This window comes from Rouxiella sp. Mn2063 (assembly GCF_049319665.1).
Lineage (GTDB): Bacteria > Pseudomonadota > Gammaproteobacteria > Enterobacterales > Enterobacteriaceae > JBMOUD01.
The window spans coordinates 230,686-288,038 of sequence record NZ_JBMOUD010000006.1 but is presented as its reverse complement, the minus strand read 5'-3'; the positions used below and the strand labels follow the sequence as shown (position 1 = coordinate 288,038).

The window sequence follows — 57,353 nt, the reverse complement described above, 5'->3', positions numbered from 1 at the left end:
GATGAAGACGGCGGCGCGTGGGCGCAATTGCTGGGTGCCTGGGATCATACCTCGGGTAACACCAATGCCACGGGTTATCATGCCTCGACCTATGGTGTGCTGTTAGGGCTGGATAATGCCTATGCCAATAATCTGAGAGTGGGTGTGGCGACCGGGTATACCCGCACTTCATTACGCGGTGACAGCAGTAGCAAAGCCGACAGCGATAACTACCATATTGGTGTTTATGGCAGCAAGCAGTGGGGCGCCCTCGCATTGCGCACTGGCACCAGCTACACCTGGCATCGCTTTGATACCACGCGCTCAGTTAACTATGGTTCGCAGTTCGATCGTGAGAAGGCCAAATATGGTGCGGGAACCGGGCAGGTGTTTGTTGAAACCGGTTATGGCCTGCAAACCGGCCCGGTACAATTGGAGCCATTTGCAAACCTGGCGTATGTAAATCTTAAAAACAATGGTTTTGATGAGAACGGCGGCGCAGCGGCCTTACATGGCGATAAGCAGCATACCGAAGCCACCTTATCAACACTGGGATTACGCGCCGACACGTCATGGCAGGCAAGCAAGCAAACCACGCTGGTGCTGCGTGGAGAGCTGGGCTGGCAACATAACTATGGCTATCTGGATCGCGGCACTGGATTACGTTTTGCCAGCGGTAACTCATCGTTCGTGACAGAAAGTGTCTCTGCCTCCCGCGATGGCGCGGTGATCAAGGCCAGTGTTGAAGCGTCAGTGAACAAAAACACCGCCTTATCACTGGGCTACGGTGGTTTGTTATCGCAGAATTACCAGGACAACAGCGTTAACGCGGGCATTACCTGGAATTTCTAATCACTCTTCATCGACATTGTTACAGGGAAGTCCGTATCTGCAATAAAGCTAAATATCCTTCCCTGAGCATCAGTATCCTGGAGAACTGGAACAACCTTGTTTAATTTGGGCTCAGATTGGCTATGACATAATTATATTCTATGTTTGCCAACACTGAGCCCCATGTTGCTAGCGTTGTTGCTCAACCAATTGCGCAATCACTTGTTCTAAACTGGTTGTGCCATACATCACCGTATCCGTCTCAAACTCAATCCAGCCTTGATTAAAGCCATCAAGCATCTGCATACGAGGCAGCGGATTTTTCATGCCTTGGCTGGTAAATAGATCGTGCCAGCTATCGCGTGGTACCACCTGCGTGGCAACGTTTTGTTGTAGCGCCAGCGCAAACGCATTTGCCACTTCGCGCGGCGTATAACGCTGCGGGCCTTCCAACTCGACAACGCGATGACCGTTTGATGTTTCAGTCAATAAAAACGCCGCCAGGCTGCCGATATCTTGCGTGGCAATCATTGGGAACGTTTGGCTGAGCGGTTGCAAGAAACTGCGATAAACCGACTCATCTCGCGCCGCCGCAACATCCCACACGGCGTTTTCCATAAACCATGCGGCACGTAATGCGGTGACTGGCATGGAGAGCGTGGCAAACGCCTGCTCAGCAGCACCGAGTTGATTGAGCAAATTGGGTTCGATAGCCTGCGCACCAATGGTCGATAGCAGGACCACTTTAGGTGGATTGGCGGCGGTAATGGCCGCAATGATATTAGCGATCAGTTGGTGTGTTTCAGGAAAACCCGGCGTTGGGTCGAAATTCGACGGCATTAAAATAAATACGCCATCGACCCCGGTAAAGGCTGTCGTTAACGCCGAAACATCGTGCAGTTCAGCCAAAGCTACGTCGCAACCGCGTTCACGCCATGTTTGCGCTTTTTGTTCATCGCGCAGTACGGCACGAACTTTATGTCCAGCTGCCAACAGTGTTTTTGCCGTTGCGCCGCCAACTTTTCCGGTAATACCTGTGATTGCATACATTGTCATTTCCTCATTGATAAACACTGTGCGAGCAGAGTAATGATTTTGTATCGTTGACTGAAACGACATTGACTCATATCTTAAGTGACGATTAATCATTAATGGTGGCGAGATGGCAATTGACGGACGCATGTTGTCGGGAATTAGCGTATTGGTGGCGGTAGTGGAAAGCGGTAACTTTGCCCGTGCGGCAGAAACGCTATCGATCACTCCCTCAGGCGTGAGTCGGGCGATATCGCGCTTAGAAAGCCGTCTTGGCGTGTTGCTATTACAGCGCACCACGCGCTCGGTGAAATTGACCGAGGAAGGGCAGCAATTTTACGCGCAGGTGATGCCGATGCTGACGTCAATGGAGGATGCTGCCGATGCGCTGTCTGATTCTCCGCATCAGGTTCGCGGGCGTTTGCGGGTTAATATCGACAGCTATTTTTCGCGCTTGATCCTGGCGCCACGTTTGCCAGAGTTTTTCGCCCGTTATCCTCAAATCAAGCTAGAGTTGATCACCCGTGAGCAGTGGGGCGATTTAGTCAGCGATGGCATGGATATCGCCGTACGCTTTGGTATTCCTCAGCCTTCCTCATTGGTCGCACGCCGTTTATTAGAAACCCGGGTAGTCACCGTCGCATCCCCTGATTATCTACGCCAACACGGCAGGCCCGCCACGCCGGAAGCGCTTAGTCAGCACAACTGTATTCAGTTTCGCGATCCGCAAACGGCGCGTGCCTTTGACTGGGAATTTCATCGCGGACGTAATGACCAAGGGCAGGGAGCAAAAGGCCAGCAAGTACTGAAAGTACAAACTGACGGAGGATTGCTGATCAACGATGCGGGTGTTTTGCACATCAGCTGCCTGTCTGGCGTAGGCATTGCGCAAATGTTTGAGCTAGGCAATGAACAGCAATTAGCCAGCGGTGAATTAATCGATTTATTCCCCGACTGGCCGGGAGAGATTTACCCGTTATATGCTTTTTATCCCTCAAGGCGCTTTACCCCGGCTAAAGTGCGGGTGTTTATCGATTTTTGTCTGGAGATTATTGGCGCGGATATTGGCTGAAGGTTTTAGCCTTTAACAAACCCGCCGAGCCTGGGCATAGGATCGGCGGGGCTTCATGTTGAATAATACCTATTTAACGAGCAATCCGTTCATGCCAGTACTTGGTGAACTCTTCCTCGCCATTGAGGCTGACTACCATATCGCCGCTGACAATGAAGTGGGTCAGATCACTGCGCATTTCTAAGGTGATCACTGCTTCAATTTGCCAGCCTTCACGACCGATTCTCATGGTTTGCGTCAACAGATAGCGAGCAGAAAGCGGGTCGGCATTACCGACGACCAGCTCGCGGCGCAGGTTGTGATCTACCGTCGTATCAATATCGTCAAAACGATAAACCCCTTCGCCAAACACGCCGCCTTCACCGTTGGTCACGCTGGTCCATTCATCGGTCAGGAAATCGTAACTGATTGAGCGGTCAACGCGGCCGGGTGTCAGCACGGTTTGTGGTGTCAACGCGGCGCTTTGTGGCTCTTTAATCGGGCCGTCAATGACTAACGGCTGATGGCACACGGGCAGAGAAAGCTGCGCGCTGTGGAGGTCCAGTGTCAGGGTTGCGGCCTCCGGCATCGGCCAGATCATCGGCCAGTAGGTGGTGGCCAGCGATACGCGAAGACGGTGCCCGGCTTCAAAGCGATGCGCGATGCCGTCTAACTGTATCGATACCCGGATTTTCTGCCCCGGCACCAACGGCACAGATTTATCATGCCCTTGCAAGTGACTCAGATTTAGCCAACCGTGAGTCACACGATTCACCGCACCTTCTGGCGATACGTCAGACAGTCGTACATAGAGCATGGCGGCAGGTTTATCGCTGCTCAGTTCCACAGAGAACTGCGGGAAGCCGAAAATAGACAGCGGTTCGGATAGCGGCTGACCGTCAAAGATCTCCGCATTACCGTCATCCACGCGCTGATCCGGCGGCGTTTCGCCCAGAACACCAGCCCCCATCCATTCGCCGGCCATCAGACCATGGTTTTGCGGTGAGCAGATGGAAATCACGCCAGCGTCAGCGCTGGGGGAAGCATTCAACTGTCCGCGGGTCAGCCAGCGAGATTCATCAGCCACGTTGCTAGCAGTGCCTTTATCAAAGCCTACCCACTGGCCTTTACTGACCGGACGTTGCGCCGATGGAGGTTGACTGTCTTGTAGCCAGGCTTGCACCATTGGGCCATCCATCGCGCCATTTTGTTCACCTTTCAGCCAGTGATCCCACCATTGCACCGCTTCTTGTAAGAAACCAATTGCCGGTTCTGGCGTACCATCTTGCGGATAAATATGCGCCCACGGGCCAATAATCGCGCGACGAGGTACTTGCAGGTTGTCCATCAGACGGAATACCGCGTTGCTATAAGCATCTGCCCAGCCGCCAATGGTTAACACCGGGCATTGAATGGCCGACCAGTCTTCGCACACGGAACCGTGCTGCCAATAGCTGTCGCGCAGCGGGTGTTCCATCCATAGCGCCGGGAAGAACGGCATGTTCTCCAGACGATTCAGCCACTCGTTGTACCAACCTTCGCCGACCAGAGCCGGGTCAGAAGGGCGACTTTGATAGGCCAGCATGATACCGCCCCACCATAGGTTATCATTGAGCAGGCAGCCGCCTTTGTAATGAATATCATCGGCATAGCGGTCGTCGGTAGAGCAAACGGTGATCACCGCTTTCAGCGCCGCAGGGCGACGAGCCGCCACCTGCAAGCCGTTGAACCCCCCCCAGGATTTACCCATCATGCCGACATTGCCGCTGCACCACGCTTGTTGAGTGATCCACTCAATCACTTCCAGCGCGTCATTTTGTTCTTGCAGCAGGTATTCGTCTTGCAACAGGCCATCAGATTCGCCGCTACCGCGCATATCTACACGGACTACCGCATAGCCATTACCGGCGAAATAACCGTGCATCGGTTCATCGCGGGTGCGGGTTCCATCGCGTTTACGATATGGAATGTATTCCAAAATGGCCGGAACCGGCGTGTCTGCCGCGCTATCCGGCAGCCATAAACGTGCGGCCAGGCGGGTGCCGTCACTCAGTGTGATCCACAGATGTTCAATGGTCGTCACTGCATGTGGGAACTCGGTAATAATACGTTTTGTGGTCATAGCGTGCCTGTCGAAGATGTCTTGTCGGAAGAAGAGGAGGAACGCAGCGTCAGCACGTCGTCCAGCCAGTCTGTGCGCATTTCTGGTACCGAGGTCAGCAGTTTTTCAGTGTAAGGATGCATCGGCGGACTGAACACCACGCGGGTATCACCACTGGCAACAATGTTGCCTTGGTACATCACCGCTACCTGATGGGCGATGCGCTTCACCGTGCCGAGATCATGGGTAATAAACAAGTAAGACAATCCAAGCTGCTCTTGCAGGCGGCGCAGCAGATTGAGCACTTCTTCGGCCACCAACGGGTCGAGCGCCGAGGTCGCTTCATCGCAAATAATAAGCTCTGGCTGAGCTGCCAGCGCACGGGCAATACAGACACGTTGCTTCTGCCCGCCGGACAACTCGCCCGGATATCGATCAATCAGCTTGAGCGGCAGTTCGGTCAGCTTGAGCAACTCTTCTACCCGAGTACGTACTTCGCGTTTATTTAGCCCAAAGTAGAACGCCACCGGACGGCCAATCAGTTCAAGAATGGTTTGGCGTGGGTTGAGTGCTACGTCCGGTAACTGATAAATCATCTGAATGCGGCGTAGCGTCTCTTTCTGTCGCTGTTGGTAAAGCGGAGAAAGCGTTATGCCGTCGAACTCGACGCGACCTTGCGTATCTGGCAGCAAGCCAACTAGCGCACGGGCGAGAGTACTTTTTCCGCTGCCTGACTCACCGATCACCGCCAGCGTTTTACCGCGTGCCAGCTGCAAGTTGACGTCATTGACCACTTTTTTGCCGTTATAGCCGGTACTCAATTGTTTAACACTCAGCAACGCCGCCGATTCTTCTGGCTGCGCGGTGGTCACCGCTTCAGTTACATGCTCCCGTTCGGCCACTAAACGGCGGGTATACTCCTCTTTTGGCGTATTGAGGATATGCTCGGTAGTACCGGTTTCCACTTCTTTACCGTGGCGCAGTACCATGATGCGATCCGCCAACTGTGCGACCACGGCTAAGTCATGAGTGATGTACAGGGCGGCGGTGTTGAACTCTCGCACCAGCTTGCGCAGCATCACCAGCACTTCAATCTGGGTGGTAACATCCAGCGCGGTTGTCGGTTCATCCATTACCAGCAAATCAGGTTTGCAGGACATGGCCATCGCCGCCATAGCACGTTGCAACTGCCCGCCGGAAAGCTGATGGGGATAACGTTTACCGATGTTTTCCGGGTCCGGCAAATCCAGCGCCCGGAACAGGGTAACCGCCCATTTTCGGCTCTCTTCCTGGCTCATTAAACCGTGGCGAATGGGGCCTTCGCACACCTGTTTTTCAATGGTTAACGCAGGGTTAAAGGCCGCCGCGGCGCTTTGTGCCACATAGGCTACCCGGCGTCCACGCCATTGGCGTTTTATTTTTGCCGGTTGGGAGACGATATCGGTGCCATCAACAATCACTTCACCGCCGCTGATACGACAGCCCTGGCGTGCATAGCCCAAGGCGGCTAAGCCAATGGTGGATTTCCCCGCGCCAGACTCACCAATCAGCCCGAGGATTTCACCTTTTGCCAGCGTCAACGAAATATCCTGCACCAGCGGCGAGCCGTCGAGCGTTTCGATGCGCAGCCCGCGCATTTCGAGGATCGGGTTTTGCTTGCTATCAGTCATGCTTCTTCTCCATGCGGCAGGCTGTTACGGGCCAACAGCCAGTCAACCACCAAATTGACGCCAATGGTCAGCAGCGCAATGGCTGCCGCCGGGTAGAGTGGCGCAAACTGACCGAAGTTAATCGCCTGCGCGTTGTCACGCACCATACTGCCCCAGTCGGCGTAAGGGGGTTGGATACCCAAGCCGAGGAAGCTTAATCCGGCGATAAACAGGAAGGTGAAGCAAAAACGCATACCGAACTCGGCCAGCAGCGGCGGCATAGCGTTAGGCAGAATTTCTTTCGTCAGCACCCAGCGCAGGCCTTCACCGCGTAGACGAGCGGCTTCTACATACTCTTGACAAACAATAGCTTGTGCCACTAAACGTGCGAGCCTGAAAACACGGGTGGCGTCGAGCAGGGCGATAGTCAGAACCAGAACCGGAATGGATGTGCCCATCACTGAGAGCACCATCAGGGCAAAAATCAGCACCGGGATCGACATGACGGTATCAACAATGCGCGACAGCACCACATCGACCCATTTGCCATAAATCGCCGCCGCAAAGCCGCTGATAATGCCGATGATGAATGACGCAATGGTAATGGTCAGCGCGATAGCAATAGTGGTTCTGGCGCCAAATAGGATACGAGACAGCATATCGCGTCCCAGACTATCCGTGCCAAATGGCGTTGCCGCCGACGGCAGCAGCCAGATATCGCCAACTTGTTCAGTTTCGCTATGCGGCGCAAGCCACGGGGCAAAAATAGCCGCCAGCAGATTCACCGCAATAATCACGATACCTATCCATGCTGAAAGCGGGATATTGCTGATAAATGAAGGTTTAAACGAACGATTCATGTTGCTCCTGCCTTAGCGCGAGTGGCGTAAACGTGGGTTACACCAAATCGCCAGCAAATCAGCGGTGGTATTGAGGAAGATATAGGTGCCGCCAAACAGCAATCCGCAGGCCTGAACGACCGGTAAATCACGCTTGGTAACGGCGTCAACCATATACTGGCCGATGCCCGGATAGACAAAGACTACTTCTACCAGGATCACCCCAACCACCAAATAGGCAAGGTTAAACGCGACGACGTTAATGATCGGCGCCAGCGCGTTAGGCAGGGCGTGAGAGACCACAATCCGCCAGCGTGACACGCCTTTTAACACCGCGCTTTCGATGTACGGACTGGACATGACTGCTGTCACCGAGGCGCGAGTCATGCGCAACATATGTGCCAACACCACCAACGTCAGCGTCAACATCGGCAGGGTGCAAACGTAAAGCCTGTCGAAGAAAGAAGAGCTGGGGTCAACCATCGCCAGACTTGGGAACCACGTCAGGCGAATGGCGAACGCGATCACCAATACATAGCCGACAAAGAACTCTGGCACCGAAATGCTGATGAGTGTCAGGGTATTCGCCAGCCGGTCGAAGATGGAGCCGCGCCAAATGGCGGACGCAATCCCCAGACCGACGGCCAGCGGAATGGCGATAATGGCCGCGTAACCGGCCAAAAATAGCGTATTGCCCAAGCGCGGCAGCAACTCGTTGCCGATTGGCCTGCCGTTGGCCAATGAGTTACCTAAATCGCCGTGCAGTATCCCGACCAACCAATGCAGATAACGCAGTACGGCGGGTTCATCGAGTCCCAGCTGTAAGCGAAGTGCTGCCACCGTTTCCGGCGTTGCGCTCTGGCCAAGAATGGCGGTGGCCACATCGCCAGGTAGCATTTCAGTTCCAACAAAGATCAGCAGTGAAACCAGCCAAAGCGTGCCTACGCCAAGCAGCACGCGTTGTAAAATTTTCTTCTTCATCATGCCTCCAGCCAGACGCGTTCAGCCAGACGACCACCCATGAAGTTGAACATCGGATGCGGTTTAATTCCGCCGACTTTTTTGTTAGCGGCATCCAAATAGTCGCCGAACAGTGGGATCATCGCGCCGCCGTTGTCGCGCACAATGCTTTGTAATTCTCCATAAATTTCGGCACGCTTACCGTCATCGAGCAGAGAGCGAGCTTGCAACAATAGGGCGTCGAACTTCTCATCTTTCCAGTGGGTATCGTTCCACTTTGCGGTGGATTGATAAGCGGTGGAGAACATTTGATCCGCCGTCGGGCGACCGCCCCAGTATCCCATGCTAAAGGGCGCTTTCATCCACACATCATCCCAGTAGCTATCGGCTGGCTGGCGTTTGATACTGACTTGAATACCACTTTTTTGCGCTTCCCCTTGGAATAACGCGGCGGCATCCAGCGCACCGGCAAAGGCGGCGTCAGAGGAAGAAAGCTCCAGTTTGAGGTCGGTTAAACCGGCTTTTTTCAGATAAAACGCAGATTTGTCTGGATCGTAAACGCGCTGTTCAAGGCTGTGATTGAAGAAACGGTCTGTTTTCGGGATCGGATGATCGTTGCCGAGAGAACCATAGCCGCGAAGCACCGTGTCGAGGATTTTCTGCCGGTCAATACCGTGTTTAATTGCCATACGCACATCGTTATTGTTAAACGGTGCGACGCTACAATCCATTAAGAAGGTGAAGTGCTGACCACCGGAAGAGCGCACAATATTCAGCGCTGGGCTGCGTTTGAGGAAATCGACAGTTTTGAAATCGACGCGGTTAATGGCGTGAACCTGTCCAGAGATCAAGGCGTTGGTACGCGCGGTAGGATCATTGATAACGATGACCTCTACGGCATCGACGAAGGCCCGGTCTTTTTTCCAGTAATTAGGATTACGTTTGAATAGCGAGCGAACGCCGGGTTCGTATTGATCAAATACAAAACCACCGGTGCCGATTGGGTGCGACCAGTCGGTGAAACCGTTTGGCACGACCAGCAAATGGTAGTCAGCAAGCAGGTACGGCAGGTCGGCATTACCGCTTTCCAGAGTGATAGCGATTTGGTTATCGCCTTGTTTGGTCAATGCGGTGATTGGCGATAATTGGGTTTTAATGGCGCTTTTGGTTTTGTCACCGCGATGTAAATTGATGGAATAAATAATGTCATCAACATCGAGTTTTTTGCCGTTATGGAATGTTACGCCATCTTGTAAAGTAAATATCCATTCAGCCGCGCCTGGTTTTGCTTCCCAACTGGCAAAGAGTTCAGGAATAGCTTTATTATTTTCATCAATTTCAACCAGACCGTTCATCAGCATATATGCCTGATTTAAAGGAACCCAGTCGCTGAATAATGTAGGATCTAAAGAATCACTGGTGTTACCCCCTGACATTCCCAGTTTTAATGTGCCACCTTTTTTCGGTTCAGCGGCAAATGCAGACAGAGGGGAAAGACCATATGCGGTGGTAATACCCACAGCAGCAGCACTGGTAATAAAACCACGGCGGCTAAGTTTTGCATCCTGCATTAATTGCGTCAAAGCGGAATTTTTATCTTTCATCTAATTATCTCCGGGGTGGCGAAAACCTGTTATCTCCATCGCCTTACGAGATGTCTCTGCATTGACCACGTTCATCCGCCTGAAACACTTACTGAGGTAAGCTTATCGGGGTTTGTTCGCCGGCTGCCTTGATTCAACGCGAAGGGCACAGAAGATAGGTGCAGGTGAAAAAAGGAATAATTTATATTTATTGCTTACTGATTTATATCAAAACATTCTGATGCATTTGCATGAGAATTTATCATGAGAGTATGCAAAAAATGCGCGGCAGAACAGCCCGAAACGCTTTATTTTTCCTGTATCTGAATTCAGCGAAGGGAAATAACCGTTGGACTTTCATACCGTGATTGGCTTAATTGGCGTCTTCTGCTATCTGCTGGCTTATGCTCTGGTGCAAATGCGTAAGCTAGCGGTAGATGCTGATATTTACGCCTGGCTTAATATTATTGGCGGTGTCTTTGGTCTCTACTCTTTGAGCCATGATTTTAATTTGGCGTCTTGTATTTCCCAGTCATGCTGGTTGTTATTTACTTTAATTGGGATGAGGGCGGCGAGGAAACGCCGTTATTTAGAGAAGAATAAAATTCCGGAAATTGAGATTTAAATCACAGATAAAAATTGGGTTTTTTATTGCAATTTTTGTTTTTAAATTAAATTTCAAAGCTTTTGAGGTCAAGGTCAAAACCGTGGGCGTCGGCCCACACCGACCAAGGGAGGCGTAAACGCGCCTCCCTTGGAACCCTGCGTTTTTCCTGCTGTAAGATCGAGACTTCGCAGGTTGAGATGGCCGTGTTTCAGGCACTTCTGTTCTCACCGCAAAATGTCGCCGCTTAGGCGGTGCCTTCGCTACAGGCTCGAGCCTCAGGTCTCGAACCATTTGCTCAGCGCCATTTTTGAGCGCGGTTTTGAGGCTTCTCAACCGTTCCTTTTCAGTGAAATTAAGATTTGTTTTGCGAATGGAATGAAACGGTTCGGTGTAAATGCCAGTAGGCCGCACTCAGAAATGACGCCGAATGAATGGTTCGAGACCTGAGGCTCGAGCCGAGCGAAGCGAGACAGCGTTGCGTAGCAACGACCCGAAGGGCGAGGCCAGAGGCCGAGTAATCCTGAAATTAGGGAACCGCCTAAGCGGCGGCATTTCGCGGCGATCACCGTGGTTACTGAAACACGTCCATTCTTACCAGCGATAGCACGCAGTAAAAAAAGCGCGGGAGTCCAGAGGGCGCGCGCTTACGCGCCTTCTGGGCCGGTGTGGCGGCAGCGCACGGCTTTGACCTTGCCCTTAAAGATTGAAAGATTCAAATTTGCTGGCTTTGTAAAAGCCATTCGATCACCCGTCGAATAACGGGCCTCAAATACCTATCCTGCGGCGTCAAAATATAGCATTTGCTGTCAGCGGCCAGCTTCCCCTGATGCGCTGGTACCAATTGCCCGTTATCGACAAAATCCTGCACTAATCCCTCCCAGCCGAGTAAAATTCCGTCGCCGAGCACGGCGGCTTGCACCAGAAATGGATAGTTATTGGCTCGCCATGTCTTACGGGGCGCAAAATTCGGTATATCTTGCGAGGCAAACCAATCGCGCCAGCCGGTCCATTCACGCTGCGGATCGTCTTGAATCAATAGCGTGTGATTGAGCAGTTCGGCGGCGTCTGGGGTCGCGGGCAGTTGGCGTAAGAACTCTGGGGAGCACATCGGGTAGCACACTTCATCGAACAACGGCACGGCGTGATAGCCAGCCGGCGGCGCTCGCAGATAAAAAATGGCCAGATCAAATTCTGAAGATTTCATCTCGGAGAAACTGTCAGAGATTTTCATGCGGATTTGTAAATCGGGCATCAACTCGCGCAATGCAGAAAGCCTCGATGAGAGCCAAAGACTCCCCATCGCACTGGTACAAGCCAAGGTGACCTGCGGTAAGCCGCTCCAGCCCATCACTTCTGCAGTAGATTGGGAAATATCACCCAGCAGTTTTCGCACCTGTTCGGCATAAATTTCGCCGCGAGGCGTCAGGGAGACTTTGCGCTGGCTTCTCTGAAACAGCTTGCAGCCCAGCATCTCTTCTAACTGCAAGATTTGCCGACTGATGGCGCTTTGTGTCAGGTTTAACTCATCCGCCGCGCGTGAAAAACTGCAATAACGTGCAACACATTCAAAGGCCACCAAGGTATTTAAAGGTGGTAAGGGTTCAATCTGCACGTCTGTGTTCGCTCCAATAGGGTGAGAAAATAATAACTTTGCTATCGCTTAATCATGGCTTGCACACGCTTATGCCATGAACCGTCCTTAAGCTCGGTGACGGATTGAGCATAGTTGATTCGTCGGCAGCCGCGATATTACAAGGCTACTGTGCTGAAATGCTCTGGGTATTCAAACATATCGGCAATAATGCTCAGATGTTCTTCAAGTATTTGTCGTGTGTTGGCGCCTCCCAAACAAAGGCGCAGGGCATCCGGCGGGTTATTATCAGTACTAAACGCCGCACTAGATACCGCACTGACACCTTGTTCACGTAATTTCACCGCAACATCAGAAGGATTCCATTGATAGTGGCGTGGCAAATGTAGCCATAGATGGAATCCCTCTTGGTCGGCTTTCACGCTGAATTTATGCAGGAAACGTGCCGCCATTTGTTGCCTTTCCCGCGCTTCTTGCCTGATAGCAACTAATACACGTTCAGCTGTGCCATCCATGATCCACTGTGTCGCGAGGGCGTTAGTGATTGGGCTCGACATCACGGTTAGCGCACGCAATGCTCCCGCTAATAACTGCGTTGAACGCTTACCGGGGCCTTTGACATAAGCTATCCGAAGACCGGCGCCAAAGCATTTGGACATTCCCGTTAGATACCAGGTTAATTCAGGCGCTAACTCGGCAAAAGTTGGCAAGTTATGTTCAGGCAACATGGCGTAGGCGTCATCTTCAATAATGGGCACGCTGTAACGCAATGCAATCTCCGCTAAATACTCTCTGCGGCGACGAGGTATGGTCAGCGTTGACGGATTTTGTATTGTCGGATTGACGTACAATGCACAGATATTCCCTTGCTGACACTGGTTTTCAAAGGCGCGCGGCAAAGGGCCATCGTCATCACATTCCAGCGCGTGCAAAGGGACATTGAGCTGTCCGGCAATCGCTTTCAGCCCCGGATAGATTAAATTACTGACGGCAATACCGCCGCCTTTACGACCCAACAACGTTAATAATCCCACCAGCGCACTATGAATCCCAGGGCATACCAATACTTCATCTGCCGAAAGTACCGGCAATCGCTTGCGTAGCCAGTGAATCGCGGCTTCTTTGTCAGCATTCACACCGCCAAAATCTTGGTAGCGCAATAGGGTGAAAATATCCTTCTGTGCGAACAGGTTTAGCGCACCTTGACGAATCGCCTCTGCAATATCCATCGATTCTGGTTCAATCGGTGAATTCATCGTCATCTCGTAGCTGCTGCCACCGCTGAGCGGAACAAGAGGAACTTTGCCTCGAATAAAGCTCCCCATTCCTGGGCGTGAATCAATCAAGCCGCGCTTTTTAGCTTCCGCATAACCGCGAGTGACGGTGGTGTAATTCAATCTCAGGGTAATGGCTAAATCACGTAATGGGGGCAGGCGTTCCCGCGTTTGTAATTCACCGCTATTTACGCCATCGGCAATCAAATCGGCAATCAATAAATAAGCGGGACGTTGCGATTGCTGGTGCAAACGTTGAGCCCAACGTTCATAAATTCCATTACTCATTGTTTTACCTTGTTTTTCTTAAATTAATGGGTGGCGAAATTATCAACAATATAAAGCGAGGTATTGAATCGATGCAATCAAAATACATATTGATTGCATCATTGATTGCATCATTGATTGCATATTGATTTTTATTGTGTGCATTCGTAGTGCAAATAAGCCTCTATTTGGTGCGGTTCCAGGTGCTGCTTACTGATTGATATGCCAATCAATGGCTCAATTAGCGCTTTAAATAATTTTTTTGCCGGGTGGCTTAGCCAATGATATGACAATGATTGCATCGGTCATTTTTTGATTGGCACAGCCCTTGCTCAACTCTCTGTGTAACGCCATCACCTTGCTCGGTGATGCACTAAGACGGGAGGCGAAAACGCCTCTTAATAACAACAGAGATAATGGGGAGTACAGCATGCCAACAGTCAATTTACCTGCTCATAAAACCGGGGATTTTTTTGTCGATTACGAAGAAAAGGTTTTTGAGGATGTAAAAGCCGAACCGGGTCAGAAAGCGCTAGTGACCTTCCACACCGTGGCATTTGAAGGATCGATTGGCTTTGTCAACATGCTACAGGCGACGCGTTTGCAACGTAAAGGCTTTGAAACGTCGATTTTGCTTTATGGTCCAGGCGTGACATTGGGTATCCAACGTGGTTTCCCAACGCTTGGTGCAGAAGCATTTCCTGGTCACCAGAACTACAACAACCAACTGACCAAGTTTATGGCGGAAGGCGGCAAGGTTTACGCTTGTCGTTTCGCGCTACAGGCGCTGTACGGACATGGCGAACCTTCACTGATCGAAGGGATCCGTCCGATCAGTCCTTTAGATGTGCTGGATCTTAAGTTGCTGCACAGCCGTGATAACGCGCTGATTATTGACACCTGGACAATGTAACCGGAGGCGCGAAATGACTCAGTCTCGTACGATACGTGCGGCGGCCGTTCAAATCGCGCCAGATCTCCATGAGGCCAGCAAAACGTTGGCCCGGGTTCTGGACGCCATTGATCAGGCAGCAGCAAAAGGCGCGGAAATTGTCGTATTTCCAGAAACTTTTGTCCCTTATTACCCTTATTTTTCATTTATTACCCCAGCGATGCTAGCCGGTGCCGCGCATCTGCGTCTGTATGAGCAAGCGGTGCAGATCCCAGGGCCAATCACACATGCGGTCGCCGAACGAGCCCGGCTGCGGGAAATCGTTGTCGTCCTCGGGGTTAATGAACGCGATCACGGCACGTTATATAACACGCAGCTGATCTTTGATGCCACCGGCAAGCAAGTGCTCAAACGTCGCAAAATTACGCCGACTTATCATGAACGGATGATCTGGGGACAGGGCGATGCATCGGGTTTAGAGGTGGTTGATACCGCCGTCGGGCGCGTTGGTGCTCTGGCTTGCTGGGAACACTATAACCCCTTAGCGCGTTATGCCCTGATGACACAACACGAACAGATCCACTGTAGCCAGTTTCCTGGATCATTAGTGGGGCCGATTTTTGCCGAACAAATGGATGTGACAATCCGCCATCACGCGTTGGAGTCAGGGTGTTTTGTCATCAATGCCACCGGCTGGCTGACCGATGCTCAGATTGAAGAACTCACGAGCGATCCTCAGTTACAAAAAGGCCTGAGAGGCGGATGCAATACCGCCATTATCTCGCCGGAAGGACGGCATCTGGTTCCCCCCCTGACAGAAGGGGAAGGCATTTTGATTGCTGACTTGGATTTGGCGCTGATTACCAAGCGTAAACGCATGATGGATTCAGTCGGGCACTATGCGCGCCCTGAGCTGCTAAGTCTGCGGATGGATGCGCGTCCTGCCGAGTATGTTTTCAACGATGATCGCCGCCGTAATGCTCACCCCGATACCGCAAACAAGGGAGTCAATGATGAGTGCAGCCAGCCTTTCCAATCAGCGACTGATTACTGAGTTATTGACGCAGGGCGTCAACATCATCAATCCGTCAGAACAGCATGTCAGTCGCCACGGTGGCGCAGGTCCTTCAGATCATCAGGCGATGACCATCGGCGGGACGACGGTGATGGTGCCGATTTATACCCACAATGCCCGTCTTTCCCCCTGGCAGGTGAAGCATGACAACCAAGGGAAAACGGCATTGCTGAAAGACGCTATTGCGGTGCGGGAGATTACCTTTGCGCACAAGCCACGTTTTTATGAGCTAACGACCGACGAAGGCGTGCCTTATTCCCATATTGCGACCCTGCATGGCACCGATGTGTTGGCAACGACGGTACTACAAACCTGTATCCGTTATGAGAATCGTAAAAAGGCCTGCCAGTTTTGTGCGATAGGCCAGTCGCTGGCGGCAGGAAAAACCATTGCGCATAAAACGCCTCAGCAATTAGCGCAAGTCGCCAAGGCGGCGGTTGAGCTCGATGGCGTCAAACATATGGTGATGACAACTGGCACGCCTTCAGGCAGAGACCGTGGGGCGCGGATATTGGTCGAAAGCGCGCTGGCAATCAAAGCCGCGGTTGATATCCCATTGCAAGGCCAGTGTGAACCGCCAGGCGATCCTATTTGGTTTCGGCGTATGCGAGACGCCGGTATTGTTAGCCTGGGAATGCATCTGGAAGCGGTAACGCCGGAGGTTCGTGCGCGGATTATGCCGGGCAAAGCTCAGGTCTCGATTACGCAATACATGGAAGCTTTTGAGCAGGCGGTGGCGGTATTTGGTCGTGGGCAGGTCAGCACCTACATTTTGGCCGGATTAGGCGATACGCCGGAATCGATCCTTGAGATCTCCGAGCAGTTGGTTCAATTGGGCGTTTATCCCTTTGTTGTGCCTTTCGTCCCGATCAGCGGTACGCCACTGGAAAACCATCCTGCACCAAACGCCGACTTTATGGAGTCGATTTTGCGACCTTTGGCCAGCATGTTACGACAGGGAGGACTGAGCCGCGAAGCGATCAAAGCTGGCTGTGGCCGCTGTGGTGCCTGTTCGTCACTGGGTAGTTTTGAGCAGATTTGAGCAGATTCGCAAAGTGTTGAGTAAAGGAGCGCCGCAATGCATCAGAGCTATCCGCAGTACACCATTAAATGGGTCACTTTACCTTGGGAAAGAGAACAGGCTTATGCGTTGCGCCGTCAGGTTTTTTGTGAGGAACAAGGTATTTTCGAACAGCATGATCTTGATGATATCGACTCACACGCCCATCTGCTGGTGGTGTTAGGCAATATGGCGGGCTGGCACGAAGAGGTGGTGGGTACGGTCAGAATTCATCAGTCACAGCCTGGTATCTGGTTCGGTTCCCGATTGGCGGTGGACTGGCGTTTTCGCCGCGAGGGGCAGTTAGGTTCAATGCTGATCCGTCTTGCCGTTTCAAGTGCGAATGCATTGGGATGTGAAGCATTTTATGCCCACGTGCAGGCGCAGAATGAATCTTTATTCCGGCGTATGCATTGGCAAACTCTTGAAACCATGACGCTGCGTGATATCCCACATGTCTTTATGCAAGCCGATCTCGACCATTATCCTCCTTGCCACGCTCCCAACAGCGGCATGGTGATGGGCGGGCGGGTAAAACGTATTCCGCAAGAGCTCGCGCCGTCTCTGTTAGGAGCCGCGCTATGAGTGATTCGTTGCCAAGTCTGTTGGCGGCATTGCGCAGCAGCATGGCTATTGCGCATAAATCTGACATCCAACATATCGCCCGCGCATTGCAGGGGGCGTGGCGGGCGGATCATCAGCATCCTAACGGGGATGATTGCGCAGTCCTGGATGAAGCGCAGGGTTACAGCCTGTTAGCTATGGAGGGGTTCATTAATCAATTTGTGCAGCACGATCCGTGGTTTGCTGGCTGGTGTGGCGTGATGGTTAATCTGAGCGATATCGCGGCAATGGGAGGCCGAGCGCAAGCGATAGTCAATGCGATATGGAGCGCCAACGATGATAAAGCCCGGCAACTTTTGTCAGGTATGACCGCCGCATCACAGGCTTATCAGGTCCCTATTGTTGGCGGACACACCAACCTGAGAAGCGAACAGCAGCAACTGGCCGTTGCGGTCCTGGGCAAGGCTAAGCGGGTGCTAAGTAGCTTTAATGCCCGCAGCGGTTTGGTGCTGATTGCGGCTATTGATTTACGCGGCCGCTGGCGTAAACCCGGTTTTAACTGGGATGCGGCTACCGCCGCTGAACCTGTACAATTACGACAAGCGATGGAAATTTTGCCGATGTTGGCCGACCGCGAATTAGCGGTAGCGGCTAAAGATATTAGCCAGGCGGGACTGTTAGGCACGCTGCTGATGATGCTCGAAAGCGGCCGTTCAGGTGCTGACATTGACCTGTTATCGATTCCTAAGCCAACCGACTGCGCCTGGCTCGAGTGGCTGCAAGCCTTCCCAAGCTTTGGTTATTTGTTGGCGGTAGAACCGGCGCATGTGTCCACCGTGCTCAATGCTTTTCACGCTTGTGAGATAGCCGCGGCACAGATTGGGCAACTTAATAACTCAAAGCAACTTTACGTTACGCAATCGCAAGAACGCGCCTGTTTTTGGGATCTCAACGATCGACCGTTAACCGGTATGGGTCACTAATCATCTTTTGGAGAATGTTATGCCTGCAATGCATTTTGTAGTTCGTTGGCCGGACAACAGCCTGGAAACCTGCTACTCGCCATCAACGGTGATCGAAACCTATTTAAAAGTTAATCATCCCTACACAGTTGAAGAATTTACCGCCACCGCGCTGCAAGCGCTTAATAAAGCCAGCGAGCGAGTTGCCAGTAAGTTTGGCTATGCCTGTTCTAGCGCGATGGATCAGGCGAGTGCGATTACCCAAAAAGCCGGGCACTTTAGTGCCTCAGACAATGTCACCGTTGAAAAAATTACGGTTATATAATCCAACCGCTGTGGAGTGAGTAATGGAACGTACTGATTATCCTGTAATTATCATTGGCGGCGGACAGGCTGGGTTATCGATGAGTTACTGTCTGAAGCAAAAAGGGATTGATCACCTGATCCTGGAGCGGCACCAGTTTGGCTGGGCGTGGCGCGAGCAGCGTTGGGATAACTTCTGCCTGGTGACGCCAAACTGGCAATGCAAACTGCCGGGTTTTGCCTACGATGGTAATGATCCTGATGGTTTTATGGTCAAACAACAGATTGTGGATTATCTCGAGCGCTATGTTGCCAGCTTTAATCCGCCGCTGCGTGAGGGCGTGACGGTGAACCGTGTCACTCAACTTGGGGAAGGCTATCTGCTGCAAACTAGCGAAGGCGAGTATCGCGCCGGGCAGGTCGTTGTCGCGGTGGGAAATTATCACCGCCCACGTTTCCCTGAGATCTCGCAGCGTTTACCTGAGCGTATTTTACAAGTGCACTCTGCGAACTATAAGTCAGCCGATAGCCTGCCAGACGGTGAAGTATTAGTCGTGGGATCGGCACAATCCGGGGCGCAAATCGCGGAAGATTTACACCTTGCCGGTCGGCAGGTGCATTTGTGTGTGGGCAGTGCACCGAGAGTGACGCGATTTTATCGTGGGCGTGACGTTGTCACCTGGTTGGAGGATATGGGGCATTACCGTTTAACGGTTGATAACCACCCGTTGGGGGAAAATGCGCGTCGTAAGACTAACCATTACGTCACCGGACGCGACGGTGGCCGCGATATCGACCTGCGTCTGTTTGCTCTACAAGGCATGAAGTTATATGGACGTTTATTAGATTATCGCGACGAGCATTTACTGACCGGTGATGACTTGCTGAAGAATCTTGATGGTGCGGACGCGACAGCAGAAAAAATTAAGGACAACATTGATGAATGGATTGCCAGTCAGGGCATTGTTGCGCCGAAAGAAGCACGTTATCAACCGCTATGGTCGCCAGCCGAGATGCCTAAAAGCATCGATTTGAGCCGTATCAGCACCATTATTTGGGCCGTCGGTTTCCATACTGATTTCAGTTGGATTGATGTCCCGGCTTTTAATGCTCTCGGTTATCCTCAGCATTATCGCGGTGAATCAATCGAAGCAGGGCTTTACTTCCTCGGTTTACCTTGGCTGTGGACCTGGGGATCGGGACGTTTTGAGGGAGTCGGTGAAGATGCGCAATATCTCATCGACCGCATTGCTCTGCGAGAGCAGGCGCTGAATACCGCTAGAGAACCGGTTGTCGAAGATAATTATGGGCGTCGCTAGCGCCTGATAACAAAACAGCACCAGCCGCTAAATGAAAAGCGGCTGGTGTGATGTTTAAAGCTGGGTAATCACTTGCTCTTGCGGCAGGCGAGATTTAGGCAGGACGGCGTTAAAATCACCTTCACTACGATAACCCACGGTGGCAACAACAACGCTGGTTAAGTTTTTCTCTTTCAGACCGAGCAACTCATCCATTTTATCAGCATGGAAGCCTTCGATAGGCGTGGCATCTAAACCGAGGCTTGAAGCACCGAGCAGTAAAAAGCCTAAAGAGATATAAGCCTGACGCGCCATCCATTCACGCTGTTGTTCAGCGGTGTCACTATTGAGGCCGATAAAGAAACGGCGTCCTTTATCTTGGTTTGTTTCTGAATCTTCAGAACGGAAACGGCCGTCTTTTTTCTCTTGTGCCAGCAGGGCATTTAAGTGGGTATCAGTAATTTCAGCCTGAGTAGTGAAGACAATTACCATCGATGCATTGAGCGCTTTGGATTCATTAGCTTCCATGATGGCCGGCAGGATTTTCTGTTTGCCTTCATCAGAAGTGATCGCGAAGAAATGCCAAGGCTGGGAGTTAACCGAAGAAGGGCTATATCTCAACAGGTCAAAAACCTGCTGCTGTTGTTCAGCAGACAGTTTACGGGAACCATCATAAGCTTTGCTGGTATGACGCGCCTTAACGATTTGATCAATATTCATACTAAAAATCCTTGGTCGATTCTATCTATAAAAAAGTTGAGAAAGCCAAACTGTTGTTAATTGTATATTTCAAATCTAAAGTTGATAATCCGCGGGGTATTTAATTCAGTTCCAACTGATAGTGTGAAATAAGCGATGAAATGAGGGTGGAATGCTAGACAGAATCACAGGAATGAATGTATTCGCACGTGCTGCACGTTTCGGCAGTATCTCTGCGGCAGCAAGAGTGCTTGGACTGTCTGCCGCCATGGCAACTAAGCATCTTGATGCACTCGAGGCTCGGCTTGGTGTGCGCCTGTTTCAACGCAGTACGCGAAAACTAAGCCTGACCGAGGCGGGGCAGCAATATTTACTGACTGTTAATCGTTTACTACCAGAATTAGAAGAAGTGGAAAATATGCTGGCTTCCCAGCGGGTTGAAGCCTCTGGTCTGTTGCGTTTAAATTCACCGCTCTCCTTTGGTTCACGTTATATCTCACCATTAATGAATGCGTTCCACGCGCAGCATCCTAATGTGACGGTTGAGTTAGGGCTTAACGATCGTGTTGTCGATTTAATTGATGAAGGCTGGGATTTAACCATTCGAACGGGGTTTCTTCGTGACAGCGGATTAGTTTCCCGCAAATTAACGGACTGCCGAATGGTGGTTTGTGGTTCTCCCGCTTACCTGGAGCGAGTGGGCAGCCCAAGAACGATCGAAGATTTACAACAGCATAACTGCTTAGGGTCAACGATCTCCAATATCAATAGTTCAGATGTCTGGCGCTTTGGACATAAACATCAACATAAGATCGCGATCAAAGGCACGTTTAAGGTCAATAATGGCATGGCGCTGGTCGCGGCGGCTGTGAGTGGGCTCGGGTTGATTTATCAACCCGAATTTATTGTCGCTGATGCCTTAGCGCGTGGTGAGTTAACCGTGGTTGAACTAGATATTGAGCCTGCGACGTTAGGCGGTATTCATTTAGTTTATTCCACCCGCCACGCCTATCCGGCAAAAATGCGGGTGATGATTGATTTTCTATTCCATCAATTTCAGGGTAAATCGCTGTGGGCAACCCAGGTTTAATCTGGGTTGCCTCTTTATTCTTGTGGTTATGATACTCGGGGTTGATAGCGAGCAATCAGCCAGCGGGCGGCAAAGTCCATTGCAAAGCCAATGATGCCGATGGTGATGATAATCGCCATAAGAGCAGGGTAATCAAGCCGGTCACGGGCGTCGAGGATCGCGTAGCCGAGTCCCGAGGTGACCCCCAACATTTCACAAGGAACAAGGACAATCCATAAAATACCAATCGAAAGCCGAACGCCGGTGAGCATGTGGCTCACAATGCCCGGCAGAATAATGTGCCATAACGTTTCCAACGGCGTGGCGCTCAGAGAACGAGCCAGCATCAGCCAACCGGGCTGAAGATGCTTTACGCCGCTGGCCGTGTTGAGAATGATCGGCCACACGGCGGCAAAGGTCAGCAGGAACCAAACCGGATAATCACCAACACCAAAAATCATCACGGCTAACGGCATCCAGGAAAGTGGAGAAACCATCCGCAATAGTTGCAGTACCGGCATTGCCAAGCGTTCGAGCGCACTAAAACATCCTAACAGCAGCCCGACGGGAATACCGATTGTCAGTGCTAATAACAGACCTATCGCAACGCGTTGCAAGCTAACGGCTATATTGCCGAGCAGATTTCCCTGCCAAAGCATCTGCCACAAGCTGCGAAAAGCCGCATCTGGCGTGAACATCGCGGCTATTCCGGTCAGCGAATGGGTCGCCAGCCACCACATCAGCAGTAACAGTATCAGCCCCGGAATACCCCAGCAAAAACGCAAAAAAAGGGCTTTCATGGCGCGATAATTTCCTGACGTGTAAAGCTGTTTTCCGGCAGGCCAAAGGCTGCCATTCCGCCAACTTGAGCAATACTGTGACGTACAAACTGATCGTCAACCAACTCGGCGCTAGCCTGCTGCGGATCCAGGTTTTTTAGGAAGCTGGCATCGCCTTCCATCACCGTAGTTTTTAACTGTTCGACCAGCGTGGCGAAATAGCTTGGGTAAGGATAGGGCTGAAAATCGATACGTTGCTGGTGCCATGACGGATGTGACATCGCGCCATCTGCTTGCCATAAACTGTATTTTTCAGCCGTCGGAGCTAATACTTGCGCCAATACGTCACGATCGTGCGGGGTGTATTGATGACTGTCGCTGCGGGAAAGAATGCTTGCTGTTTCTTGCCGATTTTGGCGGATCCACTGCTGGGCGTTAACGATGGCATTGACTACGCCTTGGCTCCAGGCAGCGCGCTGGGTTAAATCACTTTCGTGCATCAACACAACGCAGCAGGCGTGGTTCTGCCAGACATCACCGGTAAAACGCAAAATATGGCCAACATTGCGCGCTTCGGCAAGGGCATTAAAAGGTTCTGCCACAATAAAGCCCTGAATCTGTCCGCTTGCCAGTGCCGGAACCATATCTGCGGGGGAAAGCACCAGTAATTTGACCTGATTTTGGGTCGGTGTACCGGTTACCGCTTGCAACCCCGCCTGGCGCAGCATCTCTTGTACGACGACGTTATGGATGGAGTACCAGAACGGTACGGCGACCGTTTTGCCGGCTAAATCACTTAACTGCTTAATCTGCGGTGCCACCGTGAGCGCAGAACCATTGGTGTGATTCCAGGCAACGACTTTGGCCGGGATTTTTTGACTGGAAGCGCGCCCATACGGTGACCGGAGATAGCATATGGATCACATTGACCTGACCGGAGATAAAGGCTTCGATGATTTGTGACCAACTGCGAAACATCACCGGGCGTTCAACCTCTACGCCAGCTTGCTGGAATAAGCCTCGGGCGTGGGCAACCAACAGCGGTGCTGAATCGGTAATCGGTAAATAGCCGATACGCACCGGTGCATTAGGCTCTGCGGCCGCACGAGCTTTTTGCTGCATAATAAGTGGCAGCGCCGCGCCAGCGCTGAGCAGTGCGCTGAGTTTTAAAAAATCCCGACGCGACATAGCATTACACATTTGGCACATCTGCTTACTCCTGGTTAATAGCAGCGCGTGAGTTGCGCAATTTTTTTAGAATATCGAGACGGTAATGAGCAAACTCATCTAACGCTTCATGTCTTGGCTGAGAAAAACTCAGCTGCCACTCGCCGACCAAACGGCCTGGACGATTGCCTAGCAGAACGACTCGGTCGGCAATTAGCAATGCTTCGTCAATATCATGAGTAATCAGTAACCCCGACATTTGGTGTTGGCGCAGTACTGAAACCAGCAACTGTTGCATCTCATGGCGGGTAATTTCATCGAGCGCGCTAAAAGGCTCATCGAGCAACACCACTCGCGGTTGGCGAGCCAGACATCGTGCAAGTGCGACGCGCTGTGCCATGCCGCCAGATAACTGCGCCGGCAGTTTGTTTTCGTGCCCGCGTAGCCCCACGGCATCAATAGCCTGTGCAACGCGAGTCTGACGTTCATGAGCATTGAGCGAGGGTTGATGACGAAAATTGAGTCCAAAAGCCACGTTTTGTGCCAGCGTACGCCAGGGCAATAAAGTCGGGTCTTGGAATGCGACAGACAGATGGGGATGCGGAGTATTGAGTACCGCCCCCTGATAGCGAACCTCGCCGGCAAGCGGTTTTTCCAATCCGGCCAGAATGCGCAATAGGCTTGATTTCCCCACGCCACTGGCACCGACTACCGCAACAATTTCTTTGTGTTGAAGGCTAAAACTAAAATTTTGTAGTAGCGTGGTCGTCACACCCTGCTGGCGATATCCTACATCAATCGATAACGCTTCCAGTAAGCAACTCATTGGCCTAATCCCGCTAACTGTTGGCGTAATTGAATAACGCTGGGGGTGATCAAGGGCAGAAATGCGCTTTCTCTCAAACGGCGTGCGACATGATCCCCCTGCGGTGATAAATACGCTTTGCCGCCGCGCGCGATTAATTCTAATTGCACGGCCTCTTTAGCAAGGTCGATCAAGGCGATGCGTTGGCGGAACATTTCTGCGGGTTGCGCAATAAACTGCTGCTGTGCCACGCCGCTCAGTAGAGCGGTGCGTATGCCGATAAACGTCTGTTGTAGTGCTGACCAGTCGGCATGCAATACATGCCCAATCGCAAGATGCTCACGGCAATTTTCTAAGCATTGTTCCGCCAGGCCCAGCGCCATACCGCACTGAATACCCAAAAAATGCGGGCGTACGCGAGGTAAAAATGTGGCGGCCGAAGCGTGTAATAAAGACGAGCTGGCAAGCGGTACCCGGTCAAATGTAAGCGCCGCGGTGGCGCTGCCTTGCATACCCATCAGTGATAAATCTTCAGAACGGCGAACGCCTTGCGCTTGCGAGTCAATAATGGCAATAAAAGGCTCGCGGCCATCTTGCGGCTGTATCACGGTGACGATTTTAAATCCGCATGATTGCAGATTAGTCACCCAATAAAGATGCCCTGAAATATGCCATGCGCCGTCTGACGCTTCGCCGATAATTTGTAGCTCATCCAGACCAGAGAGGAACTTCATTGCGTTAGACAGGCCCGTTGCACCGGCTAGCTTGCCACTCAACAGGTCGGGCAGGTGTTGCTCAAGCAAACCGCGAACCGGGGCTTGTAACAGCATTTCAATAAAGGTCCGGTGGCCCCAAAACATAAAAGCGGCGGTCAGCGAATGGCGGGCGACTTGACTGACGGCGGTGATGACATCCGTAATATTGCCGCCGTTTCCACCCTGATCCACCGGAATACCAATCCCAAACAGACCGGCATCCGCCATTTTTATCAATAGCGGGTGACTCAGGGCGTTTGAACGATCGAGTTCAAGCGCATGGGTGTCTAACCAGTGGCTCAGAGTGTTATTTAACATGCACAAGTCTCATCTTTTTATGCGGAAATGTTGTCTGTAAGTTCTCTGCGCAAAGAGACTTATTCGCTCCAGGCCCAAGGCTGAAGTTCGTTGTTTAATGGTGTCTTAGCAAAGCTATTGGCAAAATTGCACAGCGTGGCGAGGCTAACACCAAGAATCGCGTCCAGGGCTTGTTGTTCATTAAAACCTGCAGCAAGAAATTGCTGATAAACCTCGTCGCTAACGGCACCACGCGTGGCGATAACCTGTTGAGTAAAGTAGGCGAGGGTATTGAGCTTTTCATCGGCTAATGGCTGATGGGTGCGCAAGTTTTCTAATTCGTTAGCAGGTAAAATGTGCTTCTTTTCAACGGTCGCGCTGTGCCCTGCCACGCAAAAACTGCAACCGTGGGTGGTCGCAGCAATTAACTGCACAACTTCTCTTTCTGCTGCCGATAGGCTGCTGTTGTTATTAATCTCGGATACGGTGACATAAGTTTTAATTGCGGCTGGCGATGTGGCTAATGCAGCCAATAAATTAGGAATGAACCCAGAAATACGGCGAGCATTTTCCAAATAAGGGCGTGAAGAGTCAGGCGCGCTATCAATAGTTTGTAGGGTAACTCGGGACATATTTTCCTCCTGTTGAATAGAGTCTCAGTATGTTTTTGTTGTGGTGGCTATTCAATGCTGCTAAAAGTGAATTTATTGTTCATTTGTCCACTTAATATGTCGTTTTCTTATGAAAAATAACGAATGGTTATTAGAGAATTTGCAGGTGAAGAGCACCGTTTTTCATATCGGCAAATACTGCGGCTCATGGCAAGGAAGCACGGCAGGACAAGGGAAGTCTAGCTATCACATTGTTATGGAAGGTGATTGCTGGTTGCACCTTGGGAGCGAATCGCCACCTGCATTGTTGCATACCGGCGATGTAGTCTTTATTTTACGGGATTGTCCATTTATCCTTTCCGCTCATCGTGAGCGCTCGGCTGCCCAGCGTGCTCCGGTGACGAAAATGCATGTTCTGCCACATAATGATCCCACGGGCACGGCGCTAACCTGTGGATTTTTGACTTTCCATTCGGTCATTAGTCAGATGATTTTATCGTTCTTACCGGAAGTCATTATTTTAAAAAATCAGGATGATCATTCTGGCAGTATAAAAAAAATAACCGATGTCATTCATCAAGAAGCGCAACGCGGCGTGTTATCAAGTGAGCGTGTTATTTCATCCTTAGCGGAAATTTTATTATTTATTGGAATAAGACAATATTTACAACAAACGACACTGGATACGCCATTGAATAATATAAAAATGGCCCCTGAGTTCTTGAATCTTTTTGCGGAAATTATTTTATTCCCGACTAAAGACTGGAGCGTAGTCAATATGGCTGCCGCCGTTGGCATGTCTCGTTCCTGGTTTATTCAGCGTTTTAATACTGTTTCAGCGATTCCTCCGGCAGAAATGGTCTGCCAACTGCGCATCTCTCTGGCTCGCCAGCAAATCGAAAACGGCAAAAGCCTGCAACAGGCCGCCGAACTTGTCGGCTACCAGTCGCAGGCGGCGTTTAATCGCGCTTTCCAACGTGTGACTGGGTTAACGCCGGGGCGTTATCGGCAGCAATATTTACGCTCAGAGGATTAAAGATCGCCAGCTTGATGCGGTATTAGTTTTTATAGCTGAGCAAATTGGCGGCTTCAAGCTGGCGGACGGCGGCATTCCAGTGCTTTTGCGTGATGTCATCGGTGCCATGCTGGAAGCGTTGTGACTGGGCTTTGACTTTATCAATCGCGCTTTGTGGGGCGTAATGCAAATTATCACGACCGCCTGATAATGCTGCGATCTGGATATTACAGGCGCGCTCTAAGCCTTGTAGCTCGCGGAATGCATGCTCAATGCTGACGCCGCCTGCCAGTAATCCATGGTTGCGTAAAATCATTACGTTGCTGGTGCTAAGATCTTGTACCACCCGTTGTTGCTCATCAAGATCCAGCGCAATACCTTCATATTCGTGGTAAGTGATACGCGAGTAATAACCTAATGCATGTTGGGATAAAGGCAGTAAGCCATCCTTTTGCGCCGAAACCGCCGCACCATCTTTGGTATGAGTATGTAATACGGCTTTAAGATCTGGGCGCGCACGGTGAATCGCGCTATGAATCACAAACCCGGCACGGTTGATGCCAAGCCCGGTTGGGTCGGAAATAATATTGCCGTCCAAATCGATCTTAACCAGATTCGAAGCGGTAATTTCGCTAAACAGCAGGCCATACGCATTAATTAAAAAGTGTTCTTCCGGCCCCGGCACGCGTACCGAAAAATGGGTGTAAATATGGTCGGTCCAACGATATAACGCGGCAAGTTGATAAGCGGCCGCAAGTTTACTACGTTCTTGCCATTCTTCATGGCTCACACTGTTTTTGATGTCGTTTGCATGCGAGGACGAGAGGGATACCAGTGCCATATTGACTCCACGTGATGATGTCTATTTTTCTGTTCGGATAATCGATTTTTTATACCCTATACGTTAATTTATTATAATTAAAATGCATTTTTAGCATAAATTAATATGCATAAAGTTTATTGAATTATTTTCTTTAATAATCAGTTAATTATCGATATTGCCTATCATTGTCGGTTAATCATAGCTGAAGAGAAAAGACAAAATATTTAAAATAATAATAAATAAAATCAATAGGTAATGATATTTTTTGCATTATGCCGCGCTGTGCTTTTCCTCAATCCGTACTTCATGCTAATTATGCATATTAGTTTATGAGTAAAATGTATTTAAGTAATAAATGGCTCTTTGTTAGCGTGAGCATTCATTAAAACAAGGGGATATTCATGGCCAGACTTTCTTTGCTATTAAAGGTGATTGGGGTGAGCGCCACATTGCTGATGGCGCCAGCTGCTCATGCCGCGCTAAAAGATGTAAAACTGGTATTGGGCGATCAATCTCGCGGGTTGAGAAGTTTAGTCGAAGCGGCTGGCGTATTAAAAGATGCGCCTTACCAATATCAATGGGCCAATTTTCAAGGAGCAGCACCGCTGTTTGAGGCACAACGAGCTGATGCAGTCGACACCTCTTATGCCGGTGACTTGCCCATACTCATGGCGGCATCCGGTGGCGTGGATTTTAAATTGATCCAAACCAATGTTGGTTTCGGTCAGTCTAACGGCATTATTGTGCCAAAAGATTCTCCGCTACACAGCGTGCGCGATCTTAAAGGTCAAACGGTGGTGGTTTCTTCGGCACGAGGCAGCATCTCACAAAATCTACTCTATGCCGCGCTCAAAGAGGCTGGGCTTAAGCAGGATGATGTGACAATTAAATTTGTCATGCCAACCGATGCCAGCGCAGCATTTAGTGCGGGTAAAATTGCCGCCTGGGCAGTATTTGATCCTTATCTCGGCGTGGCTGAGCAAAATGGGGCGCGTTTGCTGCGCGATGGGCAAGGGTTGACGCCTTCACTGGGTTTTTTAACGGCGACAACGCGTTCCTTGGCCGATCCCGACAAACGGGCGGCGATTGAGGATTTTGCTAAACGAGTCAGCCAAGCGCGACAATGGGCGATTAATCATCCAGATGACTATGCCAAAGTTTATGCCGACCTCACGCGGTTGCCACTGGCTACGGCTAAGAGTATTGCCGATCGCACTTCAAAAGGCGCACATGCTGTCAACCCACAAGACATCAACGCATTACAGCCGGTAGCCGATCTGTTTTATCAGTTAAAAATTTTACCGAATAAAGTCGACGTCAACTCACTGGTAGACTCTACTTTGGCAGTGAACCAATAAGACATACCGGGCCTCATCATGGGGCCTGAAATTTATTAGGTGTAAATATCTTCTTTTGTCATAAAAGTAAATTCATTAACTTATCCATTTATATAAAACCTTCGGGTTAATTAATTACAATAATATTAATTAACGCCTTCAATTAAATAATCATCGCATGTTTAACATTATGAATTGTGTTGTCATGGTTTTGGTGTGAAAAAACATACATTTCGCTCCAGCACATTTAGATTATAAATAAAGCTCATTATCTATAGAATGCGTTTCTTGATGTGTTGGATCTCTTTTTTTTGCGGTAAAGTTTAAAACCAGCGGAATAAATAAAGGAATGACTATTATGAAAAATAATCTTGTTGAACAAGTAAAATCCCTTGAGACTGAATTTATCAATATTAGACATGCCATCCATAAAAACCCCGAAATTGGCTTTAAAGAAGTTAACACCAGTGAATTGGTCGCGAATAAATTAGCCGAGTGGGGCTATAAAATTGAGCGAGGTTTCGCACAGACTGGATTTGTTGCCACATTAAAAGTAGGCAATGGAAAAAAGATCCTTGGGCTTCGTGCTGAAATGGATGCATTGCCTATTCTTGAGGATAGTGGGGTTCCATGGATTAGTCAGAATCATGGTGTTTCGCATATGTGCGGTCATGATGGGCATACTACCATGCTATTGTGTGCGGCGAAGTATTTGGCGAAAACGCGTAATTTCGATGGCACACTGCATATTATCTATCAACCCGCCGAGGAGTTGTTATGCGGCGGCAGTAAAATGATTGAAGATGGATTATTCAAAAAATATCCATGCGATATGATTTTTGCTATGCACAATATGCCAGGGCTCAATGCTGGAGAGTTTTATTTCAGAAAAGGTTCAGCCATGGCATCCTCTGATACGTTAGAGATCGAAGTTACCGGCGTTGGCGGTCATGGGGCTTTTCCACATAAAGCGGTAGATACCGTGCTGGTTTGCTCGCAAATTGCCATCAGCTTACAATCGATAGTGTCGCGAAATGTTGATACCTTTTGTCCGGCGGTGATTACCGTTGGAAGCTTGCAAGCAGGCGATACAGCCAATGTTATTCCTGGGAAAGGATTATTAAAACTTACGGTAAGAACCTTAGATAAAGAGACTCGTAAGTTGGTATTAAAACGTATTAGTGATATTACGATAAAAACCGCTGAGGTTTATAATGCAGTCGCTAGCATTAATCATGTCAACGGTAGCCCTGTTTTAGTCAACGGTAATGAGGCTACAGAGTTTGCTTATAAAGTAGGTTGTGAGTTATTTGGCAAAGAAAAATGTCATGATAATGCACAAGCTTGTATGGGAAGTGAAGACTTTTCATTTATGTTGGAACATCTTGCAAATGGCAGCTATTTCTTTATCGGTAACGGTAAGGAAAATGAAAACGGCGTTCCCTTACATAATGGTAAGTATGATTTTAATGATGCCAATATTGTTCCAGGTGCGACGTTATGGGCCGGTATTGTTGAAAAATATCTTGTTAACTAACCACCTTAATCTTCATAAGATAGTCCAATGCTAATTTGACATCCTCCATTCTTGATAATTTTAATTGAATCGATAACTCGCAGTGATTTTTATCTGACAATTCTATATTTCGCAATAATATTTAAATATCAAGGATATTTTAGATGTTGCATTATATCGATCTGATAGGGACGTTTGTATTTGCTATTAGCGGTGCGCTCGCCGCTATTCAGCGCCGGTTGGATATTTTAGGCGTTTTCGTTGCCGCTTTTGTGACAGGATGTGGTGGCGGTGTTATCAGAGACGTGTGCCTCGGCGCATTTCCTCCCGCCGGGCTTATCAGTATGGAGTATTTGATATTAGTGACTGTCGCAGTAATATTAACGGCATTCTCTCGTAAATTATTACGTATATTAACCGAGCCAGCGCTGTTCTTTGATGCGGTAGGGTTGGGCTTTTTTGCCGCCTTTGGTGTACACAAATCCTATAGTTTGTATGGCAATACGGAACTGGCTTTATTCCTTGGTTGTATCAGTGCAGTGGGAGGCGGGGCATTGCGGGATATCTTTTTACGCAGAGTACCGGTTATTTTCACCAAGGAGATATACGCCTCTGCTGCGCTGGCCGGGGCGGCTATCCAACTGGCAGGAGAGGTTGGGTATATAAATAAAAACTACAGTTTATGGTTTGCTATTGGTACGTGTACGTTAATTCGCCTTCTTGCCATCAGGTTTAAGCTCAACTTGCCAAGGATCCATCCATAGCTTAATAGCTTGCAATTAAATTATCTAAGTCAATTCTGAAAATCATTGAAATGTTTCTATTTTATTTGGATTATTTTCAATATGTAAATAATACTCTTAATGTTGTAAACGTTGCTGCACTGGCTTCCTGAGCGTTCTGCTCCAAGGTTCTGGATAAAAACAGCATTAAGATTGTTGTTAATTCAGCTCCCTTGCGGGGCCGGATTACATTGACTTGGATTTGGATTAACATGAATAAAATTTGTTTAGCCGTCATTATGTTGTTGTCAGGCTGTGCTGACTTCTCCTCAGCGGTGACTAATACCATTGATGGTCTTGGCATGACCCCCGATTACGCCAAAGGGATGACAGCTGCAGACCTAAAAAGGGAGTCAATGAAAGTATCCGTACCTGAAGTTGCGGTTACAGAGGGAACGCCGGAAGGTCCACTAGTGAAAAATGATGACAATGGACATCTTCTGTTTAAAACAGTGGTAAAAAACAAATGCTTTGATGACTACATGGATGTGTATTACCCAAATGGACAATTAAGAGCGCATACACCGTTGGTGAAGTGCAAAGCGGAAGGACTTTCGCAAAGCTATACCCAAGCCGGAAAACTGAAAACGGAAATTTCTTATAAAAATGGCTTAGCGGATGGTGAAATCAAGGTATTTGACGACAATGGAAACGTTGTTAAAAAAATGCAATATAAAAATGGTTATCCTGAATAACCGCATGAAGAGATAATATTCACTCCAGCTGAATAATTTGTATGCTCATGATTTCTTTGTGGGCATATAAATCCAGATATCATGTCTGGCGTTTTTGATAAAACTCATCGCCTTTGATAAAACCCGTCAACGGATCAATCGCCACCCGCGTTTTTATCCGCCTGCAGCTTTACGTAAATCCACAACATCTCACTAGCGTTTCACCGAGAACATAGCATCCCCGGCCTATTTGCGCCGTTTACAATCGATTGCTGGCAAACTATTTTATTCGAGCACTAAACCACTACTGGTTGATGATGTTCACAACAGGTAGCCTGATAAGCCAGTAACGATTTCACAATTGAGATAAAACATGAATATTACCGTAACGCTGACGTCCGACTTTGTTTGCCCGTGGTGCTTTATTGGTGAACGCCGTTTGCAGCAGGCCATTCGTAATCTTGCCCAAGATATCCAGGTAACGCTGGTGTGGCAGCCTTATGAACTCAATTCAACGATGCCGGTAGAAGGGGTTGATCGCACCAGCTACCGCATCAAAAAATTTGGTAGTCTGGAATACAGTCAAATGCTGGACCAGCGGATCGTTGCGGCTTCTGCAAACGATGATATTCATTTCAATCACGCCGCCATCTTAAAAACTCCCAATACCTTTAAAGCCCATCGACTGATGGGATGGGCGCGACAGTTTGCAAAAACCGATGATTTAGCTAACGCATTATTTAGCGGTTATTTTGAACATGGCCGAGACATTGGTGATAGCAACGTTCTTGCCGAGATTGCCGCAGAAATTGGCCTGGATAGCGCGCAGGCATTAGCATTTCTCAACAGCGATGCCGATGTATTGCAAACGCGTCAAGCTATTGCGCAAGTGGTCGATATTCAAGGGGTACCGAATTTTGATATAGACGGGGAGATTATTTCTGGCGCTCATCCGGTCAGTATCATTCAGAATGCTTTGCAGGATGCTGCCGCACGAAAACGTGGCCAACAGGACTAAAACGTCACAATTAAAAATGGCTACACGATTTGTCATAAATCATAGGCATGATTGTCATAACTGGTTGCGATTTGGATGGTCGTTATTCGCTGAAACTCCTTGCGAACCATTAATGGATAATGCATCTTGAGGTGCGATTGCGGCTAGCTGATTAGCCAGCAATCGTGACCTATAAATTTGCTTCATTTCATAGTAATACTAATAAAAAAGGGCCGTTATGACGTTAATGGATATTATTAGCCAAACGCCAGTTTTTGTATGGGTAATATTGGCTTGGCTGATTTATCGGGGTATTAATGCCTTGCAGGATCGTGAAATTTTATTGAAACGATTGTTTATCCTGCCGCTGGTATTTCTTATTTTGGCCGGTTCTGCTGTTGCTGGGCAAGGCGAGTTAGCATTAGTGTTTATGTTGCCTGGATTATTAGTCGGTGGGCTTATCGGGCGTTTCTGTGCTCGTCGGTCACAACCACTGCGTGCTGGCAGCAAACCTGGATCAGTAATAAGACCCGGTTCTTACAGCACTTTGGTGTTGATTCTGTTCGCGTTTTTCACCAAGTTTGCGCTGGTATCTTATGGTGCGACTCACCCAGAGTTGCAAAACCAATGGCTGTATAACGTGGTGTTCGGTGGTATTAGTGGCGTAACCGCAGGTTTATTCTGGGGGCTGACGTTAACGCTGGTATTGCCTTTCCAGCGCCAAAGCAAAGCGGGCTCTGCGGCACTGTAAGCTTTGTGTAATGTAAGTTTTATGTAATAAAGATAAGCGATTAAAAGCGGTCTAATATGCGGAGTATATTAAATACCACTTATTAGGCCGCCGCCTTCCGTCATCCGCGCCTTCATCTGTCTTAGTTCTTTCACAAAAATGTCATATTCATTTGATATAGTTAGCTATCTATGTGAATTCTAAAAGAAATAGTCATGAGTCAATCTCAGCTTGAAGGGCAGTTTATTCCCACTCACTCCCATAAAAACTCTCTCAGAAATGCGTTTTTCTCATCTCTAGCCGGACGTTTTAAAACGCGTAAATACAGCATTCTCTCAGGATGTGTGGCAATTATTCTGCTGTTCTCTTCGCTACAGCTGTTCTCAACCTTTGTTTTGTCGAAGATCCTGCACGTTGCAAATAATAATGTCGCCGAAGCCGCGACGCTGCGACAAAGACAAATGACGCTGGACCACGCACGTATGGCATTAGTTATTGCCAGCGATAAGCTCAATCGTGCCGGGGTTTATTATATGGAAGATAAAGAAACAGGCTCGGTGGGCAGTTGGAATAGCTTACTCAGCGAGGCACAGGCAGCATTAAAAGAGTCGGAACAATCGTATCGCCAATTTATTGCATTAAGTCATCATATGCCTGCTAATCAACAGGCAGCATTTACCGATTTAAAGGCCAGCTATGATTTGTTTATGGGCGGTATTATTGAAGAAGCCGATGGCCTGAGTAAAAAGGGTAATATTGATGCTTTTTTTGAAGTACCAATTCAGGCATTTCAGAGTGACTTCAATGATAAGTATTTCCAATTCCAAGCGATTAGCGCGAAGAATTCAGATGAACTTAGCCATAGTTTGTTAACGTCACTGGTTAAAGCTAAATGGCTTTCTGTGGCAACGCTGATTTTTTTATTCATTATTGCGATCGTGGTGTGGTGGGGCGTGAACTCCTGGATCATCCGCCCATTAAAATCCGTTAACGCTCAATTAAGAGTGATGGCCGATGGTGATTTATCACAAGCGAGTGATTTGAGCGCCAAAGGCAGCCGCGAAGTTCGCCAATTGGCAGAAAGTATGCAAAGCATGCAATTTGGCTTGGTTAAATTAGTAGAAGATGTTCGCCAAGCGTCGGGCCATATTAGCGTCAATATTGATCATATCGTTAAAGGCAACGAAGAACTCTCAGCGCAATCATCCACTCAGCATGACGCGCTGATGCAAGTTAGCACGCATCTCTCATCGCTCAATGAGCGAGTAAAAAACAACGTAGCCCATGCACAATCAGCTAATTCAGAGTCCGAACAGGCGAGAACATTAGCGGCTGGCGGTAGCAGCATGATGCAAAAAGTTGAGCAATCAATGAAAGGCATTGTCAGCCAGTCTTCAGAGATGAGCGGTATTGTGGCGATGATAGAAAGCGTGGCATTCCAGACCAATATTTTGGCACTCAATGCTGCTATCGAGGCGGCACACGCTGGTGCACAAGGCCGGGGATTTGCGGTGGTAGCAAAAGAGGTGGGGATGCTGGCGAGCAAAAGCAGTCAGTCTAGCCAGGATATTCACCAACTAATCCGCAGCTCCGTCGAACAAATTGGCAAAGGCGCTGACTCTGTCGGACAACTCGGGCAAAGTTTGCAGCAAGTGATCACGGTTATCGAAAAACTCAGTGCATTAGTGCAAGAAATTACCGACGGTTCCGTCCATCAAAGCCAAAGTATTGATGATGTTGCACAACGCATTTCGACGTTGAATAAAGTCACCGAACGCAATCATACGTTGGTTAATGATACGGCTGCATCCTCAACTAAGCTCTTTGGCCAATGCCAAAGCCTGCAACAGGCGATATCCCGCTTTAGATTACCTGCCTGATTTTTTCTACACAGCCTGTGTACGATTTTACAGCCCTCGCGACGATATGTACGAGGGCTGTAGCATGACGTTTGAGTGTATTATTTGGGAAACGTTTTCGTTTTGGCAACAGACTCCGACATGACTTTGCGGAATGCGCGATTATGTAAAGAATAAACGAGCATCAGATAAAAAACTCGGGAGTGAATAATAAAAAAGCTCGCCATAATTAATATCAGACTGACGATACTACTCGGAAGATTAACATCTGACCAAGAAGCGTCATCTGAATAACTAAGCAGAGCCGTTAAAAAGTAAATGCAGGCGATGATTAGCGTAGCTATCGCTAATACCAGATGTGCTCTGATTGCAGCCATAAAACCTTTGCCAACCATAAAGACAATCACAGCATTTATGCCTGCAAAAACTAACGCAGTAGCAAACACCGCAACTAATACTGCATGTTCTGGCAACTGGAACCACGAAAAAATAGCCGACCATATTGCAAACTGAGGGATAGAAAAGCTCAAAATGATGCCGAGCATACTTAACGCAAGTGGCAGCCCCATAGTATGAAACCCAACTGGCAATCCCATTTCGTCTGACAACTTTTCTTTTATTAGCTGTAGTTGCTTGCCTTTAGCGTGTTTTATCTTGCTTTCAGTTTGCGAACAGTAAGCCAATCGTGCCTTAAGCGTGCTGATCCACATTAGTGCCCCCGCGATTAGAGGGGTGAGAAAGATTGAATAAGCCCAAAGACATATTGCCCACTTTTTTGTAAGTTTTGAGGATGACGAATAGTACCTGTTATTGCACTTCCGACAAAAGCAGAGCTGTTAACAATGAGGGGGATGCTAATAGTTTCTTTGTGTAATTATATTGATTGTGGTGTTTTTGCGAATATAATGCTTGGCATTGGTTGTCGTTAATATTGATAAGGAAGTGAGATGAATAAACATATTGCGCCAGTGGCACTGGAGAAAGCTTACCGCTTGCTTAATCATGGGCCAACGGTGTTGGTGTCAGCGACTCATGATGGGGTAAAAGACGTGATGGCGGCGGCTTGGGCCTGCGCTCTGGATTTCACGCCACCAAAATTGACCGTGGTGTTAGATAAAATATCTAAAACGCGTGAATTGGTTGAGAAAAGCGGCACCTTTGTGATTCAAATCCCCACCGTGACTCAGATGCAACTCACCTATGAGCTCGGGAGCCACAGCCTGTTCACCGAACCTAATAAATTGCAAAACAGCGGCGTGGAATTATTCAGTTTTGAAGGCCACGAGATGCCGTTTGTCGCGGGATGTTCCGGCTGGTTGGCATGCCGATTGATTAATGAACCACATAATCATGCCGCTCATGATTTGTTTATCGGTGAAGTGGTAGGAGCCTGGGCTGATAGCCGAGTATTTAGGGAAGGGCATTGGCATTTTGATACTGCTCCAGCGGAATTACGCAGCTTGCACTATATCGCCGGTGGCAATTTCTACACCATAGGCGAGTCATTACAGGTTGAAAATCCGTAGTAATAGCGATAATAACCGGCCAATGCGAATGGCCGGTTAGCTGTTTATTATTTTATTCATGGAGGAATATCTATCAACTTTATACAAGCAGAATTGCTTTCCCGCGATAAGACGGATTATCGCAAGCGGCTGACGCTTATCGAGGAACTTCGCCAAGTACCCGGTAAGGAAAGCCAGACTATTTTGTTGCAGATGAAAGAAAAGGACTTTGTATTTAGTGTGCGAGTTGCCGCCTGGCAAGCGCTATCAGAGCAGGGTGTTGTCTGCCCGCAACCGAAAGAAAAATCAACCTTTGTCGTCTATTTAGAAAAAGTATCCCGCACAATAAAAAGAGTTCTGAAGTTCCTTTATGGCCTCTCCTGGCTCTCGTAACGCTAAATTCTGTTTATACCATTAGTGTTAGCTTAACGGTTAATCTGGGCGACATTTCTCTATAAACATTTGCCATCCCTCATCTTATGTAATATTGTAAGTTACATGAAAACAAACAACTCATTTTCTGCGACACTGCACATCCTGCTTCATCTTGAGGATGCCGATAAACCGCTGACGTCTGAACAGATGGCCGCTTTCATTGATAGTAATCCGGTGGTGATACGTAAGCTTCTCGCCGGGCTTCGCAAGAGCAAAATTGTCTGCTCGTCGAAAGGACATCACGGAGGGTGGACGCTGTGTAAGCCAACTCATGAGGTCACTTTATACGATATCTATGCGGCGCTAGGATCCCCGGAAATTTTTGCGCTGGGGCATCGTAATGATAATCCGAATTGCCTGGTTGAGCAGGGCGTAAACCGTGTGATGTCAGAGACTTTTCATCAGGCGGAAGAACTTATTTTAGAGAGATTTAAGAGCCTTACCCTACAAGATATAGGCACAGAATTTATCAACTACCTCAACGACAAGGGACAACATAATGACTGATGTTTTAGCCTCGGACCTGTCCGTATGCCTGATGATCGCCTTGGCATCAGCGAGTATATCGATGACTATCACCCAGACTGAATTATTTGCCGGATGGCGGGCCTGGACGGCAAAGAAAAATCCTATGATCGGCCATCTTTTTCAATGCTTTTACTGTCTGAGCCATTGGACGGTGATCGCTAGTATGGCCGTTTACCACCCGTACTTGCTGCATAGTGGCATCACGGCGATTGATTGGGTGATGACTGCTTTCATCACCCTGACGATCACCACATTTGTTAATGGACTTATTTTCAAAGTATTCCAGGCCGCAGTAAGCACCCATGTGATGAAATTTGAAGCACATAAACTATTGAAGTCAAATGAATAATTAAGACTTACTCTCTTTCTCTTGCGCAAAAGCCTCATATAGAACATGAGGCTTTTTCTCCTCCCGAAACGAACTTCTCTTATTTGCAATAATGTCTGCCTGCAGATGCATTCTTTATTTTTCAAAGAAAAAACTTGGAATATTGCGTAAGGGGAATTAAAGTGACGAAAGATTCAGCCATGGGCTGAGTTGTGGCGGGAACACTCCGCCGCAGATGAAGGCATCGCGATTTACGTGTTATTGAGAGATGGTGATGCTGCTTTGCCCTCCAACACACTTTGACTCTAACGATTATTAGGTGCTCCTTATGCCACAAAACCCGTTATCCTCAGCTCCATCCCACATTAGCGAATTAGTTCATATTAATCCTGTTGGTCTGCATGATCCGACCCCCAGTGGTTACACCCACGTGGTGGTTGCGCCGCACGAGGGGCGTACTATTTTTGCATCGGGCCAATGTTCAACTGAATTAGGAGACGGCGGAGTGCAAGGTTTTACGACACAATTGGACGGTGCTCTGGCAAATATGCGTACTGCGGTGCAAGCCGGTGGGGCGACAGTGCATGACATCGTGCGTATCAATTTGTTGATCGTAGATTATACTGAAGCGCTTCTTCCCATTTGGTCAGCGGCGTCGCGGAAAATCTGGGGAGACGGACCTTTTCCTGCTAGTACACTGATCCCCGTACCACGCCTAGCGCTTGACGGGCTGTTGGTTGAGATAGAGGCCACCGCCGTTGTGGTCGGAACGCTTGCCGACAATGAATAGCAGGTAGGATAAAATACTGAATAAGCAAATAAATACCCCTCTTTAATAAGGGAGGGTATGAATGTTTTTTGTATCAGACATCTTTCAGCTCAGGGCATTGGTTCTATGCTCAGCTTTGATCGGTCTGGTGGGGATTTGGATTGCCAGGTTCGCTTAAATCGGTCTGTGTTTTGGTCATTTACAGCCAAAATAATAATGTCTAAGGAGAGAAGATGAGTGTTGAACGTGTTCGTCAGTTTCTCGCAGAACATGCCCCCGATATTAACATCACCGTACATGAAAAACCGACGGCAACGGTGCAGCAAGCGGCAGAAGCCTTTGAAGTAGAGAGCGGACAGATAGCTAAGACCTTGTCATGTAAGGTTAATGAGCAAGTGGTATTGTTGGTAATGGCGGGCACCTCGCGCATAGACAATAAGAAATTTAAACAGTTTTTTGGCGTGAAGGCCCGAATGCTGCCAACGGAAGAGGTGGCAATCTTGACCGGTTATCCCCCCGGCGGCGTGTGTCCTTTTGCTGCTCTTGATGGCGTTAGCGTTTATTGCGATCAAAGTCTGAATCAATATGACGAAGTGATCCCCGCCGGAGGAAGCGCTAATTCTGGCGTTAAAATTACGCCAGAACGGCTTGCCAGTATTACCAGTGCGACTTGGATAGATGTTGCCTGCTAATTTAATTCTATATTCGTCATACTTGACGTTGTTTCTGCGTAGGCTTGACGCGACGCCAATTATTTTGGATATATCTTTATAAAAGCTTTCTTTTTATAATAATCAATTATTTATAATAATAATTCTACCTTCGCAGCATACCCCTCAAGTCAGTATTTGGTGAATGACGTGTGTCTGTTGTGCTTGGTAAATGGAGATATCATGGGCAACCCTTATCGCGAAATTTTTACCACACCGGGAGCCGCTGGGCTGGCGTTTACTAGCTCACTGGCTCGTTTGCCGCAGGCAATGATCAGTATCGGCATTATTACTATGTTGGTGCAGCAAAGCGGTCTTTATTGGCTGGCTGGCACGGTCGCTGGCACATTTACCTTAACCAACGCACTTATCGGCCCGGTGGTATCGAAACTGGTGGATAAGCGCGGGCAGAGTCGTGTGCTTCCCTTCGTCACTCTTTTTAGTATTGCGATGTTATTGACGCTAATTTTGGCCGCTTATCTGCGAGCACCGGCACAGTTGCTATTTATTTTGGCCGCGTTCGCCGGCACCATGCCGAGCATGCCCGCGATGATCAGAGCACGCTGGACCGCGCTTTTTCGTGGTAAACCGCAGCTACACACCGCGTTTTCGTTGGACACCGTGTTAACTGAAATGGCCTATATTGTTGGGCCACCGTTGGCTATCGGCCTCAGTATGAGCCTTTTTGCCGAAGCGGGTCCGCTGGTTGCCGTGGTGCTGTTAGCTTTTGGCGTGACGGCTTTTCTGCTGCAACGCCAGACTGAGCCGAAAGTGATAGTTAACAGCAGCGGCAATAAAAGCTCGACGCTACGTATTCCCAGCCTGCGGATTATCGTTTTAGCCCTGCTACTGATGGGCGTTATTGGTGGCGCGATTGATGTGGGAGTGGTTGCCTTTGCCAATGAACACGATTGGCCAACGGCGGCCAGTTTTATCCTGGCGACTTATGCATTTGGCTCAATGACGTCAGGCCTGACTTTTGGCGCCTTAAAGATTAGTTTACCGATAGAGAAGCAATTCTTGATTTGGATCCTGGTCACTGCCGCCACCGCTGTTTTACCTATTTTCTCTCCAAACGTTTATGTCATGGCGGGCATGCTATTTTTTGCCGGGATGTCATTTGCCCCAACCATGGTGATTGTCATGAATCTCGGTACCATTGTTGTGCCGCCAGCTAAGCTCACCGAAGGGTTAACCTGGATGACAACGGGGATCAGTATCGGCGTTGCGCTTGGTGGTGCACTTTCTGGGCTGATTGTTGACAACTTTGGTGTCCGTGCAGGGTTTGGTGTACCTATCGTGGCTGGGGTCATATTAGTGGTAATGGCTTTGGTCAGTTTGCCAACTCTGCGCGCCGCATCAGGTGCGCCAGAAAAACTGATTTTCCCTTGATAGCCTCTGAGTCCTTTTAAATCTAACAATGGCCGCCTCAAATATAGGCGGCCATTATTTTAATTGCGTCGGGGCTCATCGGAAAATCCGGGCAGTGTGCTTTTGATGGCGTGATAATTAATAGTATTGAAGAATACCACCGACCTGAGTATTTAGATCCCAATGCGATCCCGCAGCGCGTGATAAGCCTCGTCTAAGGCGGTAAAAAGTACTCGCAGGTTACGACCGTCAAAAATCTGACCAGGTTTTTTCGTAAGGCAGCAAGGCTGAGGAATTGAGAATATTCTATTTGTTGGTGTAATTAGCCGTTAGCGATGTAATTTATCTCCCAATATGCGGGCGTAAGACTTAATATGACGCCCCCAAAATGGTCGTAAAAAGAGAAAAGCATACGATGGCGGAGAATGTTGATGTTGAAGCGGCGGCCCAGCCGAAACTTAGGCGTAGCCTGAAGTTATGGCAAGTGGTAATGATGGGGCTGGCATATTTAACGCCAATGACCGTATTTGATACTTTTGGTATTGTTTCTCGCGAATCCGAGGGACATGTCCCGACGTCTTATCTGTTTGCGCTAGTCGGTATTCTGTTTACGGCTATCAGTTATGGCAAACTGGTGCGGCGTTTTCCGCAGGCCGGTTCCGCCTATACCTATACGCAAAAAGCCATTAGCTCAAGACTCGGCTTTTTAGTCGGTTGGTCATCTTTGCTCGATTATCTTTTCTTACCGATGATCAACGTCCTGCTGGCAAAAATCTATTTGACCGCGATGTTTCCCGATGTTGCCCCGTGGATTTGGGTGGTCAGTTTCGTGGTAATTATGACCGCTGCGAATTTGCGCAGCGTAAATTTAGTGGCGAATTTCAATACGCTGTTTGTGCTGGCACAAGTGGCAATCATTCTGGTATTTATTTTCCTGGTGATTCACGGATTACATAACGGGGAAGGGGTTGGGACAGTATGGAGCCTGCAACCTTTTATTAGTGAAAACGCGCATTTGATCCCGATTATCACCGGCGCAACGATTGTCTGTTTCTCCTTTCTTGGATTTGACGCAGTAACCACATTAAGTGAAGAGACACCCGATGCCGCGGTGACCATTCCTCGCGCTATTTTTCTTACCGCGCTGTATGGCGGCATCATTTTTATTGGCGTTTCGTTCTTTATTCAGCTCTATTTCCCAACGATTACCCGTTTCCATCAGCCCGATGCGGCGTTGCCAGAAATTGCCCTCTATGTCGGCGGCAAGTTATTCCAGTCTATTTTCCTGTGTACCACCTTTATCAATACGCTCGCATCCGGTCTGGCTTCTCACGCCAGTGTTTCAAGACTGCTTTATGTGATGGGGCGTGATCGGGTGTTTCCAGCGAAGTTCTTTGGCTATATTCACCCGAAATGGCGCACGCCATCGCTCAATATCTTTATGGTTGGCGTTGTCGCGCTCAGCGCATTTTGGTTTGATTTGGTGACCGCTACCGCGTTAATTAACTTTGGCGCATTGGTTGCTTTCACCTTTGTTAATCTGGCGGTGATCAATCAATTTTTCGTGCGTGAGAAACGTAACAAAACCTGGCGCGATCGTTTCCATTACCTGATATTGCCGCTATTGGGCGCGTTGATTGTTAGCGTACTGTGGTTAAATCTGGAAAGAGATTCAATGACCATGGGATTGATTTGGGCAGGATTGGGCATTATCTATTTGCTGTATCTGACCAAGTTTTTCCGCAAGGCGCTGCTCTAGGAAATCTAAATAAGCCTATAATAATCAAATTATTATAGGCTTTATTTTTGTCATGGTTGACGTTGTTTGGGTAATTTACTGCTATTTAGCTTTACGTAAGCTAAAGCAATGGATAGCTAATCCCAGCAGAGTGAAGGCCCCGCCAAGCAAAGATGCCATTGGCCAGCCGCCCACTCGCCACGCGACACTGCTCCCCCAGGAACCTAACGCGCCGCCGATAAACATGCCGGTCATAAATAAAGTATTCAGTCTACTACGTGCTTCAGGGCGCAGCGCATAGATAACATGCTGATTGGAGACTAATGCCGATTGTTCGCCTAAATCCATCACAATAATACCGACAACCAGACCGGTAATGCTGCCCCAAACCCCAAGAACCACAAAAGACAGCACCATAATCAGGCAGCCCAGACCTATGACTTTATAAGGCCCGCGGCAGTCAGCAATGCGGCCAACAAGTGGCGCCATTAAAATACCTACCGCACCTACAATCCCCATTAACCCGGCAACGTCGGCCCCTAAATGAAAGGCATCATGTAATCGCAACGCCAGAATGGTCCATAAGCCAATAAAAGAAGCAAAAAGAGTGGCTTGAATATAGGTCGCCTTACGCAAAAGGGGTTCCTCTGACCACAGCGATACCAGCGATTTCATCAGGCTAAGATAGCTTTGTTTGCTGCGTGGCTGGTGGTGCGGCAAGGTAAAGAACAGCAATAGCCATACTAATGCTGACGCCACGGCCCCCATCCAGAATGTCGCGCGCCAGCCCCAATGATCCCCGGTAAATCCGCCTACCGCACGGCCAAGCAGGATCCCGCAAAGTACGCCGCTCATCACAGTACCGACCACCTGGCCCCGGCGCTCTGGTTTAGCAAGTTCTGCGGCAAAGGGGACGATTTGTTGCACAACGCAACCGGTCACCCCAACGGCGACAGAGGCGACAATGATCATGACCACATTCGGTGCCATCGCCAGGCAAACTAATGCGACACACAGCGCGGCTGCCTGCCATAGAATCAGTTTGCGGCGGTTAATTTTATCCCCGAGAGGCACCAACAGAAACAATCCGCAGGCAAACCCTAACTGAGTGGCGGTAGGCGCCAGATTTATTAAGTTAACGTCTTGCGGAAACCCCTGTTGTAAGAGTTCTAATAATGGCTGGTTGTAATAGATGTTGGCGACAAAGACACCGCAAGCAATCGCCATAATAAACTGTAATGCCGTCCCCAAAACGGGGGCGGGCTCACTAGAATAATCAGCGTTAGCAAGCGGCTTGATGCTTGTATGCGTAGTGTTGTTTGACATCGCGCTATTCTCAATAATCGTGGGGAGAGTTAATAGTGCGCGGTTGTCGATACAGAGTCTTTGTCCTACAATTTCAGACTTCTGAAATATCCTGATATTGGAAACATCTGCATGCCAACTCCTGGTTCAACCACCTCGCTAAACGCCAGCAGGGATGACGATATGATTGTCTTCGGCAAATACCAGCTATTTCCTAATCTGGGCTTGCTGATGAAAGATGGCGTGCGTTTAGAACTTGGCGAGCGGGCAATGGCGGTGCTCATTCATCTGGTGAGCATGGCTGGGCAGGTGGTGTCTAAAGATCAGCTACTGGAAAAAGTCTGGCCACAGGAAGTAGTTGAAGAGAATAACTTACAGGCGCAGATCTCCAGTTTGCGTAAAGTATTAGGCGACGATCGCAATCTCATCAGTACCTTGTTTGGCCGTGGTTATTGCTTCACCGCAACGGTCAATACACTGCAAGCCGTGACATCAACGGTGTCTGTTCGGCCAACGTTAACGGGATTACCTCGTCCACGATCGCCACTGATTGGTAGAGAAAAAGAGCTTAGTGAGGTGAGAACACGCCTTCTCACCCATCCGTTATGTACGATTACCGGACCGGCGGGAATCGGCAAGACGCGATTGCTCGTCGAGGTCGCACGAGAGTCTGCCGGTGTCTTTCCCGACGGCGTATTTTTTGCCGATTTATCCTATCTGAGCAACACCGCAGACCCACTTGAAACGCTCAATGCCGCATTAGCAGGTGTCGGTAGCACGCTAATTGCGGAACGTGCTCATCAAAAACCGGCATTATTAGTCGTAGATAACTGCGAACATCTAGCCGATGCCTGTGCGCGTGCTATCGAACAACTACTGCAAGCCGATAGCCTATTGAGCGTGGTATTAACCAGTCAATCACCGCTGGGTGTAGAAGGCGAGCAAGTCTATCGACTCGGGCCACTTGCCGTTCCTGCAACCGAGGTCGACGCGATTCAGGCCAAAAACTACAGCGCCATTGAATTTATCGTACAAAAGATCCAGGCGGCGGATTATCAATTTCGGCTGAGCGAAGATAATGTTAAGCAAGTGGCTGCGCTTTGTCGCTTGCTGGATGCGGTGCCTTTAGCACTTGAAATCGCCGCCGCAAGGATCACCGGTTTAGGGCTGGGGGCTGTGCTTGAGGATTTAACGACCCACACCGGCATGTTAGAAACGGGGCGGCGAGGCGCCACACCTCGCCATCGGACATTGGGTGATGCGCTCGATTGGAGCTATCAGCTGCTTAGCCCGAATGAAAAACAGGTGTTTCAGGAGTTGGCCATCTTTGCGGGCGAATTTGATATTCATGCCGCCGAGCAAGTGTTATCGCCGCTGGCCGACCAGCGAAATATCGATATTATCGCCAGTCTGATCGATAAGTCATTATTGGTTTTCCAAGCCGGAACCCAGCCTTCACGCTACCGCTACCTGACCATCGTCAGGGCTTATGCCCGACAGCAGCTGGCGGGGCGCACCGAATATATCGCCAGACAACATGCACACTTTGTTGCCGAGCGTGCCAGCCTGGCGTGGAAAGAGTGGATATCGATATCCTCTTCACAGTGGCGGCGACAATATGGCTACCTGATCGATGATTTAAGAATCGCCCTCGATTGGTGTTTTGCGCATAATCAGGACCGTTGTTTAGGCAGAAAAATCCTCTCTGCTTCCACGCCATTTTGGATCCAGTATTCCCTACACGACACCTGCCGTCAGTATATTGGGATGGCGCTAGATGACGATCCTAACGGGCAAGCGACTGTGCGCGAAGAGATGTTGATGCGGGCGGCGTTGGGGTCGGCGCTGGCATGGGCACGCGGCCCGATTGATGAAAATGCACAGGCCTGGACCCGAGCCGGTGAGTTGGCCAGGTTGATTGCGGATAAAGAAATCCAGCTGCAATCTGAATATGGATTATGGCTGCACCATTTACGCAGCGGGTTGTATGCCAAAGCTCTAGAAAGCGGGCAAAACATGGCACAACTGGCGCAAGAATTCGGCGATCGGGCGGCATTACTAACAGCGCGCCGACTGATCGGCACATCGCAACATTTTTTAGGCCAGCAACGGCCTGCGTTGACAGAAATTAAAGCTTTCCTCGACTGTGATACCCGAGCTGACCAGTCAGGTTCGCCTTTTCGCTTTGGGGTTGACCAACGAGTCGCCGGATGGGCATTTCTGGTGCGGGTATTTTGGGTCAGCGGGGATATCAATCAAGCCCGACGGGCGGTACAACTGGCAGTCGAAGAAGCCATGGCCTTAGATCACGCCTGTTCACTGTGCTGTGTATTGGCTGAAGGTAGCTGTACACTTGCCGCGCTGACCGGCGATATTGAGCAGGTTGCCCAAATAGCCCAACAGCTTGATCATATTGCCAGTGAACACGGCCTTGGGCTATGGCGATTATACAGCGCCGCGTTTGCGTTCTGGGCTAAGTTACAACGTCACGCCGAGTCGGTAATGCCGCACGAAATTCACCACATGCTGGCCGTTTTGCAAGCGAATGGCTTCGATCCTGCTTATTCACTGTTTCTTTCCGACTTTGCCACCGCGCTGGCAGACAAAGGCCATCATCATGAGGCTGACGCCTTAATCAGTGAACGATTAGCAAAATTACCCGCTAATCAATCGTCATGGAATGTTCCTGAGTTGCTGAGAGTCCAGGCGATGATCCGTTATTCTCGACAGTCCGATTCAAATCAATCCCTTAATATCGCATTACAGTCAGCGATGAACCTGGCGCAAGAACAGGGCGCAAACAGTTGGGTGAGAAAAATTGAGGAGACAATGAGGCGCTATTTGCAGGAATGATGGGGGTATTGATAAATAGAATATTACTGATGAATGAGTCTATTTTTGTAATATCTGAATGATTTATTGACCTTGGTTTTATTTTTAGTAACATAAAACCATTAGTGATATTTAAGTTTCATGCCTATATTGTGAGTAAGTTTTAAGCTATATTGGCGAGCGTTTATTAATCCTATCATCAACCTTTCACAGCACATTCTACCTCAAAATGAAAAATATCGATTTTGCACGTAATGATAAAGACATTTATTCGGTATTAGTCCAAGCGACTAATGAAGAAAAAGCATTCTTAGCAGAAATTATCTCCAATAAATATTCATCCGGAATAACCAAAGATGAGCGTGACCCACTGAAACTGGTCAGTGAACTCCATAGTATGGGGGGAGATAGTGTAATGAACTTATTACGTAGGCGTGGTGTGAATTACCGTGAAATTGTCGAAGATGTTGCCAGCAAAGTTGGTATCAAAGTAGATAGTAAAAATGAGTTGATGAAAATCGAAGAGAAGATTGCTGAAAAGGTTATAACTGATTATAAGAAAAAACTTTCTGCACATGAACGAGAGAAATTCGAAGAGGTACTTCGCGAAAGTTTAAATAATAAGCTGAGTATGGATGCTAAGAATGCTGCAGCCCGCAGTATCGGCAGCATGACTCCAGCTCTGATGGCAGTCGGTGGTTTTATTCTAAGACGTGGGGCTATTGCAGCTATCCCGGTTGCAGGGCAGTTTATCGGCGTGCTGACAGGAGTTATCGGTGTCATTTTCGCCTTTACTGGCACCGCTTATAGCGTCACTATTCCTGCTGTATTAATTATCGGCAGCATCCGAGCTAGATTAGCCGCTGAAAAGTTCGCTGACGAGGTGGATTTATGAGTTTTTCTATTTTGCTTGAACGTGCTTTACCCCTATCAAAAGAGATTCTGGATCGTATTGAATCAGGTGAACTGAATATTTTCGGTGGGACTATTCGTGATACGGCGGGGAAAATTGTTAAACATCTGGTCTTTCCTCCTGAAGGGCAGAATAACCAACTCAATAGCGCCGTCCAGGAAATAAATAATACTATTAATCAATCGCATGCGGAAGTGATGAACCAACTAGCTAATCAAACTGCTATGCTTTCGATGGTCAATATTATGTCTGCTAGGCAGACGACTGAGACATTGAGTAGAAAACTGGAAGAGTTAGGCGATAAAATTGATGCGCTTGATCAGAAAATTTCTTTGCTTCTGGATGAGGCGAAATTCAGTAAACTCATCAAATTTAGTGAAATAAAAAGTAAAGCTTTGGGTGCTATTGAAGAAGCTTTATACGCCAATCAAAAACAAAATGATCCACAATTTATTCGCCTGCATATTATACCGCTTCGTCGAGCTTTAGGTAATCTCGATACGTTGTTAAGAAGTCTGCTTTCCGAACTAGAAAACAAAGAATTTATTGATAATTTTCATTTTGTTATGTTGATTGCCGATCTAAAAAATAAGGCTGCCTTTGTGCTTTCACAAACACATATCCGGCTCGAAGAAGATAATATTGCCAACGGATATTTGGAAAGAAATACCGAGTCTAATGTCCTATTACGGAAGCGTCTTGAGGCACTAAAAAAGACTGGTGCATTTAGTCCGCATATTATTACGCGAGATGTCTTAGAGGTATTGAAGACAGACATCAGCAGTTTTAAACAACTCGAGACTCAGTCAGTCCTATTGACCAACCAGAATATTCTTGCGTTGGAATTGAAAATTCCCCAAAAAGTCCTGCTGAGTAATTCGTTTGATACCATAAAAATGCTAGATCCTGTCCAAATTTAGCGCGTAATAAATACTTGGGAAAAATTTGAAAGCAATATCCACCGATAAACAACCGCTTGATTACTTGTCACATCTTAGGCAGCCATCTCGGCTGCCTTTTCATTTTTAGAGTAATAAAAATTATATTTTAATCAATGACCTGACTGATACTTTGTTAACTCAATTATCAGACGATATCTTGGCAGAAACCCGCGCTTTGATAACTTCGACATTACCTTGTTGATTCCAAATTTACAAAACTCTGGAATTTTGACATTTTTTGTTAAAATTCAGCATAAACACTCTGTTTTAAGTAGGGGTGGTATCGCGTTTCACCGAGGCTGTATTTTTATATTTAGTGATTTATGCTGTTGAAGTGGGGCGTGAGTTTCATGGCAGTGATAGCGATTGATCGCTTGGTTTTTTGCTAAGTTCACACAGACAGGAAGGATTCTGTCTGTGCATCATTGGTTATTTATTTCATGGGCCACTGACTTGATGGGTGACTGATTTGATAGGTGATTTAGTGAAAAAGATGCGTCCCTATCGACAGGCAACCGCTGAGTGAAAACGCCGCTGAAAAAATAAATAGAATAATAAATGCTCGCATTGTGATCCCCGGCGCTTTAAAAGAGTGAAACGCAGCCGTTCAACATGGCAATTGAAAGCAGCAAAAATAAGCAACACAGAATTTTTTTAAACATAAACACCATCCGCACTTAACATCGTTAATACCCTCAGTTTGCCGACCAAGTATCAATTATTTGTCAATGAATAGTGCAGGGATGTTCAAGGAGATGGCACATCGCGTTTTGGTTTATTCCGTGGCAAAGTGCTCCTAATAAAGGCAATCGCAGCGTTCATGCTGACGCGAGTAACCGGGAGTTTCATGAGCAGACTTTATGTACCATTGGGCGCGCTTGAGGCATTTGCCGAAGCGGGCCATCAGGAATCTTTCAAAAAAGCAGCTGAAAACCTCTCGTTGACGACCAGCGCAGTCAGCCAGTCTATTAAAAAGCTTGAGGAAAGGCTCGGTTGTGCGCTGTTCACGCGGGCTGGCAATAAAGTCACTCTTACCGTTGAAGGGGCCAAACTGCTGTCCTATGTGGAATTAGGGATGGAGCAAATGCGCCTTGGCGTCGAGGAGATTCGTTTCCGCCCTGAGTCGCCGCTGACCATCTCAAGCCCGCCGGGCATAGGCGGTGCACTGCTGCCCAACGTGATGCTGCAATTGCTTCAAAGCCCGGAAGTTGATATCCGCTACGTTTCTATTGAAGATCATGCAGATACCAGTTTTCGACATTACGATGTCAGTATCGTTTATGGCAATCCGGCCAGTCAGCGCTTTGGCTTGCAAAGTTTGGGGCCAGATGTGTTTATTCCCGTGGCTCGCCCAGACATTGCGCAGAACATCACCTCATTTGAGGCGCTGTTTGCCGCCAAGCTATTGGTCAATGAAACCAGCCCTGTCAGTTGGGAAGAATGGGGGAAGCATAATCACACCGACTGGCCGGAGGTAAAGAAGCTAAGATTTAATAGATACCAGCATATTTCCTCAGCCTTGGTAAACGGCATGGGCGTGGCACTGGAGTCGCTGCGATTGGTCGATCCTCTGTTACGAAATGGCGCCCTGCAAATCTGCCCCCTCGATAACTGCATCCCAGTTTCTCGCGACCTGACTTTCCTGTTTGTCACCGCAGAGGCTGGGCGGTGTGCGCGAGCGCAAGAAATAGCGAATATTGTCATAGAGCATTGCGCAACGGATAGCAGAGGATATTTGCTGAATAACTCGACGCCTGTTTATCTACCAAATCAGCATTAATTTTAAGGCTGTTATCGTTAAAACGGTCGGCTTACCTCTTCGATTAAGTAAAACTTAACCACGGTTAAGTTTTTATCGTTTGTTGCTGTTATTTATGGATTTTATTCTCTCTCACGTACATTGGCGATAAGCGCCAAACTCCTCAAATACAGTGAGTCAGACGTGATAGAAAAAAATAAAACGTGGCCAACAATTGCGGCTTCGGCCGTGCTTGCTGTCGTCTTTATGCTGCCGAATATGGCAACGCCAGTTTATCCATACTGGAAAGCAAAAATAGGATTTTCAGCCGGAGCGATGACCGGGATATTCTCCATGTATATTGCCGGCTTGGTGGTTTCATTAATTATTTCAGGACAGCTTGCCGATCGCTGGGGACATAAAGCCGTCCTGATCCCCGGATTACTGCTGGCCGCTTTTTCATGCCTGCTGTATATGGATGCGCAATCTGTACTGACGTTGAGCGTTGCCAGAGTGCTAACCGGTTTCGCTGTCGGTACCGTGGTCACTGCTGGCATGGCTTGCGTCATTGAGTTGGGGGGGATTAGCCGGCTGCGGACCTCTTCCTTACTCGCCTCGATTGCTATTATGTTTGGTGCAGGCATTGGGCCGTTGATGAGCGGTTTTGTGGCGCAAAAACTGGCTGAGCCGGTCGCCATAATTTACAAAATTGAGATGTTAGCGATAGTAATTTGTCTGGGGTTGGTTTGCATTTTACCGCTGCAAAAGCTGCCCGTCCCCGATACTCCTTTACGTCTGAAATTACCTGCCGTCTATCCGCAAAATAATATCCATATTGCCTTAGGCGTTTCTGTCTATATTCCCGCATTAACCAGCGTGTCCTTTGTCGCGGCACTTGCTCCGACGATGTTCTCTCATCAATTGGGCAGCAACAGCCCGTTGCTGGCGGGGGCTGCGGTGGCGTTGACATTTCTGTCAGCGTCACTGATTCAACCTCTCATTGGGAAGCTCAAGATCAAAACGCTTTTATCTAGCGGTGCGCTGGTATGCATCCTTTCCTTAGGGTTTATGTCTGCGTCAGTTATCCATCATTCGGTATTCACGCTGATATTAGCCGGTGTTCTCGCTGGCATCAGTCAGGCAATGGCTCAGCTTGGAGCGATATCGTTGATATCCCAAAAAGTGCCTGCCAACGTCAGAGCGCAGGGCAATGCGTTATTCAGTCTGGGTGGATATATACCCGCCGGGATACTCTCTGGGATCAGTGGATTTGTTATTGACCTGGTTGGATTAACAGCGGCTATTTGTCTGCTTTCAGGGCTGGTTTCTCTCTTGGCGTTGGGGGGCGGGGCATTTGTTTTGCGCAGTAAGATCTAAACGATAAAGAGCAAGTTGGCTTGCTCTTGTATAGAGTTGTTCAACTACAACACAGGGGCTACCGTTAAAAGCAAATTCGCAAAGCGGCGCTGCTCACCACTTGCGATCACTAATAACGTTTGATCTGATTTGCATGCCGCATAAAAGCTTTCGCGCGGAAGGCACTCTATCGGGCAATTTTCTGGCAACAATTGCCGATATTCAGCGTCGATGGTGTTGATAAAATCAGGTGGAGATGTCATCAGCACGGCTTTTTCAACGTTTATGCAGCTCAGGACTTTCTCCAAAATGACAGGCGCACTGACCAGCCCCGGAGATAAATTCAGGTAAACAACCGTTGCATCTTTTGGGGCGTTAGTCGCGCAAGCATAATTACTGTCGGCAATTAAAACCTGGGTTTTATGGCCGCACTTGGCCAATGTGTATAAGAGCTGCGGATGGATAATATCCGATTTGATCATGGTGTTTTCTCAGTCAATACAGACGGCTAAAATAAGCCGTCTGTTCGGGTTTACATGCGATAGATACCGCCGTTCACATCTATCGTGGTGCCGGTAACAAAGCCGTCATACTCTGCGGCCAGAAAGGTGATGACACGCGCAACATCTTCTGGAGTGCCCGCTCTGCCAAGAGGGATCCCTTTAATCGTCTCTTCAGCCGATTCTTTCGTGGTATGCCGGTTATGGAAACGTGTACCCAGTATCAGCCCAGGGGCAACCGCATTGACTCGGATGCCATGTTCACCCAATTCAGCTGCCAGAGAACGGCTCCAGGTCAGTACAGCGCCTTTCGTCGCCGAATAAACTAAAGAACCCGAGTGCCCACCGGCACGGCCGGCTAAAGACGCAAGATTAATAATGCTGGCTCCATGTTGAGCCGTTTTCAGAAATGGCAGGGCGCTCTGTGTCACATTCAACATCGTGGTTAAATTGACATCGATGACGGTTTGCCAGAATTGATGCTCGATTTCTCCTAACCATTTTCGGCCCACGATGCCGCCAACGTTATTTATCAGGATATCAATGCCACCGAGAAATTCGGCGCCGGCCGTAACACAGCTTTCCGTTTCCTCTAGCGAGATTAAATTGGCGTAGCTATATGCCGCTTTTTGCCCCAGTGAATTTGCCAGTGCGACCAGTTCTTTGGGGCCAGACTCATCACTATGATAATGAAAATAAATATCGCATCCGGCCTGAATTAACATTTCCGCCGCTGCACGTCCGATACCTTGTTCCGCACCTGTAATAAAGACTTTTTTTCCTGCGAGATTGCCCATAGATTGCTCCTTTATTATTAACGCATTTCAAAATGAAAATTATGAATTGATAACGCCTTCACGTTGTTTAGCGCAGTAAAATATACAAATCAGACCGGTGACTAATAGACATGACGCCATAAATATCAGCCCTGAAGCATTGCCATGGGTTATATCATTAAGTATTCCCACCGTATAAGGTGCGACAAATCCCCCTATATTACCGATGCAATTCACTACCGCGAGCCCGGCCGCCGCCGCTGCGCCATTTGAAATATTGGCAGGCATTGATAGGAATGATGGAACCGCGGTATAAATACCAATCGCGGCAATACATAAGAAAGAGAGTGAGGTAAACAAATTATATTTAAAGAAGAACATCGCACCAACCAGGCCAATAGCGGCAACTATCATGCTGATACCTGCAAATATTCCCAATTTTTTCGTCTTACTGGCCCAAAGGCTCCAAGGGTAAACAAGCAAAGCGGCCAAGCCATAAGGAATAAGTGCCAGCAAGCTAACTTTGAAAATATTGTCGCCCGAAATCGAGGTGATAATAGAGGGCAGCCACATACCAAAGCCATATATCCCACATACCATGCCAAAGTTGAGCATGGCATAGAGCAGATATTTTTTGTTTTTCACACCATTAAAGAAATCAGCCAGCGTTATCTTTGAGCCTGATTTAGAACGGTTTGTATTACTCATTAACCAGCTTTTTTCTTCAACATCAAGATAGCCAATATCTTTAGGCGAGTTTTTGATGATAAAGGGAAGCAGTAATCCAATGACTATCGGCGGTATCCCTTCGATAATGAAGAGTAATTGCCAAGGTTCAAGGCCAAACCAGCTATGATCAATATTCAAAATAAAACCAGAAATTGGTGAGCCGATGGCATTAGATAACGGCTGGACAATAATAAACATACCTAGAATTTTGGTACGATACTTTTCCGGGAAAAAGATCGTGAAGTAATAGACAACAGAAGGAAAAAATCCCGCTTCACAAACACCCAACATAAAACGACAAATGTAGAGTTCCATTGGCGTTCTGACAAAACCGAGCAGGGTGGCAAAAACTCCCCATGAAATTAATATTCTGGCAAACCAAATGCGTGGGCCAAATTTAACAGTTCCTGCATTACTAGTGATTTCAAAAATAAAATAGCCAATGAAAAATATGCCAGAGGCAAAGCCAAAGGCTGAAGCCGTTAATCCAAGGCTATCTTCCAGCGCTGTGGCGGCATAGGCCATATTGTTTCTATCAAGAAAGGCCAGGAAATATAATAAAATCATCAAAGGGACAATATGTAGAGTCAACTTCCTGATGGCACTATTTTCAATATCCTTCGGCGTTCTTTTTTGCATAATATTATTATCCAATGCAATGAATCGGAGAGAGTAGGCTGTTGCTATTAAAATAAATACTTTCACTTCACATGAATATAATTCAATGTGTATTTTTGGTTGTTTTTAAATTAAATAAAATCAATCAATTTTTCATTCGAAATAAATAAAAATCAATAATCACCTTGAGTGACTCATTAAGCGGCATATGATTTATTAATTTAAATTACGCTCAATCAGTTACCTGTTTTTTACTGACTTTCGGATGACTAATGTCGGCGGAAATAGTAATTCATCAGGAGACAGAACATTATTATTTATACGACTAATGAGCCGTTCAACCATCACTTTAGCCATTTCTTTTATCGGTGGCATGACAGATGTTAAGCCAGGTACGACAAGTGCCGAGATAGAAATATTATCAATGCCAACGATAGAAATGTTTTCAGGGATATTCACGCCCGCGGCACGAAACCCCATCATTAGACCGATTCCTAGCGCATCGTTGATAGCAACAATTCCGTCAGGGCGTGGGATCATAGCAAGTATTTCAGCGGCCATCGCTACACCTAGATCATACATTTCCGTATCACCATATTCACTGCTGGCCTTACATTCAATAATACGCTGGTATACAGAGTGTTGGTGCTCGCTAAGCGCACTCAGGAATCCCTTTATTTTATGACTGCGGCCTATCGTGAGCGCCGATTCAGTAGCGAAAATAATATTTTGGCAACCTTGCTCAATTAAATGCTTTGCCGCCAGATGACCCGCAGCAATATTATCCATCGATACACTGTCTAAGAGTCGGGTACCCGTTGCAATATGGTCTGAGAACTGATTATCGTAACTCAAGATAATCATTCCTTTCTCAGCAGCCCGGGCAAAGTGAGTTTTACGGATATCGCTGGCGGCAACAATAATGCCGCGTACACCATGTGAGAACATATCATCAATAAACAGAATTTCTTCTCTCTCCTGACGATAAGAGTTGTTAAGTAAAACTCTATAACGGTAATCCCGTGCAGCGAAATCAATTTCATGAGCCAGTGCCGCAAAACTCGGGTTAACAATTGAAGGTACCAATAAACCAATAATCCCAGTTTGGTCATTATTTAATGGCTCAGCCATTCGTTCGGGATGATAGTCCAGCTCGGTCATTGATTTCTCAATACGCAACCGTGTTTCATTACTCATCTGATTAAAACGATTATTCAGAAAATTTGAAACACTGCTAATAGAAACCCCAGCCAGCTGAGCAACATCGCGAATATTTGCCATCTATAAGTACCTTTCCTACAACTGCATAACCATGCTCAACAATCTATAAGGGAAGTGAACAGTGAGCAAGCTACAACCCTTGTTAAGCCCGGTTAGATGTAGTTTTTGTGAAAATACTCATGCAAAGGAGAGGGTGTTTACTAAACACATAAGTAAGGCCGTGTCTAAAACCATGTACAGTTTATCTCATGTGAGATATCTGACGGTCTTGATTTTACCATTCCAGCTTATATGCTAAAAAGTAGTTAAGGATTTTACATTTAAAATATGAAGGGAAACATGAAAAGTAAATTATGCTTATTAACTCTAGGTCTATTTTCACTATTTTTGTCGGCTGGTGCGCAGTCCGTTGAAAGTGAAGGGAAAGATAGAGTGGCGAAAATTTATTACACCGGGGATATGCAAACATCCACGGTAATAAAACTCGTCAGTGTGATTGATGAAATCAATAAAAATAATAATGTTGATAACATTTATCTCTATATTAATAGCTATGGCGGCGATATGGATGCAGGCCTGATGGCTTCAGCTGCTATCAAAAGCTCGAAAATCCCCGTTACCGCTATTGCCATGTCCACCGTTGGTTCTTCTGCCACCATCATGTTTTGTGCCGCCAAAGACAGAAGATCCTTACCAGATGGCAGCATATATCTGCATCCTGCCTTTACCTCCCACAACGGAGATTTAAGGCCTGCTGATATTACCTATCTTGGAAAGGAGAATAAGAGATTTAACGAGATGTTTAAAAAAACATATCGTGAATGCACCAAGCTGGATGAAAATAAAATCAACGACATATTAAATAGTGAATATAACCGAGAAACGTTTTCTCCTGAAAAAGCGATCGGTGCTGGGTTAATATCAAAGGTTGATGAAAAGATAGTTGATGCAAACTACAACTATTATGTCACTAGTAAAGATGATGGTTAATTGCATTTAAGGGGAGAGGGAAGTCAGGTATTTGATAACGCTGCCTTTTAAATAAGGCAGCGGGTAATCCTAAAAATATAGAGATATTTCGGCGTTATTTAGCAGGCTCAAATATATAGTGATCGCCTTTCGAACGGATATAACCTACGCCTGGATAAGGGAAGTGCGGAGCAAAGATCAGCTCGTGATCTGCTGCCAGCTTAGCCAGTAATGCTTT

The 57,353-nt window shown here is 48.1% G+C and carries 56 protein-coding genes and 1 other RNA gene (1 of these 57 running past the window's edge); 34 read left to right on the top strand and 23 right to left on the bottom strand.

What is annotated here, in order from left to right; all coding sequences use genetic code 11:
• Positions 1-831, top strand: an 831-nt coding sequence (locus ACL9RG_RS11975) for an autotransporter outer membrane beta-barrel domain-containing protein (RefSeq protein ID WP_422792838.1), incomplete at its 5' end; no start/stop codon positions are given.
• Positions 832-999: 168 nt separating this feature from the next.
• Here ACL9RG_RS11975 and ACL9RG_RS11970 read toward each other — a convergent pair.
• Positions 1,000-1,860 carry an NmrA family NAD(P)-binding protein gene (locus ACL9RG_RS11970; RefSeq protein WP_422792837.1) on the bottom strand — a complete coding sequence of 287 codons (861 nt, stop codon included), beginning with the start codon at positions 1,858-1,860 and terminating at the stop codon, positions 1,000-1,002.
• A gap of 112 nt (positions 1,861-1,972) precedes the next feature.
• Here ACL9RG_RS11970 and ACL9RG_RS11965 point away from each other — a divergent pair, with 112 nt between their 5' ends.
• Positions 1,973-2,914: a LysR family transcriptional regulator gene (locus ACL9RG_RS11965; RefSeq protein WP_422792836.1), complete on the top strand. Its 942-nt coding sequence runs from the start codon at positions 1,973-1,975 to the stop codon at positions 2,912-2,914.
• Positions 2,915-2,987: 73 nt separating this feature from the next.
• Here ACL9RG_RS11965 and ACL9RG_RS11960 read toward each other — a convergent pair whose 3' ends face one another.
• From ACL9RG_RS11960 to ACL9RG_RS11940, 5 genes are read right to left on the bottom strand one after another with little or no spacing between them, the layout of a single operon-like run.
• On the bottom strand, positions 2,988-5,015 hold the full coding sequence (locus tag ACL9RG_RS11960; RefSeq protein ID WP_422792835.1) for a CocE/NonD family hydrolase: 2,028 nt from the start codon (positions 5,013-5,015) through the stop codon (positions 2,988-2,990).
• Positions 5,012-6,664, bottom strand: a complete 1,653-nt coding sequence (locus ACL9RG_RS11955) for an ABC transporter ATP-binding protein (protein ID WP_422792834.1) — start codon at positions 6,662-6,664, stop codon at positions 5,012-5,014. The genes ACL9RG_RS11960 and ACL9RG_RS11955 overlap by 4 nt, the downstream gene beginning before the upstream one ends.
• Positions 6,661-7,503 carry an ABC transporter permease gene (locus ACL9RG_RS11950; RefSeq protein WP_422792833.1) on the bottom strand — a complete coding sequence of 281 codons (843 nt, stop codon included), beginning with the start codon at positions 7,501-7,503 and terminating at the stop codon, positions 6,661-6,663. Before ACL9RG_RS11950 ends, ACL9RG_RS11955 begins: the two co-directional genes overlap by 4 nt.
• A gap of 12 nt (positions 7,504-7,515) precedes the next feature.
• Complete coding sequence (locus ACL9RG_RS11945; protein WP_422792848.1) at positions 7,516-8,463, bottom strand: ABC transporter permease; 948 nt, start codon at positions 8,461-8,463, stop codon at positions 7,516-7,518.
• On the bottom strand, positions 8,463-10,046 hold the full coding sequence (locus ACL9RG_RS11940; protein ID WP_422792832.1) for an ABC transporter substrate-binding protein: 1,584 nt from the start codon (positions 10,044-10,046) through the stop codon (positions 8,463-8,465). The genes ACL9RG_RS11945 and ACL9RG_RS11940 overlap by 1 nt, the downstream gene beginning before the upstream one ends.
• Before the next feature lie 328 nt (positions 10,047-10,374).
• On the opposite strand from ACL9RG_RS11940, the gene ACL9RG_RS11935 reads away from it, so the two are divergent.
• The gene (locus ACL9RG_RS11935) at positions 10,375-10,650 is read left to right on the top strand and encodes a CBU_0592 family membrane protein (protein WP_422792831.1); all 276 of its coding nucleotides are present in this window, start codon (positions 10,375-10,377) and stop codon (positions 10,648-10,650) included.
• Between the two features lie 407 nt (positions 10,651-11,057).
• A non-coding RNA gene (locus ACL9RG_RS11930) (RtT sRNA) lies at positions 11,058-11,153 on the top strand.
• 191 nt (positions 11,154-11,344) lie between these two features.
• On the opposite strand, the gene ACL9RG_RS11925 is transcribed toward ACL9RG_RS11930, so the two are convergent.
• Positions 11,345-12,244: a LysR substrate-binding domain-containing protein gene (locus ACL9RG_RS11925; protein WP_422792830.1), complete on the bottom strand. Its 900-nt coding sequence runs from the start codon at positions 12,242-12,244 to the stop codon at positions 11,345-11,347.
• A 137-nt stretch (positions 12,245-12,381) separates the two neighbouring features.
• Positions 12,382-13,785: a PLP-dependent aminotransferase family protein gene (locus ACL9RG_RS11920; RefSeq protein ID WP_422792829.1), complete on the bottom strand. Its 1,404-nt coding sequence runs from the start codon at positions 13,783-13,785 to the stop codon at positions 12,382-12,384.
• Between the two features lie 409 nt (positions 13,786-14,194).
• Here ACL9RG_RS11920 and ACL9RG_RS11915 point away from each other — a divergent pair, with 409 nt between their 5' ends.
• Genes ACL9RG_RS11915 through ACL9RG_RS11885 form a run of 7 tightly spaced genes read left to right on the top strand, consistent with a single transcriptional unit; the run spans position 14,195 to position 19,939 of the window.
• Positions 14,195-14,677 carry an MSMEG_0572/Sll0783 family nitrogen starvation response protein gene (locus tag ACL9RG_RS11915; RefSeq protein WP_422792828.1) on the top strand — a complete coding sequence of 161 codons (483 nt, stop codon included), beginning with the start codon at positions 14,195-14,197 and terminating at the stop codon, positions 14,675-14,677.
• A gap of 13 nt (positions 14,678-14,690) precedes the next feature.
• Positions 14,691-15,710, top strand: a complete 1,020-nt coding sequence (locus ACL9RG_RS11910; protein ID WP_422792827.1) for a Nit6803 family nitrilase — start codon at positions 14,691-14,693, stop codon at positions 15,708-15,710.
• The gene (locus ACL9RG_RS11905; protein WP_422792847.1) at positions 15,670-16,773 is read left to right on the top strand and encodes an MSMEG_0568 family radical SAM protein; all 1,104 of its coding nucleotides are present in this window, start codon (positions 15,670-15,672) and stop codon (positions 16,771-16,773) included. The genes ACL9RG_RS11910 and ACL9RG_RS11905 overlap by 41 nt, the downstream gene beginning before the upstream one ends.
• Before the next feature lie 36 nt (positions 16,774-16,809).
• On the top strand, positions 16,810-17,376 hold the full coding sequence (locus ACL9RG_RS11900; RefSeq protein ID WP_422792826.1) for an MSMEG_0567/Sll0786 family nitrogen starvation N-acetyltransferase: 567 nt from the start codon (positions 16,810-16,812) through the stop codon (positions 17,374-17,376).
• On the top strand, positions 17,373-18,338 hold the full coding sequence (locus ACL9RG_RS11895) for a sll0787 family AIR synthase-like protein (RefSeq protein WP_422792825.1): 966 nt from the start codon (positions 17,373-17,375) through the stop codon (positions 18,336-18,338). The genes ACL9RG_RS11900 and ACL9RG_RS11895 overlap by 4 nt, the downstream gene beginning before the upstream one ends.
• Positions 18,339-18,357: 19 nt before the next feature.
• The gene (locus ACL9RG_RS11890) at positions 18,358-18,642 is read left to right on the top strand and encodes an MSMEG_0570 family nitrogen starvation response protein (RefSeq protein ID WP_422792824.1); all 285 of its coding nucleotides are present in this window, start codon (positions 18,358-18,360) and stop codon (positions 18,640-18,642) included.
• Between the two features lie 22 nt (positions 18,643-18,664).
• Positions 18,665-19,939, top strand: a complete 1,275-nt coding sequence (locus ACL9RG_RS11885; RefSeq protein WP_422792823.1) for an MSMEG_0569 family flavin-dependent oxidoreductase — start codon at positions 18,665-18,667, stop codon at positions 19,937-19,939.
• Positions 19,940-19,993: 54 nt separating this feature from the next.
• Here ACL9RG_RS11885 and nfsB read toward each other — a convergent pair whose 3' ends face one another.
• The gene (nfsB, locus tag ACL9RG_RS11880; RefSeq protein WP_422792822.1) at positions 19,994-20,638 is read right to left on the bottom strand and encodes an oxygen-insensitive NAD(P)H nitroreductase; all 645 of its coding nucleotides are present in this window, start codon (positions 20,636-20,638) and stop codon (positions 19,994-19,996) included.
• Positions 20,639-20,789: 151 nt separating this feature from the next.
• Between nfsB and ACL9RG_RS11875 the strand changes: the two genes are divergently transcribed.
• Complete coding sequence (locus ACL9RG_RS11875) at positions 20,790-21,707, top strand: LysR substrate-binding domain-containing protein (RefSeq protein ID WP_422792821.1); 918 nt, start codon at positions 20,790-20,792, stop codon at positions 21,705-21,707.
• A 26-nt stretch (positions 21,708-21,733) separates the two neighbouring features.
• On the opposite strand, the gene ACL9RG_RS11870 is transcribed toward ACL9RG_RS11875, so the two are convergent.
• From ACL9RG_RS11870 to ACL9RG_RS11845, 6 genes are read right to left on the bottom strand one after another with little or no spacing between them, the layout of a single operon-like run.
• A complete protein-coding gene (locus ACL9RG_RS11870) occupies positions 21,734-22,486 on the bottom strand; it encodes an ABC transporter permease (protein ID WP_422792820.1) in 753 nt (250 codons plus the stop codon).
• On the bottom strand, positions 22,483-23,337 hold the full coding sequence (locus tag ACL9RG_RS11865) for an ABC transporter substrate-binding protein (protein WP_422792846.1): 855 nt from the start codon (positions 23,335-23,337) through the stop codon (positions 22,483-22,485). The genes ACL9RG_RS11870 and ACL9RG_RS11865 overlap by 4 nt, the downstream gene beginning before the upstream one ends.
• Complete coding sequence (locus ACL9RG_RS11860; protein ID WP_422792819.1) at positions 23,270-23,653, bottom strand: ABC transporter substrate-binding protein; 384 nt, start codon at positions 23,651-23,653, stop codon at positions 23,270-23,272. Before ACL9RG_RS11860 ends, ACL9RG_RS11865 begins: the two co-directional genes overlap by 68 nt.
• 25 nt (positions 23,654-23,678) lie before the next feature.
• Entirely contained in the window at positions 23,679-24,458 is a 780-nt protein-coding gene (locus ACL9RG_RS11855; RefSeq protein ID WP_422792818.1) for an ABC transporter ATP-binding protein, read from the bottom strand.
• Positions 24,455-25,510: an acyl-CoA dehydrogenase family protein gene (locus ACL9RG_RS11850; RefSeq protein WP_422792817.1), complete on the bottom strand. Its 1,056-nt coding sequence runs from the start codon at positions 25,508-25,510 to the stop codon at positions 24,455-24,457. Before ACL9RG_RS11850 ends, ACL9RG_RS11855 begins: the two co-directional genes overlap by 4 nt.
• A 59-nt stretch (positions 25,511-25,569) precedes the next feature.
• Positions 25,570-26,121: a carboxymuconolactone decarboxylase family protein gene (locus ACL9RG_RS11845; protein ID WP_422792816.1), complete on the bottom strand. Its 552-nt coding sequence runs from the start codon at positions 26,119-26,121 to the stop codon at positions 25,570-25,572.
• A gap of 109 nt (positions 26,122-26,230) precedes the next feature.
• On the opposite strand from ACL9RG_RS11845, the gene ACL9RG_RS11840 reads away from it, so the two are divergent.
• Complete coding sequence (locus ACL9RG_RS11840; RefSeq protein ID WP_422792815.1) at positions 26,231-27,136, top strand: AraC family transcriptional regulator; 906 nt, start codon at positions 26,231-26,233, stop codon at positions 27,134-27,136.
• 22 nt (positions 27,137-27,158) lie between these two features.
• Here the strand turns inward: ACL9RG_RS11840 and ACL9RG_RS11835 are convergent, their stop codons facing one another.
• A complete protein-coding gene (locus ACL9RG_RS11835; RefSeq protein WP_422792814.1) occupies positions 27,159-27,956 on the bottom strand; it encodes a class II aldolase/adducin family protein in 798 nt (265 codons plus the stop codon).
• Between the two features lie 383 nt (positions 27,957-28,339).
• Between ACL9RG_RS11835 and ACL9RG_RS11830 the strand changes: the two genes are divergently transcribed.
• From ACL9RG_RS11830 to ACL9RG_RS11800, 7 genes are all read left to right on the top strand, one after another.
• Positions 28,340-29,296, top strand: a complete 957-nt coding sequence (locus ACL9RG_RS11830; RefSeq protein WP_422792813.1) for an ABC transporter substrate-binding protein — start codon at positions 28,340-28,342, stop codon at positions 29,294-29,296.
• A gap of 337 nt (positions 29,297-29,633) precedes the next feature.
• On the top strand, positions 29,634-30,812 hold the full coding sequence (locus ACL9RG_RS11825) for a M20 aminoacylase family protein (protein WP_422792812.1): 1,179 nt from the start codon (positions 29,634-29,636) through the stop codon (positions 30,810-30,812).
• Positions 30,813-30,955: 143 nt separating this feature from the next.
• Positions 30,956-31,555 carry a trimeric intracellular cation channel family protein gene (locus tag ACL9RG_RS11820; protein ID WP_422792811.1) on the top strand — a complete coding sequence of 200 codons (600 nt, stop codon included), beginning with the start codon at positions 30,956-30,958 and terminating at the stop codon, positions 31,553-31,555.
• Positions 31,556-31,785: 230 nt separating this feature from the next.
• Positions 31,786-32,268, top strand: a complete 483-nt coding sequence (locus ACL9RG_RS11815) for a toxin-antitoxin system YwqK family antitoxin (RefSeq protein ID WP_422792810.1) — start codon at positions 31,786-31,788, stop codon at positions 32,266-32,268.
• 352 nt (positions 32,269-32,620) lie between these two features.
• On the top strand, positions 32,621-33,265 hold the full coding sequence (locus ACL9RG_RS11810) for a DsbA family oxidoreductase (RefSeq protein ID WP_422792809.1): 645 nt from the start codon (positions 32,621-32,623) through the stop codon (positions 33,263-33,265).
• Positions 33,266-33,482: 217 nt separating this feature from the next.
• On the top strand, positions 33,483-33,995 hold the full coding sequence (locus ACL9RG_RS11805) for a hypothetical protein (protein WP_422792808.1): 513 nt from the start codon (positions 33,483-33,485) through the stop codon (positions 33,993-33,995).
• A 194-nt stretch (positions 33,996-34,189) separates the two neighbouring features.
• Positions 34,190-35,854: a methyl-accepting chemotaxis protein gene (locus ACL9RG_RS11800; protein ID WP_422792807.1), complete on the top strand. Its 1,665-nt coding sequence runs from the start codon at positions 34,190-34,192 to the stop codon at positions 35,852-35,854.
• Positions 35,855-35,934: 80 nt separating this feature from the next.
• On the opposite strand, the gene ACL9RG_RS11795 is transcribed toward ACL9RG_RS11800, so the two are convergent.
• Positions 35,935-36,543: a hypothetical protein gene (locus tag ACL9RG_RS11795; RefSeq protein ID WP_422792806.1), complete on the bottom strand. Its 609-nt coding sequence runs from the start codon at positions 36,541-36,543 to the stop codon at positions 35,935-35,937.
• Between the two features lie 237 nt (positions 36,544-36,780).
• Between ACL9RG_RS11795 and ACL9RG_RS11790 the strand changes: the two genes are divergently transcribed.
• From ACL9RG_RS11790 to ACL9RG_RS11755, 8 genes are all read left to right on the top strand, one after another.
• The gene (locus ACL9RG_RS11790; protein WP_422792805.1) at positions 36,781-37,359 is read left to right on the top strand and encodes a flavin reductase family protein; all 579 of its coding nucleotides are present in this window, start codon (positions 36,781-36,783) and stop codon (positions 37,357-37,359) included.
• A 93-nt stretch (positions 37,360-37,452) separates the two neighbouring features.
• Positions 37,453-37,731, top strand: coding sequence for a hypothetical protein (locus ACL9RG_RS11785; RefSeq protein WP_422792804.1), 279 nt, complete (start codon positions 37,453-37,455; stop codon positions 37,729-37,731).
• A gap of 105 nt (positions 37,732-37,836) precedes the next feature.
• Positions 37,837-38,280, top strand: coding sequence for an Rrf2 family transcriptional regulator (locus ACL9RG_RS11780; RefSeq protein WP_422792803.1), 444 nt, complete (start codon positions 37,837-37,839; stop codon positions 38,278-38,280).
• Complete coding sequence (locus ACL9RG_RS11775) at positions 38,273-38,650, top strand: DUF1360 domain-containing protein (protein ID WP_422792802.1); 378 nt, start codon at positions 38,273-38,275, stop codon at positions 38,648-38,650. The genes ACL9RG_RS11780 and ACL9RG_RS11775 overlap by 8 nt, the downstream gene beginning before the upstream one ends.
• 307 nt (positions 38,651-38,957) lie before the next feature.
• A complete protein-coding gene (locus tag ACL9RG_RS11770) occupies positions 38,958-39,419 on the top strand; it encodes a RidA family protein (protein WP_422792801.1) in 462 nt (153 codons plus the stop codon).
• Between the two features lie 212 nt (positions 39,420-39,631).
• Positions 39,632-40,090, top strand: a complete 459-nt coding sequence (locus ACL9RG_RS11765) for a YbaK/EbsC family protein (protein ID WP_422792800.1) — start codon at positions 39,632-39,634, stop codon at positions 40,088-40,090.
• A 201-nt stretch (positions 40,091-40,291) separates the two neighbouring features.
• Positions 40,292-41,500, top strand: coding sequence for an MFS transporter (locus ACL9RG_RS11760; protein WP_422792799.1), 1,209 nt, complete (start codon positions 40,292-40,294; stop codon positions 41,498-41,500).
• A 394-nt stretch (positions 41,501-41,894) separates the two neighbouring features.
• Positions 41,895-43,238, top strand: coding sequence for an APC family permease (locus tag ACL9RG_RS11755; RefSeq protein WP_422792798.1), 1,344 nt, complete (start codon positions 41,895-41,897; stop codon positions 43,236-43,238).
• 81 nt (positions 43,239-43,319) lie between these two features.
• Here ACL9RG_RS11755 and ACL9RG_RS11750 read toward each other — a convergent pair whose 3' ends face one another.
• Positions 43,320-44,543: an MFS transporter gene (locus tag ACL9RG_RS11750; RefSeq protein WP_422792797.1), complete on the bottom strand. Its 1,224-nt coding sequence runs from the start codon at positions 44,541-44,543 to the stop codon at positions 43,320-43,322.
• Positions 44,544-44,654: 111 nt separating this feature from the next.
• Here ACL9RG_RS11750 and ACL9RG_RS11745 point away from each other — a divergent pair, with 111 nt between their 5' ends.
• The 5 genes from ACL9RG_RS11745 (at position 44,655) to ACL9RG_RS11725 (ending at position 52,323) form a co-directional block, all read left to right on the top strand.
• Positions 44,655-47,375: an ATP-binding protein gene (locus ACL9RG_RS11745; RefSeq protein ID WP_422792796.1), complete on the top strand. Its 2,721-nt coding sequence runs from the start codon at positions 44,655-44,657 to the stop codon at positions 47,373-47,375.
• Between the two features lie 208 nt (positions 47,376-47,583).
• Positions 47,584-48,249 (top strand): hypothetical protein, encoded by a 666-nt coding sequence (locus ACL9RG_RS11740; protein ID WP_422792795.1) that lies wholly within the window; start codon positions 47,584-47,586, stop codon positions 48,247-48,249.
• Positions 48,246-49,187 carry a hypothetical protein gene (locus ACL9RG_RS11735; RefSeq protein ID WP_422792794.1) on the top strand — a complete coding sequence of 314 codons (942 nt, stop codon included), beginning with the start codon at positions 48,246-48,248 and terminating at the stop codon, positions 49,185-49,187. Before ACL9RG_RS11740 ends, ACL9RG_RS11735 begins: the two co-directional genes overlap by 4 nt.
• An 868-nt stretch (positions 49,188-50,055) precedes the next feature.
• Positions 50,056-50,988, top strand: coding sequence for a LysR family transcriptional regulator (locus tag ACL9RG_RS11730; protein ID WP_422792793.1), 933 nt, complete (start codon positions 50,056-50,058; stop codon positions 50,986-50,988).
• A gap of 162 nt (positions 50,989-51,150) precedes the next feature.
• Positions 51,151-52,323: an MFS transporter gene (locus tag ACL9RG_RS11725; protein ID WP_422792792.1), complete on the top strand. Its 1,173-nt coding sequence runs from the start codon at positions 51,151-51,153 to the stop codon at positions 52,321-52,323.
• A gap of 44 nt (positions 52,324-52,367) precedes the next feature.
• Here the strand turns inward: ACL9RG_RS11725 and ACL9RG_RS11720 are convergent, their stop codons facing one another.
• The 4 genes from ACL9RG_RS11720 to ACL9RG_RS11705 all read right to left on the bottom strand — a co-directional run bounded on the left by ACL9RG_RS11720 (position 52,368) and on the right by ACL9RG_RS11705 (position 56,206).
• On the bottom strand, positions 52,368-52,784 hold the full coding sequence (locus ACL9RG_RS11720; protein ID WP_422792791.1) for an RbsD/FucU family protein: 417 nt from the start codon (positions 52,782-52,784) through the stop codon (positions 52,368-52,370).
• Positions 52,785-52,834: 50 nt separating this feature from the next.
• Complete coding sequence (locus ACL9RG_RS11715) at positions 52,835-53,599, bottom strand: SDR family NAD(P)-dependent oxidoreductase (protein ID WP_422792790.1); 765 nt, start codon at positions 53,597-53,599, stop codon at positions 52,835-52,837.
• A gap of 39 nt (positions 53,600-53,638) precedes the next feature.
• Entirely contained in the window at positions 53,639-54,946 is a 1,308-nt protein-coding gene (locus tag ACL9RG_RS11710) for an MFS transporter (protein ID WP_422792789.1), read from the bottom strand.
• 219 nt (positions 54,947-55,165) lie between these two features.
• Positions 55,166-56,206, bottom strand: coding sequence for a LacI family DNA-binding transcriptional regulator (locus tag ACL9RG_RS11705; RefSeq protein ID WP_422792788.1), 1,041 nt, complete (start codon positions 56,204-56,206; stop codon positions 55,166-55,168).
• A gap of 279 nt (positions 56,207-56,485) precedes the next feature.
• On the opposite strand from ACL9RG_RS11705, the gene ACL9RG_RS11700 reads away from it, so the two are divergent.
• Positions 56,486-57,136 carry an ATP-dependent Clp protease proteolytic subunit gene (locus ACL9RG_RS11700; protein WP_422792787.1) on the top strand — a complete coding sequence of 217 codons (651 nt, stop codon included), beginning with the start codon at positions 56,486-56,488 and terminating at the stop codon, positions 57,134-57,136.
• 94 nt (positions 57,137-57,230) lie between these two features.
• Here the strand turns inward: ACL9RG_RS11700 and ACL9RG_RS11695 are convergent, their stop codons facing one another.
• Positions 57,231-57,353 carry the final stretch of an MBL fold metallo-hydrolase gene (locus tag ACL9RG_RS11695; protein WP_422792786.1) on the bottom strand. 762 nt of this gene lie beyond the right edge of the window, so the window shows 123 of its 885 coding nt (coding positions 763-885); its start codon lies beyond the right edge, outside the window; the stop codon is at positions 57,231-57,233.

Coding starts and splice junctions, on each gene's coding strand:
- ACL9RG_RS11970 (WP_422792837.1), bottom strand. CDS start 1,860: ATGTATGCAATCACAGGTATTACCGGAAAAGTTGGCGGCGCAACGGCA.
- ACL9RG_RS11965 (WP_422792836.1), top strand. CDS start 1,973: ATGGCAATTGACGGACGCATGTTGTCGGGAATTAGCGTATTGGTGGCG.
- ACL9RG_RS11960 (WP_422792835.1), bottom strand. CDS start 5,015: ATGACCACAAAACGTATTATTACCGAGTTCCCACATGCAGTGACGACC.
- ACL9RG_RS11955 (WP_422792834.1), bottom strand. CDS start 6,664: ATGACTGATAGCAAGCAAAACCCGATCCTCGAAATGCGCGGGCTGCGC.
- ACL9RG_RS11950 (WP_422792833.1), bottom strand. CDS start 7,503: ATGAATCGTTCGTTTAAACCTTCATTTATCAGCAATATCCCGCTTTCA.
- ACL9RG_RS11945 (WP_422792848.1), bottom strand. CDS start 8,463: ATGAAGAAGAAAATTTTACAACGCGTGCTGCTTGGCGTAGGCACGCTT.
- ACL9RG_RS11940 (WP_422792832.1), bottom strand. CDS start 10,046: ATGAAAGATAAAAATTCCGCTTTGACGCAATTAATGCAGGATGCAAAA.
- ACL9RG_RS11920 (WP_422792829.1), bottom strand. CDS start 13,785: ATGAGTAATGGAATTTATGAACGTTGGGCTCAACGTTTGCACCAGCAA.
- ACL9RG_RS11915 (WP_422792828.1), top strand. CDS start 14,195: ATGCCAACAGTCAATTTACCTGCTCATAAAACCGGGGATTTTTTTGTC.
- ACL9RG_RS11910 (WP_422792827.1), top strand. CDS start 14,691: ATGACTCAGTCTCGTACGATACGTGCGGCGGCCGTTCAAATCGCGCCA.
- ACL9RG_RS11905 (WP_422792847.1), top strand. CDS start 15,670: ATGAGTGCAGCCAGCCTTTCCAATCAGCGACTGATTACTGAGTTATTG.
- ACL9RG_RS11900 (WP_422792826.1), top strand. CDS start 16,810: ATGCATCAGAGCTATCCGCAGTACACCATTAAATGGGTCACTTTACCT.
- ACL9RG_RS11895 (WP_422792825.1), top strand. CDS start 17,373: ATGAGTGATTCGTTGCCAAGTCTGTTGGCGGCATTGCGCAGCAGCATG.
- ACL9RG_RS11890 (WP_422792824.1), top strand. CDS start 18,358: ATGCCTGCAATGCATTTTGTAGTTCGTTGGCCGGACAACAGCCTGGAA.
- ACL9RG_RS11885 (WP_422792823.1), top strand. CDS start 18,665: ATGGAACGTACTGATTATCCTGTAATTATCATTGGCGGCGGACAGGCT.
- nfsB (WP_422792822.1), bottom strand. CDS start 20,638: ATGAATATTGATCAAATCGTTAAGGCGCGTCATACCAGCAAAGCTTAT.
- ACL9RG_RS11875 (WP_422792821.1), top strand. CDS start 20,790: ATGCTAGACAGAATCACAGGAATGAATGTATTCGCACGTGCTGCACGT.
- ACL9RG_RS11870 (WP_422792820.1), bottom strand. CDS start 22,486: ATGAAAGCCCTTTTTTTGCGTTTTTGCTGGGGTATTCCGGGGCTGATA.
- ACL9RG_RS11860 (WP_422792819.1), bottom strand. CDS start 23,653: ATGTCGCGTCGGGATTTTTTAAAACTCAGCGCACTGCTCAGCGCTGGC.
- ACL9RG_RS11855 (WP_422792818.1), bottom strand. CDS start 24,458: ATGAGTTGCTTACTGGAAGCGTTATCGATTGATGTAGGATATCGCCAG.
- ACL9RG_RS11850 (WP_422792817.1), bottom strand. CDS start 25,510: ATGTTAAATAACACTCTGAGCCACTGGTTAGACACCCATGCGCTTGAA.
- ACL9RG_RS11845 (WP_422792816.1), bottom strand. CDS start 26,121: ATGTCCCGAGTTACCCTACAAACTATTGATAGCGCGCCTGACTCTTCA.
- ACL9RG_RS11840 (WP_422792815.1), top strand. CDS start 26,231: ATGAAAAATAACGAATGGTTATTAGAGAATTTGCAGGTGAAGAGCACC.
- ACL9RG_RS11835 (WP_422792814.1), bottom strand. CDS start 27,956: ATGGCACTGGTATCCCTCTCGTCCTCGCATGCAAACGACATCAAAAAC.
- ACL9RG_RS11830 (WP_422792813.1), top strand. CDS start 28,340: ATGGCCAGACTTTCTTTGCTATTAAAGGTGATTGGGGTGAGCGCCACA.
- ACL9RG_RS11825 (WP_422792812.1), top strand. CDS start 29,634: ATGAAAAATAATCTTGTTGAACAAGTAAAATCCCTTGAGACTGAATTT.
- ACL9RG_RS11820 (WP_422792811.1), top strand. CDS start 30,956: ATGTTGCATTATATCGATCTGATAGGGACGTTTGTATTTGCTATTAGC.
- ACL9RG_RS11815 (WP_422792810.1), top strand. CDS start 31,786: ATGAATAAAATTTGTTTAGCCGTCATTATGTTGTTGTCAGGCTGTGCT.
- ACL9RG_RS11810 (WP_422792809.1), top strand. CDS start 32,621: ATGAATATTACCGTAACGCTGACGTCCGACTTTGTTTGCCCGTGGTGC.
- ACL9RG_RS11805 (WP_422792808.1), top strand. CDS start 33,483: ATGACGTTAATGGATATTATTAGCCAAACGCCAGTTTTTGTATGGGTA.
- ACL9RG_RS11800 (WP_422792807.1), top strand. CDS start 34,190: ATGAGTCAATCTCAGCTTGAAGGGCAGTTTATTCCCACTCACTCCCAT.
- ACL9RG_RS11795 (WP_422792806.1), bottom strand. CDS start 36,543: ATGTGGATCAGCACGCTTAAGGCACGATTGGCTTACTGTTCGCAAACT.
- ACL9RG_RS11790 (WP_422792805.1), top strand. CDS start 36,781: ATGAATAAACATATTGCGCCAGTGGCACTGGAGAAAGCTTACCGCTTG.
- ACL9RG_RS11780 (WP_422792803.1), top strand. CDS start 37,837: ATGAAAACAAACAACTCATTTTCTGCGACACTGCACATCCTGCTTCAT.
- ACL9RG_RS11775 (WP_422792802.1), top strand. CDS start 38,273: ATGACTGATGTTTTAGCCTCGGACCTGTCCGTATGCCTGATGATCGCC.
- ACL9RG_RS11770 (WP_422792801.1), top strand. CDS start 38,958: ATGCCACAAAACCCGTTATCCTCAGCTCCATCCCACATTAGCGAATTA.
- ACL9RG_RS11765 (WP_422792800.1), top strand. CDS start 39,632: ATGAGTGTTGAACGTGTTCGTCAGTTTCTCGCAGAACATGCCCCCGAT.
- ACL9RG_RS11760 (WP_422792799.1), top strand. CDS start 40,292: ATGGGCAACCCTTATCGCGAAATTTTTACCACACCGGGAGCCGCTGGG.
- ACL9RG_RS11755 (WP_422792798.1), top strand. CDS start 41,895: ATGGCGGAGAATGTTGATGTTGAAGCGGCGGCCCAGCCGAAACTTAGG.
- ACL9RG_RS11750 (WP_422792797.1), bottom strand. CDS start 44,543: ATGTCAAACAACACTACGCATACAAGCATCAAGCCGCTTGCTAACGCT.
- ACL9RG_RS11745 (WP_422792796.1), top strand. CDS start 44,655: ATGCCAACTCCTGGTTCAACCACCTCGCTAAACGCCAGCAGGGATGAC.
- ACL9RG_RS11740 (WP_422792795.1), top strand. CDS start 47,584: ATGAAAAATATCGATTTTGCACGTAATGATAAAGACATTTATTCGGTA.
- ACL9RG_RS11735 (WP_422792794.1), top strand. CDS start 48,246: ATGAGTTTTTCTATTTTGCTTGAACGTGCTTTACCCCTATCAAAAGAG.
- ACL9RG_RS11730 (WP_422792793.1), top strand. CDS start 50,056: ATGAGCAGACTTTATGTACCATTGGGCGCGCTTGAGGCATTTGCCGAA.
- ACL9RG_RS11720 (WP_422792791.1), bottom strand. CDS start 52,784: ATGATCAAATCGGATATTATCCATCCGCAGCTCTTATACACATTGGCC.
- ACL9RG_RS11715 (WP_422792790.1), bottom strand. CDS start 53,599: ATGGGCAATCTCGCAGGAAAAAAAGTCTTTATTACAGGTGCGGAACAA.
- ACL9RG_RS11710 (WP_422792789.1), bottom strand. CDS start 54,946: ATGCAAAAAAGAACGCCGAAGGATATTGAAAATAGTGCCATCAGGAAG.
- ACL9RG_RS11705 (WP_422792788.1), bottom strand. CDS start 56,206: ATGGCAAATATTCGCGATGTTGCTCAGCTGGCTGGGGTTTCTATTAGC.
- ACL9RG_RS11700 (WP_422792787.1), top strand. CDS start 56,486: ATGAAAAGTAAATTATGCTTATTAACTCTAGGTCTATTTTCACTATTT.